The organism is Hyphomonas pacifica (assembly GCF_000682675.1).
Taxonomy (GTDB): domain Bacteria; phylum Pseudomonadota; class Alphaproteobacteria; order Caulobacterales; family Hyphomonadaceae; genus Hyphomonas; species Hyphomonas pacifica.
In genome coordinates, this window is sequence record NZ_AWFA01000013.1 from 1 (window position 1) to 57,671 (window position 57,671).

The 57,671-nt window shown below is 60.3% G+C and carries 48 protein-coding genes, 1 tRNA gene and 1 pseudogene (1 of these 50 running past the window's edge); 32 read left to right on the forward strand and 18 right to left on the reverse strand.

The window, feature by feature from the left end:
* Positions 1–86: 86 nt before the first annotated feature.
* Entirely contained in the window at positions 87–371 is a 285-nt protein-coding gene (locus HY2_RS05855) for a hypothetical protein (protein ID WP_034825658.1), read from the reverse strand.
* A gap of 109 nt (positions 372–480) precedes the next feature.
* Here HY2_RS05855 and HY2_RS05860 point away from each other — a divergent pair, with 109 nt between their 5' ends.
* Positions 481–1,629, forward strand: coding sequence for an alpha-hydroxy acid oxidase (locus tag HY2_RS05860; protein WP_034825660.1), 1,149 nt, complete (start codon positions 481–483; stop codon positions 1,627–1,629).
* Here the strand turns inward: HY2_RS05860 and HY2_RS05865 are convergent.
* The 5 genes from HY2_RS05865 to HY2_RS05885 are packed head-to-tail and all read right to left on the reverse strand — an operon-like array spanning position 1,626 to position 6,601.
* Positions 1,626–3,035 (reverse strand): FAD-binding oxidoreductase, encoded by a 1,410-nt coding sequence (locus HY2_RS05865; RefSeq protein ID WP_034825662.1) that lies wholly within the window; start codon positions 3,033–3,035, stop codon positions 1,626–1,628. The two genes, HY2_RS05860 and HY2_RS05865, sit on opposite strands and share 4 nt — an antisense overlap.
* On the reverse strand, positions 3,032–3,694 hold the full coding sequence (locus HY2_RS05870; protein WP_051594774.1) for an FMN-binding negative transcriptional regulator: 663 nt from the start codon (positions 3,692–3,694) through the stop codon (positions 3,032–3,034). Before HY2_RS05870 ends, HY2_RS05865 begins: the two co-directional genes overlap by 4 nt.
* Complete coding sequence (locus HY2_RS05875; RefSeq protein ID WP_034825664.1) at positions 3,660–4,598, reverse strand: L-threonylcarbamoyladenylate synthase; 939 nt, start codon at positions 4,596–4,598, stop codon at positions 3,660–3,662. The genes HY2_RS05870 and HY2_RS05875 overlap by 35 nt, the downstream gene beginning before the upstream one ends.
* A 49-nt stretch (positions 4,599–4,647) precedes the next feature.
* Positions 4,648–5,838 (reverse strand): cytochrome b/b6 domain-containing protein, encoded by a 1,191-nt coding sequence (locus HY2_RS05880; RefSeq protein ID WP_034825666.1) that lies wholly within the window; start codon positions 5,836–5,838, stop codon positions 4,648–4,650.
* A 16-nt stretch (positions 5,839–5,854) separates the two neighbouring features.
* Positions 5,855–6,601: a YceI family protein gene (locus tag HY2_RS05885; RefSeq protein WP_034825668.1), complete on the reverse strand. Its 747-nt coding sequence runs from the start codon at positions 6,599–6,601 to the stop codon at positions 5,855–5,857.
* Positions 6,602–6,725: 124 nt separating this feature from the next.
* On the opposite strand from HY2_RS05885, the gene HY2_RS05890 reads away from it, so the two are divergent.
* On the forward strand, positions 6,726–8,498 hold the full coding sequence (locus HY2_RS05890; RefSeq protein ID WP_034825670.1) for an acyl-CoA dehydrogenase: 1,773 nt from the start codon (positions 6,726–6,728) through the stop codon (positions 8,496–8,498).
* A 3-nt stretch (positions 8,499–8,501) separates the two neighbouring features.
* Here the strand turns inward: HY2_RS05890 and HY2_RS05895 are convergent, their stop codons facing one another.
* Positions 8,502–9,677 carry an MFS transporter gene (locus tag HY2_RS05895; RefSeq protein ID WP_034825672.1) on the reverse strand — a complete coding sequence of 392 codons (1,176 nt, stop codon included), beginning with the start codon at positions 9,675–9,677 and terminating at the stop codon, positions 8,502–8,504.
* 164 nt (positions 9,678–9,841) lie between these two features.
* Here HY2_RS05895 and HY2_RS05900 point away from each other — a divergent pair, with 164 nt between their 5' ends.
* The 14 genes from HY2_RS05900 to HY2_RS05965 all read left to right on the forward strand — a co-directional run bounded on the left by HY2_RS05900 (position 9,842) and on the right by HY2_RS05965 (position 23,176).
* Positions 9,842–10,381 carry a DUF3833 family protein gene (locus tag HY2_RS05900; RefSeq protein ID WP_034825674.1) on the forward strand — a complete coding sequence of 180 codons (540 nt, stop codon included), beginning with the start codon at positions 9,842–9,844 and terminating at the stop codon, positions 10,379–10,381.
* A gap of 160 nt (positions 10,382–10,541) precedes the next feature.
* Positions 10,542–11,606, forward strand: coding sequence for a pseudouridine synthase (locus HY2_RS05905; protein ID WP_081814956.1), 1,065 nt, complete (start codon positions 10,542–10,544; stop codon positions 11,604–11,606).
* Positions 11,603–12,097, forward strand: coding sequence for a gluconokinase (locus HY2_RS05910; RefSeq protein WP_034825676.1), 495 nt, complete (start codon positions 11,603–11,605; stop codon positions 12,095–12,097). Before HY2_RS05905 ends, HY2_RS05910 begins: the two co-directional genes overlap by 4 nt.
* Before the next feature lie 48 nt (positions 12,098–12,145).
* Positions 12,146–13,210, forward strand: a complete 1,065-nt coding sequence (locus HY2_RS05915) for an MBL fold metallo-hydrolase (RefSeq protein ID WP_034825678.1) — start codon at positions 12,146–12,148, stop codon at positions 13,208–13,210.
* A gap of 118 nt (positions 13,211–13,328) precedes the next feature.
* On the forward strand, positions 13,329–14,183 hold the full coding sequence (gene lepB / locus HY2_RS05920; RefSeq protein WP_064773880.1) for a signal peptidase I: 855 nt from the start codon (positions 13,329–13,331) through the stop codon (positions 14,181–14,183).
* A gap of 128 nt (positions 14,184–14,311) precedes the next feature.
* Entirely contained in the window at positions 14,312–14,914 is a 603-nt protein-coding gene (locus HY2_RS05925; RefSeq protein WP_233346740.1) for a histidine phosphatase family protein, read from the forward strand.
* Between the two features lie 78 nt (positions 14,915–14,992).
* Positions 14,993–15,238, forward strand: coding sequence for an exodeoxyribonuclease VII small subunit (locus tag HY2_RS05930; RefSeq protein WP_034825680.1), 246 nt, complete (start codon positions 14,993–14,995; stop codon positions 15,236–15,238).
* Between the two features lie 13 nt (positions 15,239–15,251).
* Complete coding sequence (locus tag HY2_RS05935) at positions 15,252–16,148, forward strand: polyprenyl synthetase family protein (RefSeq protein ID WP_034825683.1); 897 nt, start codon at positions 15,252–15,254, stop codon at positions 16,146–16,148.
* A gap of 41 nt (positions 16,149–16,189) precedes the next feature.
* Positions 16,190–18,112, forward strand: a complete 1,923-nt coding sequence (dxs, locus tag HY2_RS05940; RefSeq protein WP_034825685.1) for a 1-deoxy-D-xylulose-5-phosphate synthase — start codon at positions 16,190–16,192, stop codon at positions 18,110–18,112.
* A 57-nt stretch (positions 18,113–18,169) separates the two neighbouring features.
* Positions 18,170–18,784 carry a tetratricopeptide repeat protein gene (locus HY2_RS05945; protein WP_146617172.1) on the forward strand — a complete coding sequence of 205 codons (615 nt, stop codon included), beginning with the start codon at positions 18,170–18,172 and terminating at the stop codon, positions 18,782–18,784.
* Between the two features lie 97 nt (positions 18,785–18,881).
* Entirely contained in the window at positions 18,882–19,529 is a 648-nt protein-coding gene (locus HY2_RS05950) for a hypothetical protein (RefSeq protein ID WP_034825689.1), read from the forward strand.
* Between the two features lie 192 nt (positions 19,530–19,721).
* Complete coding sequence (locus tag HY2_RS05955) at positions 19,722–21,470, forward strand: class I adenylate-forming enzyme family protein (protein WP_034825691.1); 1,749 nt, start codon at positions 19,722–19,724, stop codon at positions 21,468–21,470.
* Between the two features lie 6 nt (positions 21,471–21,476).
* A complete protein-coding gene (locus tag HY2_RS05960) occupies positions 21,477–22,487 on the forward strand; it encodes an aldo/keto reductase (protein ID WP_034825694.1) in 1,011 nt (336 codons plus the stop codon).
* Complete coding sequence (locus tag HY2_RS05965; RefSeq protein ID WP_233346738.1) at positions 22,484–23,176, forward strand: DUF938 domain-containing protein; 693 nt, start codon at positions 22,484–22,486, stop codon at positions 23,174–23,176. Before HY2_RS05960 ends, HY2_RS05965 begins: the two co-directional genes overlap by 4 nt.
* Here HY2_RS05965 and metG read toward each other — a convergent pair.
* Positions 23,167–24,897, reverse strand: a complete 1,731-nt coding sequence (metG, locus tag HY2_RS05970; protein WP_034825696.1) for a methionine--tRNA ligase — start codon at positions 24,895–24,897, stop codon at positions 23,167–23,169. The two genes, HY2_RS05965 and metG, sit on opposite strands and share 10 nt — an antisense overlap.
* 223 nt (positions 24,898–25,120) lie before the next feature.
* Entirely contained in the window at positions 25,121–25,594 is a 474-nt protein-coding gene (locus HY2_RS05975) for an OmpA family protein (RefSeq protein WP_112063298.1), read from the reverse strand.
* A gap of 303 nt (positions 25,595–25,897) precedes the next feature.
* Here HY2_RS05975 and HY2_RS05980 point away from each other — a divergent pair.
* The 4 genes and pseudogenes from HY2_RS05980 to HY2_RS17845 all read left to right on the forward strand — a co-directional run.
* Positions 25,898–25,973, forward strand: a tRNA-Thr gene (locus HY2_RS05980).
* 44 nt (positions 25,974–26,017) lie between these two features.
* Entirely contained in the window at positions 26,018–27,010 is a 993-nt protein-coding gene (locus tag HY2_RS05985) for a LysR family transcriptional regulator (RefSeq protein ID WP_034825699.1), read from the forward strand.
* Between the two features lie 100 nt (positions 27,011–27,110).
* The gene (locus HY2_RS17585) at positions 27,111–27,320 is read left to right on the forward strand and encodes a GNAT family protein (protein WP_206740997.1); all 210 of its coding nucleotides are present in this window, start codon (positions 27,111–27,113) and stop codon (positions 27,318–27,320) included.
* An 18-nt stretch (positions 27,321–27,338) separates the two neighbouring features.
* Positions 27,339–27,578 (forward strand): annotated as a pseudogene (locus HY2_RS17845) (GNAT family N-acetyltransferase); the annotation flags it as partial.
* 97 nt (positions 27,579–27,675) lie between these two features.
* Here the strand turns inward: HY2_RS17845 and HY2_RS16675 are convergent.
* The 3 genes from HY2_RS16675 to HY2_RS06005 all read right to left on the reverse strand — a co-directional run bounded on the left by HY2_RS16675 (position 27,676) and on the right by HY2_RS06005 (position 34,118).
* Positions 27,676–28,002: a helix-turn-helix domain-containing protein gene (locus HY2_RS16675; RefSeq protein WP_081814954.1), complete on the reverse strand. Its 327-nt coding sequence runs from the start codon at positions 28,000–28,002 to the stop codon at positions 27,676–27,678.
* 312 nt (positions 28,003–28,314) lie between these two features.
* On the reverse strand, positions 28,315–32,430 hold the full coding sequence (locus HY2_RS06000; RefSeq protein ID WP_034825700.1) for a translocation/assembly module TamB domain-containing protein: 4,116 nt from the start codon (positions 32,428–32,430) through the stop codon (positions 28,315–28,317).
* Positions 32,430–34,118 (reverse strand): autotransporter assembly complex protein TamA, encoded by a 1,689-nt coding sequence (locus HY2_RS06005; RefSeq protein WP_034825702.1) that lies wholly within the window; start codon positions 34,116–34,118, stop codon positions 32,430–32,432. The genes HY2_RS06000 and HY2_RS06005 overlap by 1 nt, the downstream gene beginning before the upstream one ends.
* A 371-nt stretch (positions 34,119–34,489) precedes the next feature.
* Here HY2_RS06005 and HY2_RS06010 point away from each other — a divergent pair, with 371 nt between their 5' ends.
* Positions 34,490–35,521, forward strand: coding sequence for a calcium/sodium antiporter (locus HY2_RS06010; protein ID WP_034825703.1), 1,032 nt, complete (start codon positions 34,490–34,492; stop codon positions 35,519–35,521).
* A complete protein-coding gene (gene queF / locus HY2_RS06015) occupies positions 35,514–35,981 on the forward strand; it encodes a preQ(1) synthase (RefSeq protein ID WP_034825704.1) in 468 nt (155 codons plus the stop codon). Before HY2_RS06010 ends, queF begins: the two co-directional genes overlap by 8 nt.
* A gap of 3 nt (positions 35,982–35,984) precedes the next feature.
* Here queF and HY2_RS06020 read toward each other — a convergent pair whose 3' ends face one another.
* Positions 35,985–38,915 (reverse strand): hypothetical protein, encoded by a 2,931-nt coding sequence (locus HY2_RS06020; protein WP_034825705.1) that lies wholly within the window; start codon positions 38,913–38,915, stop codon positions 35,985–35,987.
* 143 nt (positions 38,916–39,058) lie between these two features.
* Positions 39,059–39,688 (reverse strand): nitroreductase family protein, encoded by a 630-nt coding sequence (locus HY2_RS06025; RefSeq protein WP_034825706.1) that lies wholly within the window; start codon positions 39,686–39,688, stop codon positions 39,059–39,061.
* Between the two features lie 133 nt (positions 39,689–39,821).
* On the opposite strand from HY2_RS06025, the gene HY2_RS06030 reads away from it, so the two are divergent.
* From HY2_RS06030 to HY2_RS06060, 7 genes are all read left to right on the forward strand, one after another.
* Positions 39,822–40,523, forward strand: coding sequence for a TetR/AcrR family transcriptional regulator (locus tag HY2_RS06030; RefSeq protein ID WP_034825707.1), 702 nt, complete (start codon positions 39,822–39,824; stop codon positions 40,521–40,523).
* A gap of 5 nt (positions 40,524–40,528) precedes the next feature.
* The gene (locus HY2_RS06035; RefSeq protein WP_233346736.1) at positions 40,529–41,713 is read left to right on the forward strand and encodes an efflux RND transporter periplasmic adaptor subunit; all 1,185 of its coding nucleotides are present in this window, start codon (positions 40,529–40,531) and stop codon (positions 41,711–41,713) included.
* A gap of 14 nt (positions 41,714–41,727) precedes the next feature.
* Complete coding sequence (locus HY2_RS06040) at positions 41,728–44,847, forward strand: efflux RND transporter permease subunit (RefSeq protein ID WP_034825708.1); 3,120 nt, start codon at positions 41,728–41,730, stop codon at positions 44,845–44,847.
* Between the two features lie 75 nt (positions 44,848–44,922).
* Complete coding sequence (cysE, locus tag HY2_RS06045; RefSeq protein WP_034825709.1) at positions 44,923–45,735, forward strand: serine O-acetyltransferase; 813 nt, start codon at positions 44,923–44,925, stop codon at positions 45,733–45,735.
* A 206-nt stretch (positions 45,736–45,941) separates the two neighbouring features.
* A complete protein-coding gene (locus HY2_RS06050; RefSeq protein WP_034825710.1) occupies positions 45,942–47,087 on the forward strand; it encodes an OmpA family protein in 1,146 nt (381 codons plus the stop codon).
* A 30-nt stretch (positions 47,088–47,117) separates the two neighbouring features.
* On the forward strand, positions 47,118–48,962 hold the full coding sequence (locus HY2_RS16680; RefSeq protein WP_051594776.1) for a hypothetical protein: 1,845 nt from the start codon (positions 47,118–47,120) through the stop codon (positions 48,960–48,962).
* Between the two features lie 167 nt (positions 48,963–49,129).
* On the forward strand, positions 49,130–49,339 hold the full coding sequence (locus HY2_RS06060) for a DUF3126 family protein (RefSeq protein WP_034825712.1): 210 nt from the start codon (positions 49,130–49,132) through the stop codon (positions 49,337–49,339).
* A gap of 4 nt (positions 49,340–49,343) precedes the next feature.
* Here the strand turns inward: HY2_RS06060 and HY2_RS06065 are convergent, their stop codons facing one another.
* The gene (locus HY2_RS06065; RefSeq protein WP_034825716.1) at positions 49,344–49,772 is read right to left on the reverse strand and encodes a hypothetical protein; all 429 of its coding nucleotides are present in this window, start codon (positions 49,770–49,772) and stop codon (positions 49,344–49,346) included.
* A 536-nt stretch (positions 49,773–50,308) separates the two neighbouring features.
* Between HY2_RS06065 and HY2_RS06070 the strand changes: the two genes are divergently transcribed.
* Both HY2_RS06070 and HY2_RS06075 read left to right on the forward strand, forming a co-directional pair.
* A complete protein-coding gene (locus HY2_RS06070; RefSeq protein ID WP_064773881.1) occupies positions 50,309–52,348 on the forward strand; it encodes a TonB-dependent receptor domain-containing protein in 2,040 nt (679 codons plus the stop codon).
* On the forward strand, positions 52,348–52,599 hold the full coding sequence (locus HY2_RS06075) for a PepSY domain-containing protein (RefSeq protein WP_034825718.1): 252 nt from the start codon (positions 52,348–52,350) through the stop codon (positions 52,597–52,599). The genes HY2_RS06070 and HY2_RS06075 overlap by 1 nt, the downstream gene beginning before the upstream one ends.
* A gap of 163 nt (positions 52,600–52,762) precedes the next feature.
* Here the strand turns inward: HY2_RS06075 and xseA are convergent, their stop codons facing one another.
* Positions 52,763–54,190: an exodeoxyribonuclease VII large subunit gene (gene xseA / locus HY2_RS06080; RefSeq protein WP_034825720.1), complete on the reverse strand. Its 1,428-nt coding sequence runs from the start codon at positions 54,188–54,190 to the stop codon at positions 52,763–52,765.
* Positions 54,191–54,322: 132 nt separating this feature from the next.
* Here xseA and HY2_RS06085 point away from each other — a divergent pair, with 132 nt between their 5' ends.
* Positions 54,323–55,324, forward strand: coding sequence for a sensor histidine kinase (locus HY2_RS06085; protein WP_034825723.1), 1,002 nt, complete (start codon positions 54,323–54,325; stop codon positions 55,322–55,324).
* A gap of 24 nt (positions 55,325–55,348) precedes the next feature.
* Here HY2_RS06085 and HY2_RS06090 read toward each other — a convergent pair whose 3' ends face one another.
* Both HY2_RS06090 and HY2_RS06095 read right to left on the reverse strand, forming a co-directional pair.
* Positions 55,349–57,205 carry a PAS domain S-box protein gene (locus HY2_RS06090; RefSeq protein ID WP_064773882.1) on the reverse strand — a complete coding sequence of 619 codons (1,857 nt, stop codon included), beginning with the start codon at positions 57,203–57,205 and terminating at the stop codon, positions 55,349–55,351.
* Positions 57,206–57,452: 247 nt separating this feature from the next.
* Positions 57,453–57,671 carry the 3' portion of a pilus assembly protein TadG-related protein gene (locus HY2_RS06095; protein WP_034825725.1) on the reverse strand. The gene runs 1,182 nt beyond the window's last position, so only the last 219 of its 1,401 coding nucleotides appear in the window; its start codon lies off the right edge, out of view — the gene reads right to left on this strand; its stop codon occupies positions 57,453–57,455.

The window sequence follows — 57,671 nt, forward strand, 5'->3', positions numbered from 1 at the left end:
AGTCATCCTTCAATTTCGCTCAGGATGAGCTAATTTCTTGGGGCGATGGAGCGCTCATGCTGAGCGAAGTCGAAGGATGTGCGGGCCTATTCCATGATGGAATAGATTTCCGGTGTGCAGGTGCCTTCGGTGATGAGGTCTCGTTTGACGGTGAGCGTTTCGCCCACGGCTGGCGTGGTTTCCAGTTCGCTCAGCGACATGCGGAATTCGCCATCCGGGCCGTCGAAGGTGATGCCCGCGTCATCCACTGCCTTGACGGTCACATCGAAGACGGTGCTGTCATAGCTGCAAGGGCCGCCAACGACAGGGCCGCGCGGGTCGCAGGCCACGAGGGGAATGAGCAGGCCAAGGGCCAGAAGTGAAATGCGCATGATGTGTCCTCCCACATGGTTCAGGGGAGAAGCTATCCCCGTTCGGTCTTTTCGCAAAGCAGCAAGACTTCTGATTGCGTGACTGCCGAATTGTGCCTAGTCTTGATCCATGAGCCGGGTCAGGAATGCCATAAACATCAGCGACTTGCGGGCAGCGGCCAAGCGCCGTCTGCCGCGCATGGTGTTCGATTATATCGACGGCGGGTCGGAGGATGAATACACGCTGCGTGGCTCGGTCGAGCGGTTTGCCGATTATGGCTGGCAGTGGAACTCTCTGGTCGATTCCTCGCAGATTGATACAAGCTGCACCGTGTTCGGACAGACGGTTGCCCAGCCCTTCTTTATTTCTCCGACAGCGGCCTCGCGCCTGTTCCATCCCAGGAAGGGCGAGCTGGCCGTGGCGGCGGCGGCGCAGAAGGCGGGCATTGCCTATAGCGTCTCGACGCTGGGCAGCCAGACGCTGGAAGACATTGCCGGTGTTGCGCCGGACGTGCCGAAATTCATTCAGCTCTATGTCTGGAAGGATCGCGGGATCGTTCGCGATTTCATGGCTCGCGCCAAGGAAGCCGGCTATACCGGCTGTATCCTGACGGTGGATGCCACGGTGGCGGGCCAGCGCGAACGCGACCCGCGCAACGGTTTTTCCGTGCCACCGAAGATCAACCGCAAAACCGCGACGCAAGCGCTGGCCAAGCCCGGCTATCTGCTGGACATGCTGACCTCATCCAAGATCGGGCCGGCCAATTTCGAGCAGGTCGATACGGGCGGGCGCGATGTGATGGGCGTGATCAATGAGCTGTTCGACCCAACGATGAGCTGGAAGGATCTCGATTGGTTCATCAATGAATGGGGCGGGCCATTTGCCGTCAAAGGCCTCAGCACGGCAGAGGATGCACGGCGCACAGTGGACAGCGGCGCCAGCACGGTGTGGGTCTCGAACCATGGCGGGCGGCAGATTGATACGTCCGTGCCCGTCATAGACCTGTTGCCGGAAATCCGCGAGGCGGTTGGCGCAGGCGTGGAGATCATCGCCGATGGCGGTGTGCGCCGGGGCGCGCATGTGCTGAAGCTGATCGCGCGCGGGGCCAACAGCGTTGCACTGGGCCGGGCCTATCTGTTCGGACTGGCCGCCGGCGGCGAGGCGGGTGTGACGCGCGCGCTGGACATATTGGCGGCGGACGTCCGGCGCGGGCTTGCCTTGCTGGGTGTCAATCGCGTGTCGGATCTGGACGGTCGGCTGCTGCGCCAGTTGCGCTAGGTGCTGATCACGCGCTGGGGGTTCATGATATTGTTTGGATCAATCGCGCGCTTGATGGCGCGCATGGTATCTGTTGCGGCCTTAGGACGGATGCGTTCCAGCTCATCCCGCTTCAGGCGGCCGACGCCATGTTCGGCGCTGATGGAGCCGTCAAAGGCCATCACCTGATCATAGATGATGCGGAAGACCGCCGATTGCTGACCGGCGAGGACATGCTCGCGCGCATCGGCTGGTTCGCAGACGGAGTAATGGAGGTTCCCGTCGCCGACATGGCCGAAGATGACGAATTCCGCGCTGGGGATCAGGCCTTTGATGGCGGCATTGCAGCTGTCGATAAAGTCCGGAATGCGGCTGACGGGTACGGAGATGTCCTGGTTCAGGGCGGTGCCATAGCCGCGCTTGGAGAGCGGAATGGTCTCGCGGATGTGCCAGAAGCTGTCTGCTTGGGCGACGCTTTCGGCGATAACGGCATCCTTGACCAGCTCTGCCTCATAGGCCGCGCCGAGCGCCTCTTCCAGCACCTCGCGGGCATGTTCGGCGCGCGACATGGAGACTTCGATCAGGACGCGCCAGGGCAGATCTGACGGCAGGGGATCGCGCGTATCCGGAACATCTGCCTGCACCATGGCGACGGCATTGGCGGGGATGATCTCGAAACTGGTGACGGTGTCGCCCGCATGATCGCGCACGAGGGCGAGCAGGGTGACGACATCTCCGGCGCTCTCGCAGGTGACCCAGGCGCTGGCACGCTGGACCTTCGGGAACAGTTTTAGGGTTGCGGCGGTGATGATGCCGAGTGTGCCCTCGGCGCCCGCGAAAAGGTGTTTCAGGTCGTAGCCGGTATTGTTCTTGCGCAGGCCGGAGAGGCCGTTCCAGATCTCTCCCGTCGGCAGCACGACTTCGAGGCCGAGGATCAGATCGCGCATCATGCCATAGCGCAGCACGGCGACGCCGCCGGCATTGGTGGAGATAAGCCCGCCAATCGTGGCGGTACCTTCCGAGCCGAGCGAGAGCGGGAAGAGGCGTTTCGCATCATCAGCGGCCTGCTGGGCCGTGACGAGTGGCGCGCCGGCCTCGATCACCAGGGAATTGTTGAAGGCATCGACCGAGCGGATGGCCGTCATGCGCTGCATAGAAATACAGATCTCGCCATGCGGGGTGCCTGCATCGACGAGGCCGGTATTCCCCCCCTGGGGCGTGATGGCGACGCCGTGCTGGTTGCACAGTTTGACGAGGGCGGCGGTCTGCTCCGTCGTTTCCGGTCTGGCGAGAAAAGGTGTTTCGCCCTGATAGGTGCCGCGCCAGGGGGAGGCGACCTTGGCGAGGTCTTCCGGATCTTCGCTCCACCCTTTCGGGCCGAGAATGTCTTTGGCGGCGGAGAGGAAATCTTGGCTGAGCTGGGTCATGGTTTCAATTTATGCATTTCGTCGGCAATTGCGAGGCCGAGCGGATCGGCCTGTTCGTTCAGGGCGGAGATTACGCCAGCGCGGGCGGCTTCGGGTTTGTTCTGATTCAGCTTGCGGATGCCTTCAAAGCGCGTGGGCGTCAGCTGGAAGCCGGTGATGGCAGTGAGCATGCGGGTGAACTTTGCGGGGTCCATCTTGTCCCGTGTCCAGGCGGGCTTTGGGGCAAGTTTGCCCTCGTACACGGCGGAAAGATCGTCCAGCAGCCGGGGGGTGGCGTCAGCGGTGAGTGGCGTTACCGGGCCTTCGGCCTCAACAGAGATATAGTTCCAGGTGCCGACCTGATCGGGCTGGCCGTACCAGTCCGGCGAGACATAGGCGTGCGGGCCGGTGAAGACGACAAGCGTTTGGCCTGTCTGTTTCAGCGCCTCGGTTGCCGGGTTGGCATTGGCAAGGTGGAAGCGGAGGTGAATGTCAGCACCAGCTTCATCCAGCAGGACAGGCGCATGCGCGGCGATCGGGCGATTGTTCAGACTGCTGATGATAAGCGCGAAGGCATTCTGCCGTGCAGTTTCCAGCAGCAGTGCCCGGTCATGCTCATGGAAGACGCGGGAAGGGTGCATGGCGTCAGTCCCGATGGGCCGCGCGGGCGAGACGGTCATTAATCGCTTCACCGAGGCCTTCATTCGGGATGGGGGCAACGGCGATCCGGTCAAACCGCGCATCAAGGGCGCGCAGCATGGCGAAGAGTTTTGTGGCGGCCTCCGCGAGATCTCCATTCGGGGAGAGGTTGAGGCCGGTATGGACGCTTGAGCCGAAGCCGAGCCAGGCTTCGCCCTCTTGCGGAGCCTCGGCATTGAGACGCAGGGCCGCGTCTGGGGCGTAATGGCTTTTCAGCTGGCCGGGGGCGACGATGGAGTCATCCGTATGCAGCGCGAGGCGACCGCCGACGGCTGCGTTGAGGGCCGCAGTTTCGATGCCGCCCGTGCGCAGCAGGGTGGGTGTCTCCCCTGCAAACGAGACGATGGAGGATTCGATGCCGGTGGCGCAGGGGCCGCCATCAATGATCAGGTCGATCCGGTCTCCCAGATCTTCCATCACATGCTGGGCGCGGGTGGGGCTGACATGGCCGGAACGGTTGGCGGACGGCGCGACGACGGGCTGGCCGAAGGCGGCGATCAGGCCCTGGGCCGCAGGGTGGCGCGGATAGCGGATGCCGATTGTGTCCAGGCCTGCGCGGGCGAGATCACACACACTGCCAGTGGCGGCGCGAGGCAGGACCAGCGTCAGCGGACCTGGCCAGAAATGGCGCGCGACGGTTTCAGCCTCTTCCGACAGCACGGCTTCCTGCTTTGCCATGTCCATGGCGGCAACATGGGCGATCAGCGGATTGAAATGCGGACGGCCCTTTGCCTCATACAGGCGGGCGACGGCGTCCGGATTGGAGGCATCACAGGCGAGGCCATAGACAGTCTCGGTCGGCATGGCGACGAGGCCGCCCTCGCGGAGGATTTCCGCGGCGAGGGCCAGCGTCTGGGGCAGCACGGGGACAATCTGCGCAGTCATGAGCCCGGGCTTACCACCAGTAGGCACGACCCGGAAGGCGCGCGCCTCACTATTTGCGGGTCGCTGTGCCGGTCACGGTGACGGTGATATCCTGGCCAACCCAGCTGCCGGAGGGGTCTGAGGACTGGCCAAGGTCCAGCGCCTTGCGGTTCAGCACGGCAGAGCCATCCAGGGTCGCGGTGTCGCCGTCGATCTGTAGCGTGAAATTCAGCGGCACGGTTTGCGTGATAGATTTGATGCTGATCTCTGCGTCCGCGACATAGCCATCAGCCGTTTCGCGGAAATTGGTCAGGTGGATATTGGCGTCCGGATGCGCGTTCGTGTCGAACCATTCGGCGCCCTTGAGACTGTCATTGTAGAGCTTCTTGCCTGCATCTGCAGACGCGGTGCGCACGGTGACGCGCACGTCTGAGTTGGCGAGATCGTCCGGATAGAAGGCGACATCGGCGGTCCAGTCATCAAAGGTGCCGGTGAATTCCTTCTTGTCATAAATGCCGGTGAAGCGGATTTCGGAAGTGTCGTAGTTCACGTCCCAGTTTGACTGGATGCCTGTTTCGGCGAGGGTCGGTTCAGAGCTTTGCGCGGTTGAGCCGCCCGAGCCCATCAGCGGGATGGCCGCGATGGCGCCAAACAGAATGATGGCAGAGCCGAAGGCGACAGGATAGCCGCGGGCCGGGCGCCAGGGCCCGTCTGTCTTGCCAAGAAGGCCGGGAACCATACGTTTGACGACGCCTTTCTCGGCACCGATTTCATGCTTCACCGCGCCTGCAACGTGCAGGCCCAGAAGGACGATCAGCACCCATGCGCCTTTCGAGTGGATATTCTCGATAATCACGTGGGCGATGTCGGAATGCAGGAAGCCCGGTACAGGAAGGTGCGGCCAGCTGATCGTGCCGTACAGCACGGTCGGCACCTTGAACTTCGAGGTCGATACCAGGAGCCAGCCTGCCAGCGGCAGAATCACCATCAGCCAGTAGAACGCCATATGCACCAGATGCGAGGCCAGCTTTTCGCGGGGCGGCATGTCATCGGGCAGCGGTGGCGGCGGATTGCGCCATCTCCACAGGATACGCACGGCTGTCAGAAACAGGATCGTGATGCCGATTGATTTGTGCAACTGGAAGCGCACTTCATTGTCATCCATGTTCCAGCCGAGCCAGATCATGAACAAAAGAAGGGCCGCCATCACCCAGTGAAGGATGATGGCGACGATGGTGTATCTTGAAGATTCTGCCTGCATGGCGAGTCAGATACCCTTATTCGGAGGCTGCGTCAGCCAGTTCGAACTCGGTTTCGATCACAATTTCGATATCATCACCGAGATTCGGCACCATGATGTCGAGGCCATAGTCGGAGCGCTTGAACGACCCCGTGGCGGAGAAGCCGATTTTCGGCGTATCGGGCGCCCAGGGGAAGGTGGTCGTGCCGTTATAGGTGACGTCCAGCGTGACCGGCTTGGTAACGCCCCGGAAGGTCAGGTCGCCGGTGACGGTGCCGGTGTTCGGGCCGGTGGTTGTCACGTCGGTGGACTTGAACGTGATGGTCGGGAATTCGCCAGCATTGAAATAGTCTTCGCTCTGGCTGATTTCCTGATCGAACGAGTCGTAGGGCGAATCGGGGTGGCCGGCCTTGAAGTCTGCCGGATAGTCGGTCTCGACGGACGTTGGGTCGATGGTCACGTCCAGGGAGGTGGCGGAGGCGTCATCGGGGTTGAAAACCAGCGTGCCGTCGACCGAATTGAGACGGGCCGTGTAGTTGGACAGGCCGAAATGGTTCACCTTCCAGATCAGGGAGGTGTGGGTCGGGTCCATCTTGTAGGTGCCAGCCGGTCCCATTTCCGGGGCTTCAGCGGTTTCTCCGGCCGGGGCAGCCGTCGGTTCAGCCGTTGTGGTGGCCGGGGCTTCCTGGGTTGTGGTTTCCTGGGATTGTGCCGGAGCAGTGGTTTCGGCTGCACCGCAGGCCGCAAGGGCCAGTACGGATGCGGAAAGCAGAATGTTGCGCATAAAAATCGTCTCCTGAAGGGTGTGGTATTGCGTCTGGGGTGATTATAGGGCGCAGTTGGCGACATGCCAGTGGCACGCTAAGGGCTAGCGTGGATATGACTTATGTGGATTCTGGGAGAAATAGATGGCCTATAATGCCCCGCTCGATGATATGGCGTTTGCGCTTCAGTCCGTTGCCGGGCTGCCCAAACTGCAGGGACTTGAGGCTTTCGAGAATTATGACCCGGACCTGATCACCCCGATTCTGGATGAGGCGAACAAGCTGGCGCGGGATGTTCTGGCGCCGCTGAACCAGCCTGGCGATGCACATGGCGCAGTGCTGACGGATGAGGGCGTGAAGGCCGCCCCTGGCTTTGCCGAGGCCTATGCCCAGTTCCGCGATGGTGGCTGGATGGGGCTGTCCGCGCCCGAGGAATGGGGCGGGCAGGGGCTGCCGAAAGCCCTGGCGCTGGCCGTGATGGAGATGTTCCATTCCGCAAACATGGCGTTCGGCCTGTGTCCGATGCTGAGCTTCGGTGCGATTGAAGCGCTGCTGGCGCACGGCACGGATGCGCAGAAACAGACCTATCTGCCCAATCTGGTCTCCGGCACCTGGACCGGCACGATGAATCTGACAGAGCCGCAGGCGGGCTCCGATGTTGGCGCGCTTAAGACAAAGGCTGTGCCACAGGAAGACGGCAGCTATGCCATCAGCGGGCAGAAGATCTACATCACCTGGGGTGATCATGACGTTGCCGAGAATATCATACACCTCGTGCTGGCGCGCCTGCCGGATGCCCCTGCGGGCTCTCGCGGTGTGTCGCTATTCCTGGTGCCGAAATTCTTGGTCAAGGAAGATGGCAGTTTGGGCGAGCGCAATGGCGTTAAATGTATCGGCCTTGAGAAGAAGATGGGCATTCATGCCTCCCCGACCTGCGTGATGGAATATGAAGACGCAACGGGCTGGCTGATTGGTCAGGAGAACAAGGGCCTGGCCTGCATGTTCACGATGATGAACTCGGCCCGCCTTAATGTCGGCCTGGAAGGTGTCGCCGTGGGCGAAGCGGCCTATCAGGCGGCATTCGACTATGCGCAGGAACGCAAACAGGGCAAGGCGCAGGGCGTCGATGGCCCGGCCCCGATCCTGCATCATGCCGATGTGCGCCGTACACTGACGACGATGCGCGCCCGCGTCGCAGCGGCCCGGGCGATCTGCTATGCCTGCGGTGTGGCAGCAGACCTTGCCGAAGCTGCGCCGGATGAGAGCACACGCGCATCGGCCAAGTTGCGCGAAGACCTGCTGACGCCGATTGCCAAGGCCTGGTCTACCGATATGGGCGTCGATGTGGCGAGCCTGGGCGTGCAGATCCATGGCGGCATGGGTTTCATGAACGAGACGCTGGCTGCGCAGCTCTATCGCGACGCGCGGATTGCACCGATTTATGAAGGCACGAACGGCATTCAGGCGATTGATCTGGTTGGCCGCAAACTGTCCGGCACGAATGGCGAGTCCATGCGCGTGATGCTGGGAGAGGTTGAGGCCACGGCGGCGAGCGCGCGGGCGACGAATGATCCGCAGCTGGTTCAGATTGCTGACCGCCTGAGAGAAGGCGCCGAGGCACTTCGTCAGGCCACGGACTGGATGCTGGAGGCCATGAAACAGCGCGACCAGGACAAGGCACTGGCCGGGGCGACAGCCTATCTGGCACTGGCCGGAGATGTCATCGGCGGTCACTTCCTGACGCAGGCGGCGGTCTCTGCACGCGGCGAGGAGGGCGGCTTCCGCGCACGTCAGCTGGCGCTGGCAGGCTTTTTTGCCGAGACCGTACTGGCCACCGCGCCGGGCCGCGTTTCCGGCATCACGCAGGGTGGCGACAGCTTCCTCGACAATAGCGAAGCGCTGTTCGGGATTGCCTAGGTCTTACAACTCAAGCTTTGGCAGGGCGATCAGGCACAGTACGGACGCGCAGGAGGCGGCTGAGGCCATGCCGGCCAGCGGTGCCATGCCGAGCGTGACAAAGGGGGAGGCGATGGCGGTGCCAGCGGCTGTTGTTGTCAGGATGGCGACAAGCACTAGAGCCGCCCCGCGGGCATCGTCTCCGCGGGCAGCCACCACGGCGCGGTAAAAGCCGGGAGGCCCGCGAAGGCCGAGACCCAGATTGACCGGAATGAACAGGAGGGCGAGCGCCAGTGGCTCTGCCCCGCCGGTCAGTGCGTAGACGAGGATGCTGACCAGCCCGCCGGCGGAGATCAGCGAGCCGAGCAGGATCATGCGCTCCTGCCCGAAGCGCTCGGCGAGCTTTCCGGCAAGGTTCGATCCGACGATGAACAGGGTGATACCGGTGACTTGCATGATGATAAAGTCGCTGAGCTCTCCATCGAGGCCCTTGGTGATCATGGCAGGTGCGCCGAACACGAAGATCAGCAGGCCGCCCAGCGTCAAGGCCTGGCTGAGGCAGTAGCGCAGATAGACCGGGTTCATCATGTGGCGCACATAGCTGCCCGCGCTGCGGGTGGAGGGCGGCACAGGCATGCGGTGGCGCAGCGCGGCGATCAGCATGGCGACGAGCAGGCTGAGGACGCCAATTACCAGAAACGAGCTTTTCCAGCCAAAGGCGACCAGCAGCCACACGCCGGCAATCGGGGCGAGGGCTGGCACCAGCGATTCCACACTGCCCATGAAGCCGAGGGCACCGACGGCCTTCTGCTGGCTGAACATGACGCGGATCATGCCCGGCGCGAAAACGGCGGCGGCGGATCCTGTCAGGCCCTGCAGGAAGCGCAGGCCGACCAGAACAGGCAGGTTGGGCGCGGCCATGCAGGCCAGCGAAATCAGTGCATAGGCGATGAGAGAGACGATCAGCAGGATGCGCTGGTCCAGATGCGCGCCCAACTCTCCAAAGCCGAGCAAGCCGACACAGGTGCCCATCACGAAAGCCGCCAGAACGAACTGCGCGAGCGCCTGGGATCCGCCGAGCGTTTCCGGCAGGTCCGGCACGGCGGGCAGCACCAGATCCGTTCCGGCAATGCCCAGCGTCGTGCCGAGAATCAGCAGCGCAAAGGCCAGCAAGGGCGCGGAGGATTTTGTCTCGCTCATGGGGCAGGCAGGTCCAGTCTCTGAAGGGCCGGGCTTATGAGGGAATCGCCGGGCAATGCCGACCATATGTTATGACCATAGGGTAACACGGACATGACGTGGCCACAGCGAGCCCCCAAAAGCGCTGAACGGATCCGATGACTGCGATGTCTCGTAGAAGAGGCATGAAAAAGCAACTTCCCGCCTTCGCCGCCCTCGCTCTCATCACGGCCTGCGCGACCCGGCCGCCTGTGCCGGACGATGCGGGAGGCAAGACCTTTGTCATCGAACGCGATCTGGCCGGCGCCCATGTGGCGCGCGGAGAGTTCAAGTCGATCACCGGCGTGCACCGCGTCTTCACGGCGCAGCTGACCGGCAGCTGGGACGGTGAGATGTTCACCCTGGTCGAGGACTTCGCCTATGATGATGGCGAAACGGACCAGAAAACCTGGAAGCTCGAGCGCGTCGCGCCGGGCGAATACACCGGCACACGCGAAGACGTGGTCGGCACGGCGCGCGGCTATCAGGATGGGCGCGCCTTCCGTCTGGAATATGATGTCCGGTTGCCGTCCAAAGATGGCAAGGGACGTAAGGTCCGCTTCCGGGATGTGCTGGTCAATGATGGCAGCGGAAACGTGCTGAACACGGCGACCGTCGGCTGGTTCGGTTTCCGTGTTGGATCGGTCTGGCTGGTGATGGAACCGGTGCAGCAAGATATGGAATAGGCCCGCTGAGCAGACACCTATAGCAAAAAGCAGCGTCCCGTGGGAGGTGGCCTAACCTGTTCTGATTGCCTGGCGAAAGGCCGAAACACTGATCCATATGTTGCGACGACAGGGTCACGCAGATATGACGGTGCCAATTGTGCAGGAGGCGCGTACGCCCATGAGCTGGACCAAGACATATACCGGCGCGGAAGCTCTCCGGATCAACAAATGGCTCGCGGAAGAGGGTGTTTGCTCTCGCCGCGAGGCCGACGCCCTGATCCTGAAGGGCCTGGTCAAGGTTGACGACGAGACGGCGGTGGCTGGTCAGAAGATCATGGCCGGGCAGACGCTGACCATGGCAGGCAAGGCCGGGCGGCAGCTGGACAATCAGATTTCCCTAATCTTTCACAAGCCGGTGGGCATCGTGTCCGGCACGCCGGAAGAGGGCGAAATCCCTGCCGTGCGCCTGATCACGCGCGACAGCCTGTCCGGCAAGGCACGCGCCATTCCGGGCCGCTACAACAAGCTGGCACCGCTGGGCCGGCTCGACAAGGATTCGCGCGGCCTGCTGATCATGTCAGAGGATGGCGTGCTGGCGAAGGCCGTGATCGGCCCTGAGAGCGAGTTGGACAAGGAATATATCGTCAAGGTGAAGGGCGATGTGACGCCCGAGAAGCTGGCGAAACTGCGCCACGGGCTGGAACTGGACGGGCGCCAGCTGAAGCCCGCCATTGTGGAACAGCTGAAGCCGCAGGAACTGAAATTCATCCTGCGGGAAGGGCGCAACCGTCAGATCCGCCGGATGTGCCAGCTGGTCGATTTGCGCGTGGTGGATCTGATGCGTACGCGCATCGGGCCGCTGGAACTGGCCGGACTGCCGGAAGGCAAATGGCGTCCGATTGGCGGACGGGAACGTGCGGCTCTGCTGAAGGGCGATGCGCCCCGGCCCCGTACGCCGCGTCCGGATGAGGACCGGCCAGATCGCGAGCGGCCTGATCGGGGACGGCCTGAGCGTTCCGAGCGCCGCGATGGCCCGCCCAGAGGCGACCGCCCCGCGCGGGGTGAGCGGCCAAGCGGCCCGCGTTCAGGCAAGCCAGGGGGCAAACCGGGTGGCAAGTTCGGTGGCAAGCCGGACCGTTCAGAGCGCTCAGACGGTAAGCCCGACAATACAGTCTCCCCGCTGAAAGGCGAAAAGTTCAAGCGCACCAAGCTGGGCCCGCGCAAGCGGACGCCGATCAAGTGAGAGAGCTGATCATCATCATGGGCGTCGCCGGCAGCGGAAAGACGTCCATAGCGTCCGCGTTGGCGAGGCAGATGGGTTGGCCTTTCATTGAGGCTGATGAGCATCACTCCATCGCCAACAAGACAAAGATGGCCGCCGGCACGCCATTGACCGATGAGGACCGGGCGAGCTGGGTCGACAGCATGTGTGCGGCGTCTTCTGCCATGCCGGAGCCTCGAATCGTGCTGGCCTGCTCGGCGCTGACCCCCTTTGTGCAGGCCGGGCTGAGAGAGGGCAGCGGTCGCCGCAGCAGATTTGTGATGCTGGACGTTCCGAAAGCGGAACTCGCCCGACGGATTGCGGCGCGGGCCGACCATTTCATGCCGGTTAGCCTGCTGGACAGCCAGCTGGAGGCACTGTCAGTGCCGGAGGATGCCCTGCGCATTGCCGCTGACAGAAAGCCGGAAGACATCCTCGCGGACATCGTGTCAGCCCTGGAGGCCGAAGCCTGACCTTGCGGTACGGCTCGACGGCGTCATGGATGCCAGTATCATTCTGCAATGGATGGATTTGAAACTGCCCCGCCGAAGCGGCCCAGGCTGGACTACCCCTTCGGGCGGACCGAGCCGGAAATCGGCAAGAGCGTGCAGATTGCAGAGCGTATCGAATGGGTGGCCATGCCGCTCAATTTCTCTCTTAAATTCATCAATAACTGGCTGATTGATGATGGCGACGGGTGGACGATTGTCGATACTGGTATTGCCTATGACGAGACGCGGGAGGCGTGGCGCAATCTGCTGGCTGAGCGCGTAACGCCGGACAAGCCGCTGAAGCGTGTGATCGTTACGCACATGCACCCCGATCATGTTGGAACGGCAGGCTGGCTGTGCCACAAATACGGGGCCGAGCTGTGGATGACGCGGCTGGAATACACAACCTGCCGGATGCTGGTGGCCGATACGGGTCGCGAGGCGCCGGAGGTGGGTGTCGACTTTTATCGCCGGGCTGGATGGTCCAACGCGCAGCTGGAGACCTACAAGGAACGCTTCGGCAATTTCGGTCGGGGCGTGACGCGTATTCCCGAATCCTTCTTCCGGCTTTCGGATGGCGACACGTTCGAGATGGGCGGAAAAAGCTGGGAAGTGATCACCGGGAGTGGTCATTCGCCGGAACATGCCTGTCTTTACTGCGCTGAGCTGAATATCGTCATTTCGGGCGACCAGCTGTTGCCGCGCATTTCCTCCAATGTCTCCGTCCACCCGACCGAGCCGAAGGCCGACCCGCTGGATGACTGGATCCAAAGCTGTGAGAAACTGAAGCGCCGCCTGCCGGAAGACGTGCTGGTTCTGCCCGCGCATAATGAGCCGTTCCGGGGCGCCCATCACAGGCTGCAGCATCTGATCGACGGCCATTTTGTGACGCTGGAGCGGCTGAAGGACAAGCTGGCGCGCGGGCCGATGAAAGTGACGGATACGTTCACCACCATGTTCGCCCGGGCGATTGGGGATGATGTGATCCATATGGCTACGGGCGAGGCGTTGGCGCACCTGAATTACCTGATCCACCGCGGGGATGTGCGGGTCAGACAGGACGAGCATGGCGCGGACCTCTACAACCTGGCCTGACCTGTCTTATGTGGCCTTTGCGAGGCTTTTACAGCATACGGGCAGTTTACACCTTCGCAATCATGGCACCTATCGTCTAAACAGGTCGCACGTTGCGACGACGAGAGACGAGGTTCCGATGACATCAGATGGCAGCACCGCCACGCAGGACGAGGCGGAAAAAGACCTGACTCTCGGCAGTAAACTGAAGCGCGAATTGCGGGAATGGGCGATGACCCTGGCCGTTTTCGTACCGGCCTTCATGCTGTTTACAGGCCTGGCCTATGAGCAGCGGGTGATTCCCTCTGAAAGTATGGTGCCGACGCTGCAGGTGACAGACCGTGTGGCTGTGACCAAGTTTGCCTATGGTTATGACCGCTATTCGCTGCCCTTCTCGCTGGGCCGTTTCATCCCGCTGCCGGCCGGCCGGATCTTTGCCCGGATGCCGAAACGTGGCGATGTCATTGTGTTCGAACACCCGCATACGGGCCGCGTCATGATCAAGCGTCTGATTGGCCTGCCGGGCGATACGGTGCAGATGATCGGCGAGCAGCTGTATCTGAATGGCGAACCTGTCGAGAGCGAACTGGTGCGCAAGGTGCGCTACACGCCGCACGGGACAAACATCCTGCGCACAGCCTTTGAGTGGCATGAAACGATAGGCGACAAGAGCTGGGCCACCTATCGCGGCAACAAAGGCGACTGGGGCGACAATACGGATCTGTTCGTTGTGCCTGATGGCTATGTCTTCATGATGGGCGACAATCGCGACAATTCTCTCGACAGCCGATTCCCAAGCGGGCACTGCCCGGCGGAGAATGGCGTCATCGACCGGGCCGGATGTCCGCTGCGCGTGCCTGCGGAAGAGGCATCCATCGGTTTTGTACCGCTGGATCACCTGATCGGACGGGCAGATACGGTGCTGATGAGCTTCTATTCCTGCAAGCTGCAGGATGATGAGAAATGTGCAAAGCGGGTCTGGAAAGGCCTCTGAGCGCTGCTTCAGCCCACAAGCGGGCGCATGTCTGAGTTGAAAGGTACCTTGCCGTGCCGGGGCAACCCCGTTAGGGCAATTCCTTTAGTGTTACGCGCGGGTCTCCGCAGGAACGAGTATACGATTTAATGGCGATGCCAGACCCGACATCGACAGACCGGAAACGCGGACCCATAATTGTGTCTCGTCATGGCCGCCCGGCCCTGGACCGGACAGCTGGGCCGCGCCTGAACTGGCGCGAGTATCGTGACTGGTGGGATCGCTATGAAGCTGGTGCCCTGGCCGAAGGGCAGGTTGCCCCGGAAGAGCTGAAAAAGGCTGTCGCAGACGCAGACCTTGTCTTTGCCTCTGCGCGCCTGAGAGCGCAGCAGACGGCTGCGCGCGCTGCGCCGCACATGCAGGCGGAATATGACGCGGTGTTCAATGAAGCGCCATTGCCGCCACCGCTGCTGCCGGGGGTGCGTTACCTGCCGAAGACATGGAACATTCTGGCCCGTGCGGCTTGGCTGAACGGCCATGCGCTGGACGGGGAAAGCGTGAAGGCCGCTCGCCAGCGGGCCGCAGAGGCTGCGCAGAAACTGCATGATGCTTCAGAGGATACGAAAGTCTATCTGGCAGCTCATGGCTGGTTCAACCGCATGCTGAGACCGGAACTTAAGAAGCTTGGCTGGAAATGCGCCTATGATGGCGGAGACAGCTATTGGAGCTTTCGGGTTTACGAATATCGGTGAAACCCGCCTTCAAATGGTTGTGGAGCCCAGACCGGGGCTCTAGTGTCATCTGAAATTCTGAGAAGCGAGACCTGAGGCATGGCTGACGCAAAAGAGAAACCCGTCGAAAAGCTGACATTCGAGGAAGCCCTGGCTGAACTCGAAGGCATTGTGCGCCAACTGGAAGCCGGTGAAGTCGAGCTGGAGAAGTCCATCGCGATCTATGAGCGGGGCGCAGCCCTGAAGGCGCATTGCGACGCCCGCCTGAAATCCGCAGAGCTGAAGGTGGAGCAGATCGTGCAGGGGGCCAACGGGCCAGCCACTGAAGCTGCCAGCTTCGACTAGAGAGGGGCCCCGCATGGCGGACGTTGTCGACTTTGAACAGCGCCTGAAAGAGGTTGCCGACAAGGTAACGGTCGCGCTGGACCAGCTGATCCCGCCTGCGAGTGGACCTGAAGCGGACCTGATGCGCGCAATGCGCCATGCCGCGCTGGCCAATGGCAAGCGGATGCGGCCTTTCTTCCTGCTGGAAACCGGCGCGATGTTCGAAGCGCCCGAGAAGAGCCTGCTGCGCGCGGCGGCGGCACTGGAATGCGTGCACTGTTACTCATTGGTGCATGATGATTTACCCTGCATGGATGATGATGATTTCCGGCGCGGCCAGCCGACCGTGCACAAGGCCTTTGATGAGGCGACGGCGGTGCTGGCCGGGGATGCCCTGCTGACACTGGCCTTCAAGATTCTCGCCTCTACCGAGACCCATGATGATGCCGGGATCCGCACCTTGCTGATTGAGCGTCTGGCCGATTCTTCCGGCGCGCGCGGCATGGTGGGCGGTCAGATGATCGACATGCTGGAGAGCGACAGCCCCCGTGATCTGAACACGATTACTCGTATGCAGCGCCTGAAGACAGGCGCGCTGATCTCTTATGCGACAGAGGCTGGCGCGATCATCGGCCGGGCGCGGGAGGCTGAGCGCAACGCACTGGCAGGCTTCTCCAATGATCTAGGGCTGGCCTATCAGATTGCCGATGATCTGCTGGATGCGACAGGCCATGAGGAAAAGGTCGGCAAGCCGTTGCGGACCGATGAAGAGGCCGGAAAAGCCAATTTTGTGACTATTCTGGGTGTGGACGGCGCGCGGCAGCGGGTGCGTATTCTTGCTGCACAAGCGAAGGAGCACCTCGCAATTTTCCGCGAAAAGGCCCATATACTGCTGCAATCGGTCGATTTTGTACTCGACAGAACACATTAATCAGGACGTCAGAAGACCGAAACAAAAGGTCCAGAGAAAATATGACCGAGACACGACCGAACCGCTTGCTGGATGCGATCAACTCGCCGGACGACTTGAAAGGTCGCTCGCGGGCGGAGCTCAAGCAGATTGCCGACGAAGTCCGCAATGAAGTGATTGACGTCGTGTCTGTAACCGGCGGGCACCTTGGCTCAGGCCTTGGCGTGGTCGAGCTGACCGTGGCCATCCACTCTGTGTTCGATGCCCCGGCGGACAAGCTGATCTTTGACGTTGGCCACCAGTGCTATCCGCACAAGATACTGACGGGCCGCAAGGACCAAATGCGTACGCTTCGCCAGCCCGGCGGTCTGTCCGGCTTCACCAAGCGCGCCGAAAGCGAATATGATCCGTTTGGCGCAGCACATGCCTCGACCTCGATTTCCGCCGGCCACGGCTTTGCCAAGGCGCGCGACCTGCAGAATGGCGACAATCATGTCATTGCGGTGATCGGCGACGGCTCCATGTCTGCGGGCATGGCTTATGAGGCGATGAATAATGCCGGGGCCGACAAGTCCCGCCTGATCGTGATCCTGAATGATAATGACATGTCGATTGCCCCGCCGGTTGGCGCGATGAGCAATCACCTGTCGAAGCTGGTCTCCTCACGGCCCTATCGCGGGCTGCGCAAGATTGCCAAGAAGATGGTTTCGCCGATGGGGCTGGAAAGCCCGGCGCGACGCGCGGAGGAATATCTGCGCGGCTTTGCCATGGGCGGCACCATGTTCGAGGAGCTGGGCTTTTACTATATCGGCCCGATTGACGGGCATGATCTGGATACGCTGATCCCGATCCTTGAGAATGTGAAGGCGATGCGGGAAGGCCCGATCCTGATTCACGTCGTCACGCAGAAGGGCAAGGGCTATGCCCCGGCCGAGAATTCCGCGGACAAGTATCACGGCGTCTCAAAATTCTCCGTGATTACGGGCGAGCAGTCCAAGCCCAAGCCCAAGGCGCTGGCCTATCAGAAAGTGTTCGGTCAGACGCTGGCCAAGCTGGCCGAGACGGATGACAAGATCTGCGCGATCACGGCGGCGATGCCGTCCGGCACATCAACCGATGTATTTGCCAGGAAATTCCCTGAGCGTCATTTCGATGTCGGCATTGCCGAACAGCATGCGGTGACGTTTGCGGCTGGTCTGGCCGCCGATGGGATGCGCCCTTTCGCGGCGATCTATTCCACCTTCCTGCAGCGCGGCTATGATCAGGTTGTCCATGATGTGGCGATTCAGAAGCTGCCGGTGCGCTTTGCGATCGACCGGGCGGGCCTGGTCGGTGCAGACGGCGCGACCCATGCGGGCAGTTTTGATATTGGCTATCTCGGCGCGCTGCCGGGCATGATCTGCATGGCGGCAGCTGATGAGGCCGATCTTGCGCGTATGGTGGTGACCGCTACCCAGATTGACGATGGGCCGTCCGCTTTCCGCTATCCGCGCGGCGAAGGCATCGGCATCGAGATTCCGGAAAACCCGCAGCCGCTGGAAATCGGCAAAGGACGCATCATGCGCGAAGGCACGACGGTTGCTATCCTGTCCTACGGCACACGCTTGGTGGAGGCCGGGAAGGCCGCTGACCTGCTGGCCGCGCAGGGCCTGTCCGCGACCGTGGCGGATGCGCGCTTTGCCAAGCCGCTGGACGCCGACCTGGTCGAGCGGTTGGCGCGTGAGCATGAAGTGCTGATCACGATTGAAGAAGGTGCCACAGGCGGCTTTGGCAGCTTTGTGCTGGAGCATCTGGCCAAGGCGGGTGCGCTGGACAAGGGCCTGAAGATCCGTCCGATGACTCTGCCGGACGTGTTCCAGGATCAGGATACGCCGTACATGATGTATGAGGCAGCAGGCCTCAACGCCCGTCACATTGCCGCTCGCGCCATCGAGGCCTTGGGCCGGGGCGACATCGCAGAGATCAACCGACTGGCCAGTGCCTGAGTTTCTGACTGAAAAGCAATTTGCCGCCGGGCGCGAACACGTCTTATGTGCCGCACCATGCGATATATTTCTCTTTCAACCGTTGCGGCAGCAGCCTTGCTGCTGGCCGCATGCGCCACAGCGCCGGAAGCGACGGATACGGGCCCTCCGCCGGAAACCGTCATTGCTCAGGCGATTGCGGAGACGAACCCCTATCAGGCCGAAGACTCCCTGACAGAATTGCTGGCCAGATCCAGCTTGACGAACGCTCAGCGCGCTGAAGCACTCTATCACCGTGGCAGCTTGCGCCGACAGGGCGCGGATGATCGCCGCGGTGCGGTGGAAGACTTTGAAGCCATGCTTGCACTTGCCCCGGAGCATCCGCTGGCGGCAAATGCCAAGGCAGAGCTGGAATACGCCCGCAAGGATGTTGCAGCGATAGAGGCTTCCATGAACCGCTTCCTGACATTGGCACAATGGTTTGATGGCACATGGGTGCTGGGCGACCATGAACTGGCGGTCGAGCGCTACAAGAAGTCTGGCTTGGCCCCGACGCCGGAGCAGGTGAAGACGTTGCGCGAGGCGGGGTATATCTGTCAGACGGGCGCGAGCGAGTCTCCGCTTGAGAAATTTGCCGGTGAGCGGGACGATCTTGATGGTATGGATTGGTGTGCTGAAGAGCTGACCAGCTGAAAAGTCACACAAAATCCACAATAAGGCCCTGTGCGCGCACAGCTTGTGTCTGTACGAACAGGGAAGATCACAGCCCAGTCCTGATGGAGACACCCTTATGATTCGTTCCGGCCTTGTCTTTGCCGCTTCAGCCCTCGTGCTGGCGGCCTGTTCTACTGCGCCCTCCACGACGGACAGCGCGGCGACCCCTGCGGTGACCCAGCCCGTTGATGAGTTTGCCCTTGCGATGCAGACGGTGAACCAACTGGTCGATGCAGGAAATACCCAGACGGCGATTGACCGGCTGACCCAGCTTGCCGGTGATCCGGACCTTAGCCAGGAAGAGCTGGCTGAAACCCTGCTGCGCCGGGGCGAGCTTCGCTTCAGCGAACAGGGCTATGACTTGATGGGCGCGATCAGCGACTTCGAAGAGATCATCAACGATCTGCCGCAGACCGAGGCTTATTCCGCAGCCGTTCCGATGCTGGATATTGCCCGCGGCAAGGCGACATCTCTGAACACGCTGCTGGTGCAGCCGGAAACCACCCGTCAGGAGAAGTTCAACATCCTCATGGAACTGGGCCAGCATCAGGAAGCGATCGACCTGATGATCCAGAGCAATTTGACACCGGACAATGACACGCTCGTGGCCATGTACCAGATCGGCTATCTCTGTGAGGGCGATGAGCTGACCGGCCGCGAATATGACGCGATCGAGCCGGACGGCACCGAACGAACCCTGCGATTCTGCGATTTCGGGAAATAAGGGCGCCGCGCCCTTATTCTTCCAGATTCTGCAAAATATGGCCCCTGAACTCCTCAGCCTGAGCGGTTCAGGGGCCATTGTGTCGCAGATATTGAGATTTAGCTGAAAATTCTCCGCTGATCACCGAGTTTTGTCTTCAATCCTCAGCCTTGGCGTGATTGTGTGTGTGAAACATATAATCAGAGGAAACCCATGCCCGCCGATACTCTGCCGAACTGGCCCGCCATGTCGATTGCCCAAGCCAATGAGATGCTGGCGGGGCCGGGCTCTCCGCTCGAGCTGGAAGATGCCGTCATCAATGGCGTCGAGATGAAGGTCTACAAGAACGCTCCGTCGACGATCCCGTCTGTCCTGGCGCTGGCTGAAGCCCAGTTCCCTGACCGGGACTATATCGTCTACGAGGATGAACGTGTCACCTTCAAGGCAATGGCAAAGGCCGTGCGCGCCCTGGCCGCCGTGATGCGCGATACCTATGGCGTCCAGAAGGGGGACCGGATCGCCGTTGTGATGCGCAACTATCCGCAATGGCCCGTCGCCTTCTATGCGGCGCTCAGCCTGGGGGCGATTGCTACGCCGATGAACTCCTGGTGGACGGGCGAAGAGCTGGAATATGGCCTATCCTTCGCTGAGGTGAGGCTAGCTGTGGTCGATCCGCAGATCTTTGAGCGCGTGCGCGGACATTGGGACACTCTGCCGAACCTGGAGCATATGATCATCGCCCGGGATTTCGATGAAGAGCACAATGATCCCAGGATCAGCTCTCTGGAAGACTATATCGGTGACGCCAATAGCTGGCAGGATTTGCCGGAAGGCAGCTGGCCGGAGATTGATCTTGGCCCGGAAGATAGTGCTACAATCATGTATACATCCGGTACGACAGGAAAACCGAAGGGGGCCCTTGCAACGCACCGCGCTGTTATATCGAATATGTTCAATTCCATGACATGTCAGGCTCGCATGTTCCTGCGCAAGGGAGAGGCCCCGCCACAGCCGGACCCGGCCGATCGGCGCGCCACCCTGCTGGCCATTCCTTTCTTCCATGCGACGGGCTCGTTCGCGATCTTGCTGCCGTCTGCCCTGCGCGGTGACAAGATCGTCTCCATGTACAAATGGGACGCGGACAAGGCGCTGCCGATCATCGAGAAGGAAAAGGTTTCCGCTGTGGGCGGCGTGCCGACCATTGCCTGGCAGATCCTGGAACATCCGGACCGGGACAAATACGATCTCTCCTCGATTCAGGCCATATCCTATGGTGGCGCGCCCTCTGCACCGGAACTGGTCTCCACAATCAAGAAACGCTTTCCGGAAGCTGCGCCCGGCAATGGCTGGGGCATGACGGAGACCTGCGCCACGGCAACGCTGAACATTGGCGAGGACTATGTGAACCGTCCTTCCAGTGCCGGCGCGCCGCCCAAGGCTGTTGTGCTGAAAATCTGTGATCCGGACGGCAATGAAGTGCCGAGCGGTGAAGTGGGCGAGCTGTGGTGCAAAGGCCCGATGAATTGCAAGAAGTACTGGAACCGTCCGGACGCGACGGCTGAGACCTTTCGCGATGGCTGGGTTGTGACCGGAGACCTTGCGCGCCTGGATGAAGAGGGATTCCTCTATCTGGTAGACCGCGCCAAGGACATGCTGATCCGGGGCGGCGAGAATGTCTACTGCATCGAGGTCGAGAACGCCCTTTATGAGCATCCGGCTATCATGGATGCTGCGGTCGTTGGCATTCCTCACAAGGTACTCGGTGAAGAAGTGGGTGCCGTCGTACAACTGAAGCCCGGTATGAGCGTTACAGAGGAAGAGCTACGTCACCATGCAGCGAAACATCTTGCTGCATTCAAGGTGCCGGTCGAAATTCACTTCATGGACGAGCCACTGCCGCGCAATGCAAACGGCAAGATCCTGAAGCCCGTTCTGCGGGAGCAGTTCAAACCCAGAGGATAAGTCCACATGGTATCCAAGCGACGCATCGGAGACAGCCATGTCTATCCGGTAGGTCTCGGCTGCATGAACATCACGCATGCCTATGGTCCGCCCCTGCCGGAAGATGAGGCTAAAGCCCTGCTCTTGCGGGCGGTGGACATGGGCTATGACTTTCTGGACACGGCCACGCTGTACGGCTTTGGCCGCAGTGAGGAGCTGATCGGCGAGGCCCTCAAAGATCGGCGCAATGAGTATTTCCTGGCCAGCAAGTGCGTGCTGGGCTTCAAGGATGGTCAGCGCACGCTGGACGCCCGGCCGGAGGTGATCAAGGCGGCCTGCGAGGCCAGCCTGAAACGTCTGCAAACGGACGTGATTGACCTCTACTACATGCACAGACCAGACCCGAATGTGCCAATCGAGGACTCGGTTGGCGCGTTGTCAGAGCTGGTTCAGGAAGGCAAGATCCGCATGATCGGCCTGTCTGAAATGGGAGATGCGCATCTGCGCAGGGCCCATGCGGTGCACCCGATTGCGGCGATGCAAAGCGAATATTCCCTGTGGGTGCGCAATCCGGAAATAGCCATCAAGGCGGCGTGTGAGGAACTGGGCGTGGCACTGGTGGCGTTCTCTCCCGTCGGACGTGGCTTTCTGGCGGACCCGCCTGTGGATCCGGCGAAATTCCATGAGAGCGATCTGCGCGGCACGATCTTCCCGCGCTTTTTTCCGGAGAACTATCCCGGCAATCTGCCGCTGCTGGAAGAGGCCCGCGCCTGCGCAGGCGATATGGGATGCAGCGTGGCACAGCTCGCGCTCGCCTGGACGCTGGCCAAGGGCGGGAATGTCATCCCGATCCCCGGCACGACCAGCCTTAAGCACCTCGAAGAGAACTGGAAAGCGGGCGGCATTCAGCTGTCGGACGAAATGGTAGCACGTCTGGATGCCCACTTCCTACCTGAGAAGGCCGTCGGCCCCCGCTACAATCAGGTCGGCCAGTCTGTGGTTAGCACGGAAATGTACGCGTTCGAGACCTCGCAGTGAGCGACGATTCCGACAAGACCTTTCAAAAGACCAACGACGGCAAGCCGGTCGCTATGGAAGCGCGCGATCAAGCGGAGGATGGCCGGCGCTATTCGCCTTCGGTTGCGCGCAATCGTGAACCGATCCTTGAGGTTTTCCGCGAGCATGTTGGCGAGACAGGGCAGGTTCTGGAGATTGCCTCCGGCACTGGCGAACACGGCGCCTTCCTGACGAAAGCTCTGCCGCAGCTGAACTGGACCTATTCGGACATTGATGCGGTAAGCCGTGAGAGTCAGGCTGCGTGGCGGCGGGCCGCTTTGCATGAGCGGCTGCATGGTCCCTACACCGTCGATGCCTCGGCCCATTCATGGGGCCCGGTTGAGTATCCGGGCCATTGGGATGTGATCGTGTCGATGAACATGATCCACATTGCGCCTTTTGAGGTTGCGCTGGGGCTGATCGGCGGGGCGGGACGCCTGCTGAAACCCAAGGGTAAACTATTCCTCTACGGACCGTTCGCGCGTCATGGAGAGATTGCGCCGTCCAATGCGGAATTCAGCGCCAATCTGAAATCGCGTGATCCGCGCTGGGGCGTGCGGGATCTGGATCAGCAGATCGTTCCGCTGGCGGAAGAAGTAGGGCTGAGACTGCAGCAGGTCATCGAAATGCCGGCCAACAATCTCAGCGTGGTGTTGCAGCGTCAGGCCTGATCGCCGCCGCCGAACTGTTCGGCCCATTCTTCGACCTGGGAATCCTCTATCTTCTGGAACAGGACGTCCGGCGGGCTGATCTCGTGGCCATGCGGCAGGGCGTCCAGCAGGGCCTCGATATCACCGAACTGGAAGCTGCGCTTGTCTTCTGGAATGCCGAGGGCATCGAGAATCTTCTTGCCTGCGTCCGGGATGATCGGTTGCGCGATGATGCCGAACAGGGCCGCAAGGTTCAGGCCGGTGCGCACGCCAATCGCGGCGGCGTCGACATCGGTCTTGTACTTCACCCAGGGCTCGGCCTTGGTGAGGTATTCGTTTCCGGCGGCCCAGATGGCGCGCGTCTCTGCGGCGGCCTTGCGGAACTCCATGGCCTCATAATGCTCGATCAGGCGCGGCAGGCGCTCTTTCAGCTCCGCGACCATCCAGGCCTCAGCATCGCCCGACGTGCCGGCATCCGGAACCTTGCCGTCGAATTTTGACGCCGTGTATTTGGTGATCCGGTTCACGAAATTGCCGAGCACATTGGCAAGGTCTGAGTTCACTGCGCTCTGGAAGCCTTCCCAGGTGAAGGCCGCGTCAGAGCCTTCCGGCGCATTCGCGATCAGATACCAGCGCCAGTAATCCGCCGGCAGCAGCGACAGAGCCTGGTCCATGAAGACGCCGCGCTTGTTGGAAGTGGAGAACTTGCCGCCATACCAGGTGACCCAGTTGAAGGCCTTCAGCTTGTCGACTGTTTTCCATGGCTCGCCAGAGCCGAGCAGGGTGACGGGGAAGCTGACCGTGTGGAAGGCGACATTGTCCTTGCCCATGAACTGGACGTATTCGGTCTCGTCCGCGCCCTTGTCGGTGCGCCAAAGCGCTTCCCAGTCGCCGCCCGTTGCCTCGGCCCATTCCTGCGTCGCAGAGATGTAGCCGATCGGCGCGTCGAACCAGACATAGAAGACTTTCTCTTCAAAGCCGGGGCGGGGATTACCGTCTGCATCCGTCACGTCGATGCCCCAGCTGAGGTCGCGCGTGATGGAGCGGGCGATCAGGCCCTCATCCAGCCATTTATTGGCGATGGAGACCGCCAGGTTCGGCCAGTTCTTACCCTTGCTGTTGACCCATTCGCGGATGCGGTCCTGCATCTGGGTTTGCAGCAGGTAGAGATGGTTGGTCTCGCGGATCTCGATATTCTTGCTGCCGGAAACAGAAGAGTACGGGTCGATCAGATCGACCGGGTCCAGCAGGCGTCCGCAATTGTCGCACTGGTCGCCGCGCGCCTTTTCAAAGCCGCAGGTTGGGCAGGTGCCCTCGACATACCGGTCCGGCAGGAAGCGGCCATCATCAATGGAGTAGACCTGTTTGGAGGTACGCTCCTCGATCAGGCCATTGGCTTCCAGGGCCTGCGCGAAATGCTGCGTGGCTTTGCGGTTGGCCGGGCGGGATGTGCGCCCGAACCAGTCGAAGGACAGGTTAAAGCCCTCTCCGGCCTTACGCTGGATTTCATACTGCTCATCACAATATTCCTGGACGCTGATGCCGGCAGCCTGCGCGGCGAGTTCGGCGGGTGTGCCATGCTCGTCCGTGGCGCAGATATAGGTCACCTCATGGCCCATAAGGCGCATCATACGGGAGTAGACATCCGCAGGCAGCATGGAGCCTGCGAGATTGCCGAGATGCTTGACGCCGTTGATGTAGGGCAGGGCAGAGGTGACGAGAATGCGCCGGGCTTTTGTCATGGAGATGAGGTCTTTCCAAATAGCTTTAACGGCAGGGTAAATCACACATCCCTGCTATTGTGCACCTTTTAGCGGCGCGCGCCGGAAAAGAAAGAATTGTGGCACGGGAAATAACATGCGGACATAAAGAAGCCCCCGAACGGGCTGCAGGCCATTCGGGGGCATAGGGTGGTTTCGGGACGCGGTGACAACCCGAAACCGCTGGGAGGAAACTGGGAAAGCGTTACAGGCCGTAGCCGGTTTTAGCCTTGACCGTCAGGTCCACACGGCGCGCCATCGGCATGGCCATTGTGTCAGACAGGCGTGTTTCGGAGACCGGCACGAAATCTGTGCGGATGTCCTGCGGGCGGATGCCGCGTGCGGTGAGGGCGTCCAGAACCACGGCGGCGCGGTCCTCAGACAGGCGGGCCGTTGGGCCGGTACTATCGGCATCTGCGGAAACGATGGTCGCCTGGATATCAGAAATGGTGCAGCCCGCCAGCTGGTCGCCCGCAGTATTCAACGCGCGCATGGAATAGGAAGACAGCGAAGCATCCTTATTGGAGAAGTAGACGGTGATCTGCATGTCCTCACAATTCTTTTCATAAGGGACTTTCACCGGTTCCATCGGCGGCGCCTTGGGGGCGTCCGACATTGCGGGAAAGGCCAGTGCAATCGCGCCGATGCTCAGACCGGCTATAAACTGTGCGCGTTTCATCATCTTCTTCCTTCAGGCTCTATGTGCCTCTTGGGACACCCATCATCGCCACCTTGTTTGTGGTCTTGAGGGTGTAGGTACGCGCGCTTTGGGGCGGAAATGTGCGGGGGATGAGGCGAATGGGGCAGTCATGGGGAAATAGAAAGGAATCTGCGTGCACGGGGCTGAGACCTGTTTCGCTGGGGTGAAAGCTGCGTTTTCTGCGGGATGACCTGCCGGAACAGGCAATTACGGGTCATTTCGACTGGAATGTGCGCTTGCGCGCCGCGCCCGATCACAGTAGTGACACGGTTTCCAGCAATGGCCGGCTTAGCTCAGCTGGTAGAGCATCTGATTTGTAATCAGAGGGTCGGGGGTTCGAGTCCCTCAGCCGGCACCATCTTACCCGTACAGCAGTGCGGCGGCTGTAGCGCAGGATCCGAAATGGCAAAAGATCGTATAGATTGGGACAAGCTGCGCGTCTTTGTCGTCGTTGCCGAGCTGGGGAGCATGACGGCTGCTGCTGCCCGCCTGAAGGAGTCCACCCCCACTGTCAGCCGCAAGATTGACGAGTTGGAGAAGAGCCTGGACAGCCAGCTGTTCCAGCGGTCAACGCGGGGTATGGAGCTGACCGAAGCAGGCAAGACCACGCTGCGCTACGCCCGCCAGATGGAAGAAGCGGCCAGCCATGTGCTCAGCAAGGCGTCGGGTCATCAGGACAAGATACAGGGCCGCGTCACAATTGGCAGCGGAGATGGCATTGGCCCGCTCTGGATCGGTCGGCAACTGCGCGAATTCAGAGACAAGCATCCGCGCATACAGGTGCGCATGCGCGTGCAGGATCACAATCTGGATCTTTTGAATGATGAGGCGGATGTCGTGATCCGCTTCACGGAACCGCGGGAGCCGGAAATTATCTCGCATAAGCTTGGTACGGCGCACTACATGGCTTTTGCTGCGCAATCATATCTGGATATGCAGGAAAGCCTGCCGTCGAGCATCTTTGAGTATCACCATCATCGCTGTATCCTGCATGAGGCCTATGCCCATCAGATTGAGCGGTGGGCCCCTAAGGCAGTTGAGCTGACCAAGATGATCGACTTTGCGGTCATCACCAATTCCGCCACGGCAATGATTGAGCTGTGCCGTCAGGGCGGCGGGATCGCCATGCTGCCGAGCTATATTGCCGAGATCTATCCGGACCTCGTTCCGCTGGATATTTCCGAAGTGGCACCGATCCAGTTCTGGATTTCCTACACCGAGGATGCACGTAGAAATCCTGCGGCTGTGGCGGCGATTGAATGGATTCGGGGGCTGTTTGACTACAGGGTAACACCGTGGTTCCGCGATGGCTTCATTCACCCCAAGGAAGTGATGCCATCTCGTGAGGGGCAGCAAGTCGGAGATCTCCAAGAGGATATCTCTAGGATAGCCTAGGGAACAGATCAGAGATCGGCGATCTCGCAAGCCTGTGTATGGTCAGCTTCCTCTCTCCAATGACCTTTCAAGCCGCTTCGATTGGTTGTGGGGGCAAGTGATGCTGATCCGCAATTTTGAACCGGGCGACGCCCCAGCGCTTGCGGCGCTGTTTCATGCATCTGTGCACGAGGCCGGCACGCGAGACTATTCTTCCGAACAGGTGGCAGCCTGGAGTGCTTCAGAGCCCTATGCAGCCAGATACTTGAGGCAGGCTGAAGGCAGGACATTTCTGGTAGCTGTTGATGATAGTGGTATTATTGTCGGCTAGGGCGACCTAGAAGAGAACGGTGATATTGACCATCTCTACTGCCGACCAGATTTGGTTGGCACCGGGGTAGGGTCAGCCATTTATGCCGCTTTAGAAGCAGTAGCCAGGAAAACGGGTATCGCCGTTCTGTTTGTCGAAGCGAGCGAGGGAGCGCGTCTACTTTTTGAACGACGCGGCTTCAATTTTGAGGGGCGAAACGACTTGATGATAGATGGTGTAGCTATCCACAACTACCGTATGTCCAAGTCGATTGCGTAGAATTTTCGTGCTTATATAGCGAGAAAGGGCAGGCGGTATCTGACAGGCCTCCAACATCAGTGGAGGCCTGTTGGATAAGTATGTTGCCGCTAGGCCGCTAGTCGGCGGACATGACCTTCAGAACCTTGGCCATCATGCCGAGGCGTTCCGTCGATCCTGTGCGATCAATCCAGGAATGACATTCCGCCCGGGCCCTGGCAGACGGGTCTGCTGTCTTGTTTTGCGCCTGGTTTTCGTCTTCGAACAGGCTGGCGATCGGCACGCGAAGCACGTCTGCCACATTGGACAGCATGCCAGCAGAAAGGCGGTTCGTGCCTGTTTCGTATTTCTGCAATTGCTGGTGACTGATGCCGAGCTCGTTGCCGAGTTCGGCGAGCGTCATGTTGCGATCCAGTCTAAGGCGCCGGATCTTTTCTCCTACCATCTGGTCGATAGCGGTAGGGGCTCGGGAAGTAGATTGTCTTACAATTTTGGGCACGTCATAACTCCATCAGAAGTTATGTCTTTTCTCGCTCCGGATGTTATAGCAACCGATCAGGTACTAAAAAACATGGAACGGTACATAACATTATGAAACGGATATGGACTCCGGCGTTACCGTAATTTACGTTATCCTATGTCAATTCAGCTGACAGACGATGTAACCGTTTGTATTTTTGAGTGTTTTGTATTTTAGAAAGAAAATAGACACTAAAATAGCCAGTATGTTGGAAAATCGGCCTACGGTTGAAGTGCCTTAGTAGTCCTTCTTCCACTTTACCGAGACCTTTGCCTCGCCATTAGTGGTTGTCTCAGATGTCACTGATATTTGTGGTCTCGGCTCCCATTCGACCTCTACGGAGCTGCCTGAAGCACCTGCTGAGTTCAGTTCGAGGTACACATCATCAGCCAGATACTGGCCCACGCCCACTTCTGCGGCACCTGAATCGTTCGTTCCAAAAGACAATCTGTCGATCCCGAGCGCAGATTGTAGCTCGGCAGTGGGGTCAAAACCGGTCCCCTTGCCGCTGAGACGTGCGATGGAGTTGGCCAGCTGTGCGGCTTCCAGGGCAGACAGGTCAACCGAAGAGCGGCCGAAGAGGAGCCGGGAGAGTATTTCGTCCTGTGGCAGTTCCGGGGTACTGCTCAGCTCGAATTTCGGATTGGTGGGCGATCCTGTGAGCGCCACGCTGGCTGTGAAGCCATTCACAGTGCGGTCAGCCTGTACATCAAGGCGCGCGCGGGTGATTGGACCGTTAAAGGTGACGCCACCCTTGTCAAATACGAAGGGGCGACCGGCCAGGTCCAGCGTGCCTCGGCGCAGTGTCGCCTCTCCATTGAGGCGCGGTGAGGCTGGTGTGCCGGTAAGCTTCAGGTCCAGTCCCCATTCGCTTTCCAGGCCACGCCCCCAGAGGAAGACGCGACGCCCGGCATCAATCTGCAAGTTCAAAGACAACGACTGTCTCAGCTTGCTTTCGCCCTCAGGCTTGGAGGCGTCTTCGACCCAGCGCACATTGATTGCCTGCGGTCGCGAAGAGGGCAAATTGTCCAGAGAGAAACGGGCATTCTGGATGTTGATCCGGCCTTCCACATCGCGGGAAGTTTCATCACCGGTCAGGCTGATCTCGCCACCTGCACGCAGCGTGTCGCCGTCGCGATTATATAGTAGCAGATTGGTGAAGGAGACGCCGAGGTCATTCTTGTTGCGAGAGAGCGTGCCTGAGAATTTGGTTGAGCCGCCATCGGCGCCGTTTGCCTTGCCGTCAATAGCCAGTTGAAGGTCCTTGTAGGCGGCATCCAGCGACAGATCCGTCAGGCGCATGCCTGTCGTGCCGAATTCGTAGATGCCCTTGCGAATGTCTGCTGTCGCTTCAAAGACCGGCTTTTTCAAAGTGCCTGTCAGGGTCGCTTTGGCATCAATCTGTCCGCCGATGTCGTGCCCATACGCCAGTGCCACCGAGCGCAGCGCTGCAAGGTCTCCGGTCACGACGGTTTGCCCCTTCACGGGCTCGGTCAGGGAGGGGCGGGCGATATCACCTGGCCGTGCATTGATCGGGATGGTCAGATCGCTGACGAGTTTAAGCTCCCCGCCATATGAGCTGACTTCATTCAGCACCAGCTTGCCGTTTCCGAGACGCCCGGTGATGTCCAGCGCGAAGGTTTCCTCAACGCCCGGGAGAGGGCCATTGGCGGCAATGACAAACTGGCCGCGAGGATTCTCTCCAAAGGGATAAAGGTCTCCGCCGCCGCTGAGCACGGCGTCCGGCGCCGACAGCCCCATGGCCGCCAGCACGGGTTCCAGGCTCAGCTTGTTGATCTTGAAGGTCAGGCGGGAGTCGTCTTTTTCCTCTTCGACATCAGCCTCGATCAGTCCGCCAAGAACCAGAAGGTTCAGGTCAACCGCTGGCGCATCCCCGAGCCGCCAGGTGATCGGGCTTTGGGATTTGATAGGCTCGCCCAACAGTGTGCCATCCATCTCCAGCTGGCCATTGGGATAGTCGCCGTCAAAACTGGCAGAGCCCAGCACGTTCAGCTGGGTCGGCCGCTTGTCATGCGCGCGCTGCACTTCGATGGAAAAATTATAGCCTTCCGGCGCATTGCGGGCCTGTCCGCTGATCGTGTCAAAGCGCAGGCCCTGTGAGAGCCAAATATCATTGATTGTGCCTGAGGCAGATACCGCGAGCGTATCTTCCTTTTCGCGGCGCAGACTGATGTCCAGATTGAACGCCCCGATGTGGCGATCGCCGAAACTCAGCCTCTCTCCGCTTGCAACGAAATCTGCATTCAGGCCGCTGTCATTGCCATAGATCAGACCGCCGGATAGGTTGACTGTATCATATGTACCCTGAGTATCTTGCAGTGAGAAGACGCCATCCGCCCAGGACAGCTGGCTGGTAATATCGATGGCATTACCGCCCTTCATGCCTTTCAGCGTGATCGGGCCGGTCCATCCCGCCGGTGTATTGTCCAGTCTTAGGCTGGTTTCAAGATCAGTCAGGTCAACACCATTGCGACTTAGTATGCCGCCCTGTGAGGTGAGACTGATCGTGTCGACACCGCCTTGCCCGATGATCTGCACCTTGCCTTCAGACAGGTTGATTTCAGTGCCAGACAGGATCGTTGTGTCGGTCTGGGTGAAGCCAGCATTGAGGGTTATCTTCCCCTTCGGTCCATAGGTGCCCGTGCCGTTCAGTACCAGAACGCCGCCTTCGATGGCGATGTGCTGCAGCTGGTAGGTCTCGCCCGCCTTCACCACATTGGCGCGAAGGCGCGGCGTATCACTGACCAGCTGTGCCACTGTGCGATTGAAGGCCTCAACGCCTTTCAGGTTCACATCCGCATTAATTTGAGGCGCAGAGAATGTACCGGTGATACCGACCTTGCCGGATGCTGCCAGCTCAGGGGTTGAGGCCAGCAAGCCGGAGACCTGATTCAGCTGGGTCTCCAGATTGAGGGCTTTCTGGCGTGTGTCGATGGTGCCATTGGCGGCAAGGCTGCCGCGCGCCAGCTGCGCCGTGGAGGGCGAGAGGGTCAGCACACCTGTGGTGCGGTCATAGCTGCCGGAGACGTCCAGATTCGGGGCCTTGCCAATCAGGCGGCTGGCCGTCTTGCTGTTTTTCAGAATGCCGGTTCCGGTCAGGGCTGCGGTGAGGTTCACGGCCTCGCCCTTGCTGAAAACCTGTAGCGGGCCCTCCAGCGTGTCGAAGGGCAGGGAGCTGCCGGCATTGGCGGTCAGCACGGCTGTACCATTTGCGGAAAGGCTTTCGCCAGGTTCTGAGATCTGGCCCTCGAACGCGACTCCCGCTTCGAAATTGGCGAGATCTTTCAGGCCGAAGAATTCCAGATCTACATCCAGCGGGCCATCAAACCGGCTGCGCTTTCCATCTTTGTAAATGCCCGCGAGCTTCAGATGACCGGTGGTGAAATCGCTGGTCAGGGTGAACGGTGTGCGCTTCTCCTGAATGTCTGCGTCCAGCTTCAACACCGCAGCGGTGCCGACCAGATCCTTGATCGTGTCGGACACGGGCAGGTGACTTGCATCCAGATTGGCGCTGGCCAGAAGATTGCCGGAGGTGATCTTTGCTGTGATTTCAGCGGTCTTGTCTCCGGCGATCTTTAGCACGGCAAAGCCGTCGCCTTCATCCATTGTGCCGCTGGCGCTGGCTTTCAGATTTGCGCTCTCACCCTGGGCCAGACCGACAAGCGTGGCGATGGTGCCGCCAGATGGCGCGTCGATGTCTGCTTCGATATTGAAGGCACCGCTCGCGCGGCGTTGCAGATTGGCCGTTATCTTGTCTCCTGCGCCTTCCAGCGGCAGGGCATCCAGCGAAGCCGTCAGGGTACGGTCTTGCGGAAACTTGAGGTGTCCCTCTATGTGGAAGGCGGCCTTGGGCCCGGCAACGCCTTCTTCCAGCCTCAGCTCTCCGATCCGCAAATCTGCCAGTGAGACCGACCAGTTTCCGGATGAGGATGAACTGGGTGTCTCTGGTGTGAGAACCGGTTTGCGGATGACATGAATTTTCTCCGCGCTGACCAGGTTCAAATCCAGCTTGCGAGAGATCAACGCCATGGGAGACCAGGCGAGTTGCAGATCGCTGGCTTCCAGCCAGACGCCCTGTTCGTCCGTCAGGGTCAGGCGCGCAACCTTCATGTCTTTCAGTGGATCGCCCGACAGGCCCTCAATCTCGATCGTACCGACCCGGCCCACCTTGCGACCATCAATCTGCGCCTCGACGAAATTGCGACCGCCGTCGGTTTTCGTCCAGATGCGCGCGCCGCCAATCAGCAGCGCCAGCACAAGTAGGATGCCAACTACCAACGCCAGCCAGATATGCTTGCGCAAGAAAGAGAGGAAGGGGCGTGCGCCTGGCATCAGAAGGCCTGCCCGATAGAGATGTAAAGCTGCACCGGCTCGTCACCGTCGCGCGGGTTCAGCGGTGTGGCAATGTCCAGGCGGACTGGGCCGAAGCCTGGATAAAATCGTACACCCAGGCCAAAGGCAGAGCGCATGTTTTCCGCTGCGGCGGAAAGGTCTGACTCGGCCGCGCCAGCATCAATGAAGGCGACATAACCCCAGCGCTCGGATTTGCGCCAGCGCAGCTCCCCGGAGACATTCAGCATCGCGTCACCGCCAATCGGTTCGCCCAGCGGGTCCTTCGGCGAAAGGGACTGGTATTCATAACCGCGCACCGTGCCACCGCCGCCGGAATAGAATTTCCGGTCCACTGGCACGCTGTCATCGCCCAGGAAACTACCAGCCTCCAGACGCAGCGCACCGACGAGGCGCTCGGCGACCTTCGTGTAGGTCGAAACAGAGCCCTGAATACGGGTATAGGAAGCGACGACGCCTGTCCCGAAGGAAAAGCCCGGCTCAACGCCCAGATAGGCGCGGTTGCCGGTTTGCGGGTCCAGCGGATCCTTGACCGTGTCATAGGTCGCGCCCAGCGGAAAAGACAGCGTCACCTGATCCTGCAGACTGTTGATACCTTGCGCGCGTAATTCGTAATCAGTTGACCGTGTGGCGTCGACAGCCGCGCCAGCCGACAGGGTGAAATTCTTGTTGAGGGGCTGGGACAAATTGGCGGCAACTTTTATGCCCTTCAGATCATAGGCGTCTGTTTCCTCATCGCGCACGCCGGCCTCTGCCGTAAGAGTGCGGCCATAGCGCCCGATGTTCGGGCGCTTGTAGGTGGCCTTCAGGTGCCGGGCGAGTGTCGCATACTGTGCCTCGACCGAAACCGTATCGGCCATGCCCATCAGGTTGCGGCGTTCCCAACTGGCATTCGCGCCTGCGCCGTCTGTGGTGGAATAGCTGACACCTGCGCCAATCGTGCGGCGTTTGCCTTCGGATAATTGCAGGTCTACCGTGTGGGTGCCGTTTGCATCCGGTCGCTCATGTATGTCCACACCGATGCCATCGAACAGGCCCGTACTGCGAACACGCGTGCGCAGGGTTTCCATTTTCTCGGGTGAGTAGAGGTCTCCCTCGTCCCAGTTTTGCAGTACACGGATAGCCTTGTCCTTGGTGCGCAGCCCCTCCGGAATGGTCATCTCGCCCAGGCGGACCAGCTCTCCGGGTTTCAGGGAGTAGGTCAGCTCGACAGTCTTTTCCGCGCGAGAAGCGAGGGCGTCGATGCCATCACTTTCTGCGAAGGCATAGCCAGAGCTTTTCAGCTGCCTCAGCAACAGGGTTTCCAGCGCTTCAATATTGGGCGTGCGTGCCCACGCGCCGGGCCTCAGCGTATCAAGGTCTGCGCGGATACGCTCCTGAGCCTGCGGGGTCAGATCATCCGTGCCGGTGACGTCAATTGAGGCGATTCGGAAGCGCTCTCCCAGGCTGACATCCAGACGCGGACGTGTGTCTGTGGATTCTACCAGTTCCGGAGACACTATGGCGGCGAAATAGCCTTCCGATGCTAGATATTCCTGCAGCGTATTGGCGGCCTGTGTAGCCCGGCGGCGCGCTTCCAGAACGCTGCCAGCCTTTTCGCCGCGTATCTGCAGCGCGCTTTCTGCGCCGCGTTCCAGGTTTTCCGGCAGGCCATCTACGGTAACAGGCATATAGGTCCCGTCAGCGCCTTCTCCGTTAGCGGAATCTCCCCGAAATGTAGCGCAGGCGGATGTGGCTGTGAGCAGCAGGCAGCACAAGGCGGTCCTGTTCCAGGACAGCTGCCGAGTGGATGCAGGGCGTTCTGCCCAGTTTACCATAGTGTCGCCCATCATGCTGTGTTTAGGGTGATTTGTGCCTGATTAAGCTGAGTACAGGGTGAACGATATTGAGAAAATTTGTCTCATCTGCGCCATGCGCTGTATTTTTCACGGAAACTACGCCTCATCCCAAGATTATCCAGGCTTAAGCGCAAGTCGGCCTGATTGCACAGTTTCGTGGACTCCCCATATCATAAGGCTAACTCTTTCCTGCGAGGAAATGCATGACATATCTTATGGTACTTGGCGGCCTTGTGCTCCTGTTTCTCGGAGGAGAAGGCTTGGTCAGGGGCTCTGTCAGTGTCGCTCGCAAGCTCAACATTTCGGAACTGGTGATTGGCCTTACTTTGGTCGGCTTCGGAACATCCGTGCCGGAACTGGTAACCAGTTTGCGCGCCATTAATTCAGGCGCGGTTGGTATTGCAGTCGGGAACGTTATTGGGTCGAATATTGCGAACATCCTGCTCGTGCTGGGTGTCGCGGCCGTGATCCATCCTATTGTCACCAATCCCCGCGCCTTGATGCGCGATACAGGGGTGATGATCTTGGTCACTATGCTGCTTTGCTTCATGATCTGGTTTGACCTGTTTACGCGCGGCGCAGGCATCGCACTCACCGTCTGCCTGATCGGCTACATCATCTTCTCGCTGGTCGCAGACCAGAAACAGCCGGATGACGTGGCCCACATGCATGCCGAAGAGGGCGAAACGGTTGAGGCCAATTATGGCGTCGGCATAGGTATCCTGATCGCGATTGCGGGCTTGGCAGGCGTTGTCTATGGCGCGAAGCTGCTGGTGGATGGCTCAGTTTCCATCGCGCGCGATTTTGGCATCAGCGAGACCGTGATCGGGCTGACCATTGTCGCCATCGGCACCAGCCTGCCAGAACTCGCAACCTCAGCCATCGCGGCGTTCCGCGGCAAGGCCGATGTCGCGCTCGGCAACATCATTGGTTCGAACATTTTCAACATACTGGGCATTCTGGGCGTCACCGCCCTGGTGCATCCGTTCAGCGTCCGCCAGCCTGTGTCCGGCGATGTTGCGGCCGGGGCCATGGTGCAGGGAGAAACGGTCAGCCTGATCAGCGTTGGCGATATTTCCGCACTGATCCTGTCTGTTGCGCTGATGGTGCTTTTTGCCATCACGGCCCGGCGCATTGGGCGCTGGGAAGGGGGCATTCTCCTTTTGGGATATGCGCTCTATATGGGCCTGACATTCAACCTTATTCCAGTACCGGCACTGATCTCTCATGGCTGACAATCCGATCTATCAGAACCTTGGCCAACTCGGCCAGCACACCGCACAACCGCAAAGCCCGGAAGAGGCAGAGCTGGAGCGGGTCTCCAACCCGCATGCGGGAGAGCTCTATCTCACGCGCTTTGTTGCGCCGGAGTTCACTTCGCTGTGCCCCGTCACTGGCCAGCCGGATTTCGCCCATCTCGTGATTGACTATGCGCCGGGCGACTGGCTGGTGGAATCGAAAAGCCTGAAGCTATACCTCACCAGCTTCCGCAATCATGGCGCGTTCCATGAGGAATGCACCGTCTCCATTGGCAAGAAGATTTTTGAATTCACCGAGGCAAAATGGCTGCGCATCAGCGGCTATTGGTATCCGCGCGGGGGTATCCCGATCGACGTCTTCTGGCAGTCCGGCGAGGTGCCGAAAGGGCTTTATGTGCCCGACACCGGCGTCGCCTCCTATCGCGGGCGCGGCTAAGGCCTAGCGGCAGGAGGCTTGAATCTCCGATTTGGGGATGGGCGTCGGGCCGCAATTGCAGTTGTAGCCTTCCGGACAGAGCGGCTTTTTCGGGGGCGGCGGCGTTTCCGGTTCCGGCGGCTGATAGGTCGAGACCGGGGCTTGCGGCACTTCCGCTGACGGAATCTTCTCATAGGTCAGCACGGGTTCGACGACGTCGTAGAAGCCACTATCGCCTTCAGCGGATTCACCGCCATGAGATTCGCCGGCAGCGTCGCGCTGCGCCCTGGCGCTGTCCGTGTTGGCCAGCCACTGGTCCATACAGCCCTGCTGCTGGCCATAGCTCTGCGCATTCGAGAGACAGGCGGAATAATAGGCGCCGGAATTGCGGTAGTAGAAATCGTCTGCGGCGCTGTTGCTGGACTGCGCTGCCTGCCGCTCGGCGCGTGCAGCCCGGCGGAGGGCGCGTTGTTCGGCATTGTACTGGCTGGTCGCCTTGCCGATGGTGGCGCTGTAGCTGTCCAGCGTATCTGCCTCCGCTTCCAGCTTGCCGCGATGGGCTTCAAAGCGTGACAGCATCAGCGCCGCACGCCAGCGCATCGGATCGGTCGGCGGCTTCGCTCTGTACGCGGCAAGGAAGGCGTTCACCTCTGCCAACTGGTTATTGAACGCATCCTGCTGGCAGTCATACCAGGCGATCCGGCGTTTCAGCGCATTCTTCTCGCGGCGGAGTGAATAGTCATCCACCATATTGTCGAAGTCCTCGAAACCCATGCCGGCGGTAGAGACGTAGGGCCGCTCTCCGCATCGGGAGGACCAGAGTGGTGTCTCCGGGGAATCATTTAGCGCAATACGCATCGCCTGTGCCACGTCCGGCGTGATCGCGCCGCCATAGAGCGAGGCCATGGTGGTGCGTTGCAGGGCGTGGGCGGTGAGGGTGTCGCTTTCGAAGGGAATAAAGAGGCTGGACCCGCAGCACAGCCCGTTCGCGCCTGACGTTTCCTTGCCATGGGCGAGGAAAGCGTAGAGGCTGCCTTGCGCGATGTCCTGCCAGTCATCTCCCCAGGGGATCTCGAAAAAGCTGGCGGTCTCGACCTGCCATTTGCCGGCGGCTTCATCCCAGGCGGCGCGGTGCTCCATGCGGGCGGCACCGATCTGGTCGGGAAACGCCCCTTCGCCTGCGGTGTACTCCTCCGGCGTGGTACCTTCCTTGAACACATAGACGCTATAAACCCCGTTCCGGAAGGTTGCATTAACGGGATCGACCGGGGACAGGATGACGAAGCCACGGTCCTGCAGAACCAGACGGAATGCGTTTTGCCCGACCGCTGTGCGCACTTCGGCAAGGCCTTTGATTTCCGGGAACAGAGACGCGCCGACAGGCCCGGAATACGCCGTTTGCAGAGGGGCGTCTGGGTTCAGGGCATTGGCGATGTGTCCCGTGTTCGACCGGTCGAGATAGGTGTCACTCTGCCAGACGCGGAAGGTCTCGGAGAGTTGGGTACCTGAAACAGACCAGCTGCCAGCGCTCACCCTTTCATCCGCCTTGGACTCCATCAGCACGGCCGAGCACAGCAGCTTGTGATGTGCCGGCGCGTCCGGCAGGCGCTCGCAGGCTGCCTTGAGCTGGGGCCGCGCATATTCTCCGCCACAGCGCTTGACGAAATCGGTGAAGGCCAGTGCGCCATTCCCGGCATCAATGGCGAGTCCAAGCGCGGCCGATTCCGGGCCAGCACAGATGTCGTAGGCGGCAAGGGGCACGACCCGCTTGCGGGCTGCGAGTGCCTGTTTCGTAGCCATGCGCGCTGCGACCCGTTCTGGTGTCATCTTCTGTTCGAAGGCGTCGAGCTTCTCGCATGTGTCCATCTTGTTCCGGAACAGGCAGGACTTGCGGTAAAGGCTGCGGACCAGCTGCGCATCGGCATCGATATCGCCTTCGGCTTCAATCCATTCGCCCCACTCATCGCAGGCGACCGGGTTCGCCATTTCCAGGCAGGCGCGCTCATACAGGTCGCGCGAATTATCATAGTAGGTGTACCGCAGCGGCGCGTATTTGGTGAGCCTGGCTGCGCTCTGGCAGCCCTGTGAGCTGCCCAGCGCGCAGGCTTTCATCAGCAATTCACGTTTGTTCACGCCAGCCGGGGCATCGCTGTAGGAGATCTGTTGTTCCAGCGCGAAGCCAAGCTCGAAACAGCTTTTCGGATCGCCCGCATTGCAGGCGTCGAGCTGGTACTGGGTCTTCTCCTGCGTCGTCTTGGCAGAATATTGTTTCCGGGCAATTTTGCGTGCCGGATGATCGTCCGGCAGATCTGTGACCAGCAGATAGCTTTTGCTCAGCCAGAGTAGGCTTGCCCGTTCCTTCGCGGCAGCGAACGCGTCTGCATCGGTGCCATTGAAGAGTTCCGCGCGTTCACAGGCTTTGGTTTGGCCCAGTCGGCAGGCGGTGTCGTAATGGGCCGCTGCAGCGTCGAAGTCCGGTGGCATTGTGACACCTGCGCTAAGCTGATCGGCGGCAGTCAGGCAGAGCTGCGCCGAGCCGCGTTCGCAGCCAAGCACGGCCATCTCATAGCCGGTGTCCGGGCTTGCCTGTTCCGGCCGGAAGTCATCGCCAAGCGTCCAGCGGGCCTTTAGTTCTGCGGCTCCTGCGGCGGCCAAGCATTCCGCCTCACCGCCCTCCCGGCAGCCCTTTTCCAGCAAAACCGCGATTTCCGGCGCGTTGAGGATGTATTTCTGGTTGGCGATGTTGCGGCCCAACTGGGCGGCTTTCGTACAGGCCGCAGCGGCGCCGGCATCGCAGGCCTCGATATAGGTTCGGACCTGTTTCTCGTCCTTTTGGCGAGCGGCTTTCTCCATCAGTGCCTCAGCCTTCGCGGAGACTTCCGGGGTGGCATGGGCTGGCGCGCTGAGACATATCACCAGCGCTCCGAGCGCTGTCACGATGGCCGCAGATTTCATCAATCTCTCCTGGTGTCCCTCTCATGGGAGCCGAAGAGATGGATGGCACCCATTTCACATCCTTCCCGGATGCAAAATGAATGGAAGCCGAACATAGGTTAAAAACCGGGAAATTTCCGATAGTTTTCAGCCGGGAAGGGCGTTTATTCGCCCCAGCGGGTCACGATGTGGCCGATGTCGGCGCGGGCGCGTTCTGGCGGGTTTACCTTTGATGTGCCGAGATAGATGAAGCCGGCGACGCGTTCGCTGCCGGTCAGGCCCAGCACATTGGCGACCTGCGCGTCAAAGGCGGGCCACTCGCTCAGCCATGATCCGGCAAACCCGCTGGCATTGGCGGCCAGTAGCAGATTGTAGCAGACGGCCCCGGCAGAGAGTTCCTGCTCCCAGACAGGCGTGCGGCCATCATCGACAGGAGACGAGATCACCGCCACCATGACCGGCGCACGCAGGGGCAGGCCGGCGGCCTCTATCAGGTCTTTCGATTCCACGTCCTTCTTGGTCTCACCCACAATACGCGCCAGTTGTTTGCCGAATTTTGCCCGTGCTTCACCCTCAAACACAATGAAGCGCCAGGGGGACAGCTTGCGGTGATCCGGCACGCGCGCGGCGATGGTCAGGATTTCGTCCAGCTCTTCAGGGCTCGGCCCCGGTTCACCAATGAATTGCTTGCCGGCCGACCGGCGCAAGGCCAGCAGCTGACGCGCTTCGGCGCTGGGGCGGACAGGCAGCATCGGCGTACCGACCGGCGGCGCGGGGGGGAATGTCTTCGTCATTCTGGCTAGATAGGCGCGTATCCGTCACAGGGGAACCGCCATCCTAAAATAACAGACTTGCCGGAAATGCATGGACAGAGTAGTTTAGTGAACAGTGTTCACTTTTCGAACACTCATTTTCCCAAGGTGGGCCATGCAGACTGACATTCCCGTTGAGAAAACCCCGGCCGGGCGCCGTCGCAAGCGCGTGCGGGATTCCATCATCGCTGCTGCGGAGAAGGTCTTCGCGCGCGAGGGGGAAAGCGGCCTGTCGATCCGCCGCCTGGCAGAGGAAATCGACTATTCGCCGTCTGCTATCTACAAATATTTCGAGTCCAAGGAAGAACTGATCGATCAGTTGAAAGAGGCTTTCTTCGAGCGCCTGATGGATCGCGTGGACACGAGTTCCAATGCTGACCGCCCATTTGAAGACCGGGCACGGGCCTGCCTCATCACTTATGTCGAAACGGCAACCAACCGGCCTTACCATTACGCCGCCGCCTTTTCTTCCATCGAGCAGAAGGATGAGTGCACCCCGGCCGCGCCCAAGAACTGGGACGAGTTCATGACCACAAACAAGGGCAAGGCCTTCAGTGTTCTGGTCAACATGGTAGAAGAGGGTCAGGCGCTGGGCATGTTCGATCGCGCGCTGGAGCCGGTTCACGCGGCCAAATCCCTCTGGGCGTCGCTGCACGGACTGGCGCAGCTGGTCATCCATGTTCCACATTTTGAGCGGCTGATCCCGGATGATGGCTCAGCCACCACAACAGATTTTATAACATTTCACGCCAATCTGCTGATCCGGGGGTTGCAGGCCCAACCGGCGTCAGTGGCGAAAGATATAAAGACGGGGTAGGGGCCATGAGCGAAACAGATAACATGACCGGAGATATCGTGCGGGAGAAGCGGCCAGGTCTGGCAAAGGGACTGATATTCCTTGTGCTGCTGGTTCTGGCTGTTGTGGCGATGCTGTTCGGTGCAACACTGCTGCGCAGTGTGGAAGGGCCGAAAGTGGCGGTCAATGCGCCTGTGCCATTGACGGTGTCGGTACGCCCGGTGGAGTTGACCGAGGCCTTTACCCTGCAGGAGACTTATTCCGGCCTGGCAGAAGCGCGCCGCACCAGCCAACTTGGCTTTTCCACAGGCGGACGGATAGAAGACATTGCTGTTGACGTCGGCGATACGGTGAAAGCCGGGCAGACCCTGGCGCGCCTTGATACGCGCGGCCTGCGGGCACAGCTGGTCTCGGCAGAGGCAGTTGTGGAAGAGGCGCGCGCCGCCCATTCCTTGGCGATGAACACGGTTGGGCGCCAGCGCCGGCTGAGCCTTCAGGGTCATGTCTCACCGCAAGCGGTGGATGAGGCAGAGGCTCAGGCAGGCACCGCGCTCGCCCGCGTCGAAGCCGCCAAGGCACAGGCCGACATTCTTCGTGTGCAGATTGATCTTGCGCGTATTACCGCTCCGTTTGACGGCGTGGTCACCGCCCGCACCTCTGATGAAGGCGCCATTGCCGGGGCGGGGCAGCCCTTGCTGCAACTGGTCGAGACCGGCCATCTGGAAGCGCGCATCGGCCTGCCAGCGGCAACCGCCGCTCGCCTACAGTCCGGGGAAGCCTATGATTTAAGCGCCGATACCGGCACAGTAGAGGCCACTTTGCGCAGCGTAACGGGCGTGATTGACCCTAATCAGCGTACGGTGGCGGCCATGTTCGACATTGCCAATTCCGGCGAGCTGGCATCAGGCGCGGTCGTGCGGCTGTCCATGGCGCGAGACATTGATGAGCCGGGCTTCTGGGTGCCGGTGAAATCCCTTTCCACCGCATCGCGCGGTCTGTGGACGGTGTATGTTGCAGCGCCCGTCAATGGTGGGTTCAAGGTTGAGCCTCGACCGGTCGAGATGGTGCACACAGACGGGGAGCGCGCCTTCGTGCGCGGTCCGGTGACGGAAGGCGAACTGATCATCATAGACGGCCTGCAACGCGTCGTGCCCGGAATGCTGGTTGAGCCGCGTGACAGCCAGCAGGCTGCCACGGTTAATGGCGGCTAGGGAGCGCCCGCGTCATGTCCACGCTTTTTTTCAAGCTGCCCCGGCTCGCTGTTCTGGCCATTCTCGTCGTCCTGATGGGCGGCCTTGGTGCCATGCTGACGCTCGGTCGTCAGGAAGACCCGACCCTGATCGAACGGTATGGCTATGTTCTGACGACCTATCCCGGCGCAGATGCCGAACGGGTCGAGGCGCTGGTGTCCGAACCTTTGGAAGCGGCGCTGATGGAGCTGCCGGAAGTCGATGAGGTCAGTTCGGCCAGCCGGAATGGCTTCTCCCAGATTGCCTTGCAGATCCGCGACGACCTGAGCGAATCCGAGGTCGATGATGCCTGGACACTGATCCGGGCAAAGGTTGAGACCGCGCGCTCCGAATTTCCGGAAGGAACGGGTATTCCGGAAGTGAACCGGCAATATGTCGGTGCAGCCACTCTGGTAATCGGCCTGACCTGGGAAGGTGAAGCCGAGCCGCCCCTGACCGTGATCCGCCGGATGGCGCTGGATCTTGAAGACCGCTTTCAGCGCCTTCCGGGCACGGAGCTGACCGATACGTTCGGCATGCCGGATGAGGAAGTGCGCGTCGTCATAGACCCGCAGGTCCTGTCTGCTGCGGGCCTGTCCTTCCGTCAGGCGGCCGGGCTGATTGCCTCTGCCGACAGCAAGACGCCGGCCGGCCGTCTCAGAAGTTCCGGCGGTACTATTGGCCTGCAGGTCGGTGGGGAATTCGACAGCATCGCCCGCATCCGCGAAGTGCCGCTGCTGCAACGCCAGGATGGCTCTGCCGTTCGGGTGGGCGATGTCGCGCGGGTCGAGAAAGGTTTTGCCGATCCGCTGCCGCGCAAGGCCTTGGAAAACAACAAGCGTACCGTGCTGATCGGCGTCTATATTTCGCCCAATCAGCGCGTCGACAAATGGGCTGAAAATGCCCGTGCCATCGTGCATGATTACGCCGCCAACACGCCGCCCGGCCTGAAGATTGAAACCGTGTTCGACCAGAGTGTCTACACGACGGACCGACTGAACGGGCTTGCGAAGAATTTGATGTTCTCGGCGCTGATCGTGTTCGTCGTGCTGTTCATCACCATGGGGTGGCGCTCGGCCATCGTGGTTGGCACGGCCATTCCGCTGACGGTCAGCCTCGTCCTGATCCTGTTCAATGTGTTCGGCCATCCGCTGCACCAGATGTCGGTGACGGGCCTCGTCATTTCGCTCGGTCTACTGATCGATAATGCCATTGTCGTGGTGGATGATTTTGATCAGCTGCGTGGCAAGGGCTTTTCGCGGATGGAGGCGATCCGTAAATCACTTCGTCACTTGGCTGCGCCGCTCGCCGCCTCGACGCTGACCACGGCACTCGCCTTTGCGCCGATTGCCATGCTGCCCGGCGGGGCGGGTGAGTTTGTCGGCATGATCGGCCTGTCGGTCGTGTTCTCGATAACCGCCTCCTTCATCGTCTCGATCACCGTCATTCCCGCCATGGCGGGCTGGTTTGACCGCCAGCGCTCCTGGGAAACCGGCAATGCCAAGCGTCCGCGGCGTTGGTGGCGAGATGGCGTGCACAGCGATTTCCTGTCTGATGGCTATCGTACGACGGTTGAGGCCGTGTTGCGCTTTCCGCCGTTGGGCATCGTGCTCAGCATTTTCCCGGCGCTGCTCGGCTTTTACCTGGTCGGTCAATTGCCGACACAATTCTTTCCGCAGACGGAACGCGACCAGTTTCAGGTCTCGATGCAACTCGCGCCAGAAGCCGACATTTCCGACACCGAAAGTGTCGTGCGCCGCGCGACGGAAATGATCCAGTCCGTTGAGGGCGTCAAATCCGTCACTTGGGTGCTGGGCGAACCGTCCCCACGTGTCTATTACAATGCCATCAACAATACCGAAGGCGTTGAGGGCTTTGCTTCTGGCTGGGTACAGCTGGATGGCAATCAGCGCACGCGCCAGACCGTGGGTGAGGTACAGCGCATACTGCGTGAGGAATTCCCCAGCGCGCGGTTTCTGGCTTTGCCGTTTGAGCAGGGGCCGCCCGCCGATGCACCAATTGAGTTCCGTATCATGGGTGATGATTTCGACACGCTGAACATGATCGGCGATCATACCCGCGCGATCCTGAGCCAGACGCCCGGCGTCACCTACTCCGTCGCCTCGCTGCAACTCGGCGCACCGACCATTCGTTTGCAAGCAGATGAAGCGGCCACCGCCCTTGTAGGCGAGCGTCTGACAGACATTGCCGCAGACCTCAGCGCCGAACTGGAAGGCGTGCGGGCAGGCTCCGTGCTTGAAGGCACTGAGGAGCTTCCCGTGAAGGTCATCGCGCCGATGTCCCGGCGTACCGGCATGTCAGACCTGCGCTCGGCCGCGGTCGGGCAGGGCACGGGCACGCCGATTGCTGCGCTGGGCGAAGTAACGCTGACGCCGGAAACGGCCGTCATTACACGCCGCAACGGACAGCGCATGAACCAGATCCTTGCTTTTCTTGATCCGTACACGCTGCCCGCGCCAGTTCTGGAGGACTATCAAAAACGCCTTGAGGCCAGCGATTTCCATGTGCCCGCAGGCTATGAGATTGTGATCGGTGGAGAAGCGGAGAACTCCAGCGATGCCATTGGCAATCTTGCTGCGGTCGGCATCCCCCTCGTCATGGTGATGGCGGGCGCCATCATGCTGGTGTTCAACTCCTTCCGCATGATGCTGTTGGTGCTCACCACGGGCTTCCTGTCCCTCGGTCTCGCCTTTTTCGGTGTGTGGCTGTTCAATCTGCCCTTCGGCTTCAATGCGATCATTGGCGGCTTTGGCCTGTTCGGCATCGCGATCAACGGCTCCATCGTCGTCTTGTCTCTCTTGAGGGCCAGTCCCGAGGCGATGGCGGATGATGTCATCGCCCAGCGGGAAATCGTCGTCGATGCGACGCGCCACATCGTGGCCACCACGCTGACCACAATGGGCGGTTTCGTGCCGATTCTTCTGTCTGGCGACGCGTTCTGGATGCCGCTGGCGGCGGGGATTTCCGGTGGTGTGGCCGGGTCAGCCCTGTTGGCGCTGTATTTCACGCCAGCGGTCTTCCGCATCACGACACTGAAGCCGGTACGGCGCACCTTCACCTATCTGTTTAATCGCAAGGAAATGTCGGCGAGCTAATCAAGGATCAGGTCTTGCCACTTGGGAAGTGATCCCCCATCTCGCTTGGATCAGGGAAAGAAAGGGACCCCCGACATGCCAGAGAACCCGGATATCGGCGCCCCCGCGCCTGCCTGGAGCCGTCTGCGTTTCGAGGCCCGTGCCGCTGCAGCAGATGAACCGACCCTGTCGAGCTATCTGAACTCTGCGATTCTGGCGCATTCCACGCTGTGCCAGGCGCTGTCTTTCCATCTGGCGGAAAAGCTGGGCAGCCCGGTGATGAGCACCCAGCAGATCCGGCATGTCCTGTCCGAAGCCTATAATGCAGACCGCACACTGGTAGAGGCCGCCGAGGCCGACATGCAGGCGGTGCTTGAACGAGACCCGGCCTGCCGCGGCATGTTGCAGCCTTTCCTGTTCTTCAAGGGCTTCCTGGCGCTGCAGACCTATCGCGTCGCGCATCAGCTCTGGGGTGAGGGTCGCGAGACACTGGCCTTCTACTTCCAGAGCCGCGCTTCGGAACTGTTCGGCGTAGACGCCCACCCCGCCGCCCGCATCGGCAAGTCTGTCATGCTGGACCATGCCTCTGGCATCACGATCGGCGAGACGGCGGTGGTGGGCGATGGCTGCTCTCTGCTGCACGGCGTCACGCTGGGCGGCACCGGCAAGGAAGTCGGCGACCGTCACCCGAAAATCGGCAAGGGCGTGCTGCTCTCTGTAGGCGCAAAAGTGCTGGGCAACATCACGATTGGCGATGAGGCGAAGGTGGCCGCAGGCAGCGTGGTGCTGAAAGACGTGCCTGCGCATTGCACTGTGGCAGGCGTTCCAGCGAAGATTGTCAGCGGGCCATCCTGCTGCCATCCGGCTGAAACAATGGATCAGACGATTCCCGACGAAGCGTCTAAATAATTGCGATATTCCCCTGTTGCGTGCCGACGAGATCAGTAATTCACGCAACAGACGAATTATCCACAAGCATTCACTGTTTTATTGCTTTGCTGGACGTTTCATTTCGGGATCGCAATATTGTTGCCTGTTTAGCTTTCAGTTACCATTCTGACTTGCGTCTCAGTAGGGACGAAGCGTGATTCCACGTTCCAGAAGGGGGCTGTCGGGTGAGCTATGAGGAGGAAAACGAAGGCCGTCTGCGCCGCACGCGTAAAGTGCGCCGCATGCAGGCAGAGCGTTTGCCCTTCATGCCTTATGCCGCCGGTCCCATTATTGCCTTGGGACTGCTTGTTCTTTTTGCAGTCTGGCCATTTGCCTCCGGCGTGATTGAGCGGTCGGCAGAGCGCGCGGCTATTGAGGCGCTTGCTGGAGCAGGTGCTGGCTGGGCCCGCCCGCGCGTTTCCGGGCAATGGATCACTCTGGAAGGCACGCCGCCCTCTGAAGAGGCCGCCGAGTCTGCCCTGCAGGCGGTTCGACAGGCCAAGGCCCGCACTTTGCTGGGGCCGGCCCGCCCTGTCACCCGTGTGAGGGACCGGTTTACGCGTAATGAGGCGGTCGAGACGCCAAAAGACATGCCCAATGGCTGGTCTTTCCGCCTGGCCGACGGTGTGCTGACGCTGGACGGTGACATGCCGGACAATGATGTGCGCGACGAGGTGCTGAAAGCCGCCCGCGCCGAGATCGCCCCGCCGCGCCTGATCAGCATCCGTGATAGCCTGACCATTACGAATGAGCCGCTGCCGGAGGGCTACACCTCTGTTGCCCTGCGCGGCATTGATACCGTTACGCGCTGTGATCGCGGTGTGGCGAGCTTTAGCTCCAACCGCTTCTCCATTAGCTGTGAGCTGCCAGGTGCAGATGCCGCGGGCGTACGCGAGATTGCACTGGCCCCCATCGCCCTGGGAGAGATCGGCGCGGTGGACATCATGGCGCGTGAAGCCGTGGCGAGTTGCGAATCCTCTCTTTCGGAATTGCTGTCTGGCGCTCAGATCAAGTTCAATTCCTCCAGCGCGGCGATTGATGCCTCCAGCTCTGACTTGCTGGATGAGGTGACGGAGGCAGTGCGCGCCTGCCCCGGTAATCTACGAATTGAGGGGCATACGGACAGTACCGGTCTCGACGAGACCAATCGCCGACTTAGCCAGGCGCGGGCAGAAGCCGTGCGCAATGCCCTCATCGCGCGCGGTGTTCCGGCAACACGCCTTGTCGCGGCGGGCTATGGCGCCACTCGTCCCATCGGATCCAATCAGACGGCTGATGGCCGCGCCCAGAACCGACGCATAGAAATACGGGTGATCCGTGTTTCAGAATGATTTCCTCCTGAGACTCTGAAAGTAACGACCATGTGGTATCTCATTATCCAGATCCTCGTACTCATGATCTTCGCGGCCGTTGCGGGCGCAGCGCTGGCCTATTGGTGGATGAGAAACCGCTATGAAGATGTCACGGAAAGCTATGAGGACATGCTGGAGCGGTCCACGCATGATGCGCTGCCGCCCCCTGCGACGCGAGCGGATTTGCAGGCCTTTGTTTCGGGTCTGGAAGCGCGGCTCGAGTCTCGTCTGGAGGCGCTGCCAGCCCTGGTCACGCGGGAGGAGCTGGACACTGGCCTTCGCGGTATTGGTGCCCAGATTGCTTCGATCCCGCAGCCTGAAAAGCCGGAACAGCCGGATCTTACCCCCATCACCACGCATCTCGAAACCGTCTCGCATCGTCTGGAAGGTATCACCGGAAATGTGGAAGGCATGCGTGCCCATCTCACGGCAGAGGGTGAGGAAAGCGCCTTCACTCCGCTGATGGACCGCCTGTCACAGATTGAGGCCGCTGTTGGCGAACTGAAGAATACAGAATTGAACTCAGTCGAAGGCCATCTCGAAAGTCTGGACGCCCGCATCTCCCGCATTGAGGATGGCGTGAACCTGCTGATGAGTGTGGAGCTGCCCAAGCCGCCGGAGATTCCGGAAGTGGACCTCGGCCCAGTGCACAGCGCGCTGGCCAGCATCCAGCTTGCCATTGAAAGCATCGACGTGCCGATCACGGATTTGGACCCCATCCGGCAGGATTTCGGCCAGATGGAATCTCGCCTGGCGGAGTTTGCCGAAGGTCTCGATGCGCAGCGCAAGGCAGACAATGAAAGCATGACCATCCGTCTACAGACATTGTCCTCCTCTCTAGCCTCTCTCCGCGTGCCAGATGTGGATGGCCTGCGCGAACGTCTCTCCAAACTGGAGAACGTCATCACCGCTCTGTCGGAACAGAAGTCGGACCTCGGCCCGATCACTGAAACATTGCGCGAAATCGACAAGCAGATGCGCAACCCCTCTGATGACATGCGCAAAATGTCTACGCGCCTCGCGGACCTGGAAGGCGGCACGGCGGCGGTTCACGCAAAGCTGGTGCTGCTGGAGAATACCGTGTCCGGAATGCGGCCAGAGCCGGTGGACCTGTCTCCCGTACAAATCCGCATCGCGCATCTGGAAACGGCAATTTCCTCCTTGCGGGGCGAGCTGCAATCCCTGCCGGATGTCACGCCGCTAGAGCGCCGCATAGCAGGCCTTCAGGAATCTGTCCTCTCCCTGCGAGAGCCGGACCTGTCGGGCCTGACAAATTCCCTGCGCAAGATGGAAGCGCGGATGAATCTCGGCGCGGTGGAAGACCGGCTGAATGCCATCGAATATGCGCTGTCATCGCTGACGCATTTCGTGCGTACACGGCCAGACCCGGTCGACTACTCTTTCCGCACGCCCGCCGCGATGCCGGTCTATGACGAACAGTCCGGGCCCACCTTCACATTGCCAGAGAAGAAGACCCCGGCCTCACCGCCGTCTCCGCCACCGCCACCCCCTCCGGCGAAGCCGCCTGCGCCTGAAGTCACCACAGGCGATCCGGTCGAGGCCGCCATGCGCCCGGATGACAAGGCAAACCTTCTGGTCGAAGCCGCCTTCGGGGAGGGTGACGATCTGGAGCTGATCAATGGCGTCGGCCCGATGCTGTGCGAGCTGCTGAACGATATCGGCGTCTACTATTTCTGGCAGGTCGCCGAATGGGGCGAAGACGAAATTGAATGGGTCGATGGCAAGCTGGAGCACTTCAAGGGCCGCATTGAGCGCGATGACTGGGTCGGCCAGGCCAGGCTGCTGGCCCAGCGCCCGGACGTCGCCAAACGCCCGCGTCCCCACGCAGAGTGACGGAGTGAGGGGCGACGACAAGGGGCAGGGCTGGTTTTGCTGCTGCGCGTGACAGCTGAGACGACCGCCCTATATCAGGCACATGGCCTGATTGCAGGCAGACCGGTTGCAACGGCACCGAAAATCTCTAGGTTGCGCCGCGAACACCGAACAAAAGGAGCCGCGTAATGGAGCGCGAAGAAACGTTGCGTCTTGAGGCGTACCTGAAAGAAAAACTGCATCCGGGCCTGCGCCTGGTACCCCGCGACAAGACAGACGATTCCGTTGAGTGCTATCTCGGCGCTGAATTTCTGGCCGTTGTCTACAAGGATGTTGATGAGGGCGAGACCTCTTACCAGTTCCAGATGACGGTTCTGCAAGAAGACATCAAAGGCTAAGGCCCTACCAGGGCAGAGCTTGCAGGTTCGGCGCGGTCCATTCGCGGCGGGCTTCGGGGCTGAACAGGTTTTCCCGGCTCCAATAGGAGAGAATCCAGTCCGGTTGCCCGCAGGGCCCGGCGAGCAGATCCGACAGGATCACGTGGAGCGGCGTGCCTTTGGGCGCGCCGCTTAGCGCATGGGCGACCGCACGGAGGGAGGCGAGGGTGATCGTTTCGTGATAGCCTTCGGTGTCAGTGTTACGGCCCCCGACGGATTCATTATAAGCGCGGATAATGGCCGGCATGTCGCGGAAGGCCGCGGCCTCATCCTCCGCGACGAGAGAGAGGGCGGCGGCCCAGTGGGCGGCATGGGTCCATTTCTCCTTCGGCAGGGTGCGGGCGCGGAAGGCCGCCGTCAGCGCGGCGATGTCGGCGTCAGTTTCAAAGCTCATTGTTTCAGTTCCTTGTTTTATGGCGGGACCAAAACGAAAGCCCCGCCGGGGTGGCGGGGCTTGTCGGGTCGATTGCTTGTCAGACGTGCGCGTCAGTCAGGCAGTCGCCAGGCACAAGCACGCGCCGGCAGAATGTGCCGGGTTTGTTGCTGCAGGGGGATCGCGTGTCTGTGCATGAGGCTGAGGTAGCGATTCCGTGTCGGGCTGGCAAGCTCGTATTTGTGCGTAGAGGGAGGCCCTGCCTCGATTCCTTCCGTTCACCCTGGCCTGCGCCGAGGCGGCGGAGCGGACGAGCTTGCCCTGGCCGGCGTTTGGTCTGCAACAGCATTTGGGCTGAAAACGCCCTCTCCTGTAGTGAATGCAGCGGAGGGCGTTTCGCCGTTGTGTTCTGCCAAAGAGCAGGCCTGCCCTGACGGAAGATCTCCGGCTCGGACAAAACACCTCACTTATTGAGACTGATTATCACTTGCAGTTACTTTTGCGGCCTGTTAGGCGCGGGCCGCGAATGAGTGACTAAAAGTTGAGGAGCAGACTGAATGTTGAGGGGTACAATCTTGTGCGGGGCGGCTGTCATGGCGCTGGCCATGGGTGCAGCGGCACAGGGCGCGGATGATGCGGAGCTGATCGAGGATGTGGTCGTCGTGGTCGGGGAAACGACGAACGTCTTGATTGATGCAGACCAGATCGAGAAGACGCAAGCCAATGATCTGGCAGACATTTTCCGCCAGACGCCCTCTGTCTCTGTCGGCGGTTCTATCGGCATTGCGCAGAAGGTTTATGTGCGCGGCCTGGAAGATACGCTGCTGAATGTCACGGTGGATGGCGCGCCGCAGACGGGCACCCTGTTCCACCATATCGGCCGGGTACAGATCGAACCGGAACTCCTGAAAAGGGTTGAGCTGCAGGCTGGCGCGGGCGAGGCGACGGCAGGCTTTGGCGCAGTCGGCGGGGCGATCCGCTTCCGCACCAAGAGTGCCAGTGACCTGCTGGAAGATGGCCAGCGGTTTGGCGGCATGGTTCGCGGCAGCTGGTTCAGCAATGACGGCTACAAGGCCAGCTTGACCGGCTATGGCAAGCTGACCGAGAACTGGGATCTCCTCGGCTCGCTCGTCTATGTTGACCGCGATAACATGAAGGATGGCGATGGCGACACGCTCTACGCCACTGCGGCCGAACAGATGCTGGGCTTTATCAAACTGTCCGGCGAGCTTGCGCCGGATCACTATGTCTCCGTAAGTTATGAGCGGCGTGAAGAAGAGGGGGATTTCAGTGCACGTCCAAACTGGCCGGCCCTGGAAAACGATACGCTGTTCCCCTCGGAAGCCGTGCGCGAAACGATTGTCGGGAATTACCGTAACGAGCTGAGCGACATGCTGAACATGGATGCGACGGCCTATTACACGACCTCCGAATTCCAGCAGAACCGCTTCGACCGCTGGGGCATGTATGGTGGCGATCTGGAAACCTATGGCTTTGACCTGCGCAATACCAGCAAGTTCGGTGCACACCGTCTCGTCTACGGTATTGAGCATCGCAACGACACCGTCTCCAGTGAGTATCAGGCCGAAGATTCCGTCTGGCAGGATTGGGCGTGGGACCCGAATATTGGCGCGTTCAGGGAAGAGGGAAAGCTCTGGGCCGGCTATATTCAGGGGCATTTTCAGCTGACGGACAAATTCCTGCTCAGCGCCGGTGGCCGGTATGATTCCTATGAACTGGACCTCGTCACCTATGATGAGAAAACCTCCAGCGACGGCTTCAGCGGAAACATTGGCGTGCTGTATGACCTGACGCCAGACCTTGCGCTCTCCGCGGGCTATGCGCAGGCCTTCCGCGGCAAGGAAGTCGGCGATTCCTTCACGCTGGAAAAGCAGCCGGGCCGCCTGCGCCTGCAGCCGGGTCTCGACCCCGAACGCGTCGACAATACTGAGGCCGGTCTCGTCTATGACAATGGCCAGCTGCGCGCTGGGGCATCTGTGTTCTCGATGAAGATTGATGATGTGATCATGGACCAGCTGGGCGGCCTCGGCGCGCCGCAGGATTCCACCTATTATGAAAATGTCGGCGAGTTTGAAACGGAAGGTGTCGAACTGCGCCTCGGCTATAGCTGGCAAAGCCTGTCGGCTGACCTCTTCTACACCGCTTATGATTCAGAGCTGAACGGTCATGATGTCGAAGGCTATGAGGAAATCGGCCTGGCAAACACATCCGGCGACCAGTGGAACTTCAATATCGCCTGGATGCCTACCGACACGCTTAATCTGGGCCTGAATGTGCGCCATGTGGAAGATCTGAACGATATTGTCGTGCTGTACCGGGCGGTGGAGCTGGGCTGGATCGACTCCCTGCAAACCGTCGACAAGCCGGGCTATACGGTTACAGATATCTATGCCGAATGGCGTCCGGAGGCCATGCCGGGTCTGCGCCTGAATGTCGGTGTACAGAATCTGTTTGACGAGCTTTACCGCGACCATGCCAGCGTGGCCGACTATAATGCCATCCCCGGCTGGGAAGTCATTGCTGGCGTCTATGAGGCGGGACGCGATGTTCGCATCTCGATCGGCTACGACTTCTGATGAGGTTGTCGCTGATCTCCAGCATCCGGCGGCCGGGCTTTCGGGTCCGGCCGCTGTTGGGTTTCTGGCACCGCTGGTTTGGCCTGTTTGCGGCCTTGTGGCTGGCGTTGATGGCGATCACGGGCTCAGCGGTCGTCTATTATGAAGAGCTGGGCAGCTGGCTGAATCCGGATCTGAGGCAAGTGGAGGTCATTAACCCGGCCTTGCCGCCAGAGACCTGGCTTGGCGCGGCCAAGGCGGAATATCCGTAAAGGCATTCGGCGGTGTCGGGCGGGCGGTTATATTTGTATCCGGAGTAGCGCTCTTCATGCTCTGCGTGACAGACATCCTGATCTGGTGGCGCAAATTCAAGGCGCGCGCGAAGCGCCGGAAGACAGTGCGGACCCAGTCAGTCTGATATTTGGAAAGGGCGGCTTAGAACAGGCTGCCCTGATCGCCCTTGGGTGCGGGTTTTGGCTTGGGTTTCTCCGCTTTCGGGGCGGGCGTTGGCGCGGAGGGCGAGGGTGGCGGCGCGCTGCCATCCGGCCGGGCCATGACATCGCCATCCCCAAAGCTGACCTTGAAGGCGGAGGACTTTGCCGCCACGCCAGCCGAGCGGATGAGGTTTCCATCTGTATCCCGAACAATTGCATAGCCGCGCTTCAGGGTGGACTGATAGGACAATGTCTCCAGCAGCTTTCCCTGGTTGGCAAGCGCCGTCTTGCGGCTGTCGATCAGGCGCATCAGGGCCGGGCGGGCGCGCACCGCCGTGTCACGCAGGCGCTGTTTCGAAGACCGGATTTCGCCGCGCAGGCTGGCCGGACTCAGCGATTGTCGAGACAGGCGCAGGCGGGCCTTTTGGACAAGTGCCAGTGCCGCTTTCGGCAAATTCCCGCTGGCATAGTCCAGCCGCTGGCGTTTGGTCTGCAACAGCATTTCCGGGCGCGGCAGACGGGCAGCGGCCAGCTTGTCCCTTGCCTGTCCCGTGCGGCGGGCCAGGGCGCGCTTCAGGCGCTCACCATGCTCTCCGGTCAGCAGCAACAGTTCGGATCGCACCGGCACAGCAATTTCGGCAGCGCCGGTCGGCGTGGGCGCGCGGGCGTCGGAGACATAATCGATCAGTGTCGTGTCCGTCTCGTGGCCAACGGCGGAGATCAGCGGAATCTCGCTCTCAAAGGCCGCGCGGACAACGTTCTCTTCATTGAAGGGCCAGAGGTCTTCAATCGAGCCACCGCCGCGGGCGACGATCAGGACGTCAGGCCGGTCAGCGCCGGTCAAGGCGTTGAAGCCCTGGATGCCCGCCGTGATCTGCCCGGCGGCCTGATCCCCCTGCACAAGCGCGGGCCAGACGATGACGCGGACGGGGAAGCGGTCGCGGATTCGGTGCAGAATATCGCGAATCACCGCACCGGTGGGGCTGGTCACCACGCCGATCGTCTTCGGCAGGAAGGGCAGCTTTTTCTTGTGCTCGGGCGCGAAGAGGCCCTCGGCGGCGAATTTCTTCTTGCGCTCTTCCAAGAGGGCCATCAGCGCGCCAGCGCCCGCCGGGCGCATGGAGGAGGCCAGCATCTGATAGTTTGAGCGACCTTCATAAATGGAGAGACGCCCGGTGGCGATCACCTCCAGCCCCTCTTCCGGCCGGAAGGGCAGACGGTCGACCTGGCCTTTCCACATCACCGTGTTGAGCACGGCCTTTTCGTCTTTCAGGTCACAATACATGTGGCCGGATCGGGCAATGGTGACGCGGCCCAGCTCTCCGCGCACGACGACATGGTCAAAATTGGTCTCAACCGTCCGCTTCAGGCTGGCGGCGAGATCGGAAACCGACAGGGCGGCGTCATTTGAGGTTGGCGGTGTTGGCATCTGCCTGTTTTGGACGCGGTTGGCAGCTGGGGCAAGAGGCCGAATGCGTCTCTACCTTTCGATGCATGGTCATAGTCGCTTAACTCCTTGCGGGCAGAATATAGGCGCATGGATTCGGAGGGGGACTGAAGGATGGCAGACACGCTTCCTCTAACAGCGGGAACAGGCGGTTTTGACCTGGTCCAGGCAGCCGACCAATGGATCCAGCCCCTTATGGTTCTGGACCGGGAATTCCGCTTCGTTTACGCCAATCGCGCCTATTTGCGGATCATGGGGAAAGCGTGGAAAGACCTGAATGCCCGGTACTTTTTCGACGTTTTCTATCACGAGCCCAAAAAGCGGGCGGAGGTGGAGGAGGCCTTCCGGAGTACATTTGATGGCGAACTGACCTATCTGGCCGAACATCCTTATGAGCTGGAACATCCGGATGGCTCAATCCATGTCCGCACCTGGCAATGGGTGCAAAAGCCCTTCCGGGGGGCTGAAGGGATTGTGACCCACATTGTCCAGCGCTGCGAAGACGTGACCGACCGTGTTGAGCTGAAGCGCCAGAACGAGATCATGTCGAATGAACTGGCCCACAGGATCAAGAACATGTTCTCCGTCATCATGGCTACGGCCCGAATCTCTGGTTCGGTCGCGAGTGACCTGGACGGGTTCATTGACGAGTTCAATGACCGCCTCGTCTCCATGAGTCGGGTCTATTCAAAGCTGACGACCAATGACTGGTATGGTCTGCCGCTGAGGCATCTGCTGGAAGAGGAGATCCGGGCCGTGACACGGCGCGATGATTCCCGCTATTGCCTAAGCGGTCCGGACATTACGCTGAGCCTGAAATCCACCAAGGATGGTGCACTGATCATTCATGAACTGGCGTCGAATGCGAGCAAGTATGGCTGTTTCAGCCAGCCGGACGGGCGGCTGGATGTTACCTGGTATATTGAGGACGAACATCTGGTGGTCGTATGGGAAGAAAGCGACCTGACAGGCGTACGTCCGCCATCCCGCAAGGGCTTTGGCAGCATCCTGTTCCACATGCTGCCCAATCTGAAGGTCACGCGGGACTTCCGCGACACCGGACTGGTGCTAACAGTGCGCAGCCCGATTTCCATTTCGATCTTTGACGACGCCTGAATTCACTGCGCCCGTGGTATCAGATCAGTTCCGGTGGGCGGCGGCATGTTCCGTAAGCAGATTGGTCATGTGAGCAATCAGTCGTTGGGTCAGAATCGGTTTCGTCAGGAACGGGCTGCTTTCATAGGCTTTGCCCGCCGCGTCACGTGAGCTGCCCGAGACTGTGACGAAGGGAATACCCGCATTCATGAGGCGCTCAGCGATCGGGTCTGCTGTCTCGCCCGCAAGGTCTACATCAACGACCGCGCCGTGGCATTGCACATTGTCCAGCAATTGCAGCGCCTCATAGACTGAGCCGACCGGGCCGATCACTTCATAGCCGCAATCTTCAAGCGCCGCGGCGACATCTATTGCGATGATGGCTTCATCTTCCACAACCAGAATGCGCGTACGCTGCTCGGTAGCCTGCGAAGCAGATGTTGTCACCTGGGCAGGTGTCACAATTTCATCTGTATCGTGATATTTTTCCGTGTGCTGGAAATCGTCCTCAAAGATGCGGTCATCAATGCTGCGCAGATGCCATCTCACACCCTCTGGCAGGAATTCCAGATTTACAGGCTGGCCAAAGGCTATGCGGGCCATTTTCTCGATTACGGTGGAGCCGAAGCCGCGCCGTTCAGGCACCGTGACACGCGGGCCGCCCTGTTCACTCCAGGTAATGTCGAACTTGCCGGTTCCGTTCTTCAGGACTTTCCATTCAATCGTAACCGTGCCGGTGTCATTGGACAGGGCACCATACTTTCCGGCATTTGTGGCTAGTTCGTGCAGGGCCATGCCCAGGGATTGGGCGGCGGCCGATGTGAGGCGCACATGCGGGCCTTTCAGGAAAATCCGGGTTCCGATCAAATCCTTGAAGTGGGCCAGCTGTGAATCGACGATCTCATCCACCCGCGCCCCGCGCCAGCCGGAATGGACAAGAAGGTCCTGACTAGAGGCAAGAGACTGCATTCGCTCTGAAAAGCGAGGCATGAAGTCTTCGTGCGTGCTGGCCGTCTGGCGGGCGATGGCCTGGACCAGCGTGATCATGTTCTTGGAGCGGTGATTGACCTCGTTCATCAGGAACTGGATCTGCTCCTCATGACGTTTCTGCTCTGTAATGTCGGTATTCGTGCCAAACCACAGGGCCAGGTTGCGATTCCTGTCATGCACGGGCATGGCGCGCGAGAGGAACCACCGGAACTTGCCGTCAGCGCCCCGCAAGGGGAAGGTTTCCTCCCATGGGTCGCCTGTGTCCCAGGAATGCTGAAGGCTTTTCGTGACCCGGTCGATATGATCCGGATGGTGCAGTTTTTGCCAGCCCCATCCTTTCACCTCATCCAGAGTTGTTCCAGTATAGTCATACCAGCGCTTGTTATACCAGAAGATCAGGCCTTCCTTGTCAGCCATCCAGGCCAGTTGGGGAAGGTTGTCTGCAAGAGCTTCGAACCGTTCCTGGCTTTCCTGCAATTGCTGCTGGCTTTCATATTCTTTGGTGATGTCCCGCACAATCTTGGAGGCGCCGACGATTTTGCCCTCATCATCATGGATAGGGGAAATCGTGACCATGATGCGTAGCTTGCGATCATCCTTGTGGAGGCGGATGGTTTCGTGATCGCGGACAGTCTTGCCAACCCGGATGCTGGACAGGATGTCATCTGCTTCCTGTTGCCGGTCCGCCGGAATCAGCACGCGGATGGAGCGGCCGATCATCTCTTCAGGCTTGTAGCCGAACACACGCTCTGCGGCTGGATTCCAGCTCGCAATGGTGCCGTCCAGCGCCGTCGAGATGATGGCGTCTGAGGAAGACTGAATAATTGCACCGAGCCAGGAACCTTCCGAGGCCGATACTATCGGGGGGCTAGCTGCCGGACTGGGAGCAGTTGGGCGTTTAGTGCGCGCCATAAGGGGGGGCTCCCGCAATCAATATTAAGGCGTTCTGGGACGCCGCATAATGCGAGAATAATACCAGCTATTCTGTTAGCTTGTCCATAACCCTGATCAAGCCGCACTGCGTGCCGAAGAATACGGCTAAAGGAGAAAGTCTGTTGTTTAATATAGCTATTTCACCCAACCGCGCCCCGAGGGACAGGGACGGCAAGGTCGATAGGCAGGTGTTAAAGGGAGGGGGCTTCGCCCCTCCCCCCGCGGATCAGTAACGAATACGCAAGTCCGAAATGGACTGGGCGATATTCGTGTAGGCATCTTTCAGCTCGTCAGCGTTTTCCGGCTCAAACGCAAAATCGGGCCCGCTGGCGCAATAATTCAGGATGGCCTTGCCTCCGCTCGGCGCCTGGAATGCAACAGTATAAATCTTGATGCCTCGAGCCTTGATGGCATCGCACAGCTTTTTGGACTGGCCGAACGAGTT

Excerpts from the sequence above, each read along its gene's own strand:
- HY2_RS05855 (WP_034825658.1), bottom strand. The coding sequence starts at position 371 with ATGCGCATTTCACTTCTGGCCCTTGGCCTGCTCATTCCCCTCGTGGCC.
- HY2_RS05860 (WP_034825660.1), top strand. The coding sequence starts at position 481 with ATGAGCCGGGTCAGGAATGCCATAAACATCAGCGACTTGCGGGCAGCG.
- HY2_RS05865 (WP_034825662.1), bottom strand. The coding sequence starts at position 3,035 with ATGACCCAGCTCAGCCAAGATTTCCTCTCCGCCGCCAAAGACATTCTC.
- HY2_RS05870 (WP_051594774.1), bottom strand. The coding sequence starts at position 3,694 with ATGACCGTCTCGCCCGCGCGGCCCATCGGGACTGACGCCATGCACCCT.
- HY2_RS05875 (WP_034825664.1), bottom strand. The coding sequence starts at position 4,598 with ATGACTGCGCAGATTGTCCCCGTGCTGCCCCAGACGCTGGCCCTCGCC.
- HY2_RS05880 (WP_034825666.1), bottom strand. The coding sequence starts at position 5,838 with ATGCAGGCAGAATCTTCAAGATACACCATCGTCGCCATCATCCTTCAC.
- HY2_RS05885 (WP_034825668.1), bottom strand. The coding sequence starts at position 6,601 with ATGCGCAACATTCTGCTTTCCGCATCCGTACTGGCCCTTGCGGCCTGC.
- HY2_RS05890 (WP_034825670.1), top strand. The coding sequence starts at position 6,726 with ATGGCCTATAATGCCCCGCTCGATGATATGGCGTTTGCGCTTCAGTCC.
- HY2_RS05895 (WP_034825672.1), bottom strand. The coding sequence starts at position 9,677 with ATGAGCGAGACAAAATCCTCCGCGCCCTTGCTGGCCTTTGCGCTGCTG.
- HY2_RS05900 (WP_034825674.1), top strand. The coding sequence starts at position 9,842 with ATGAAAAAGCAACTTCCCGCCTTCGCCGCCCTCGCTCTCATCACGGCC.
- HY2_RS05905 (WP_081814956.1), top strand. The coding sequence starts at position 10,542 with ATGAGCTGGACCAAGACATATACCGGCGCGGAAGCTCTCCGGATCAAC.
- HY2_RS05915 (WP_034825678.1), top strand. The coding sequence starts at position 12,146 with ATGGATGGATTTGAAACTGCCCCGCCGAAGCGGCCCAGGCTGGACTAC.
- lepB (WP_064773880.1), top strand. The coding sequence starts at position 13,329 with ATGACATCAGATGGCAGCACCGCCACGCAGGACGAGGCGGAAAAAGAC.
- HY2_RS05925 (WP_233346740.1), top strand. The coding sequence starts at position 14,312 with ATGGCGATGCCAGACCCGACATCGACAGACCGGAAACGCGGACCCATA.
- HY2_RS05930 (WP_034825680.1), top strand. The coding sequence starts at position 14,993 with ATGGCTGACGCAAAAGAGAAACCCGTCGAAAAGCTGACATTCGAGGAA.
- HY2_RS05935 (WP_034825683.1), top strand. The coding sequence starts at position 15,252 with ATGGCGGACGTTGTCGACTTTGAACAGCGCCTGAAAGAGGTTGCCGAC.
- dxs (WP_034825685.1), top strand. The coding sequence starts at position 16,190 with ATGACCGAGACACGACCGAACCGCTTGCTGGATGCGATCAACTCGCCG.
- HY2_RS05945 (WP_146617172.1), top strand. The coding sequence starts at position 18,170 with ATGCGATATATTTCTCTTTCAACCGTTGCGGCAGCAGCCTTGCTGCTG.
- HY2_RS05950 (WP_034825689.1), top strand. The coding sequence starts at position 18,882 with ATGATTCGTTCCGGCCTTGTCTTTGCCGCTTCAGCCCTCGTGCTGGCG.
- HY2_RS05955 (WP_034825691.1), top strand. The coding sequence starts at position 19,722 with ATGCCCGCCGATACTCTGCCGAACTGGCCCGCCATGTCGATTGCCCAA.
- HY2_RS05960 (WP_034825694.1), top strand. The coding sequence starts at position 21,477 with ATGGTATCCAAGCGACGCATCGGAGACAGCCATGTCTATCCGGTAGGT.
- metG (WP_034825696.1), bottom strand. The coding sequence starts at position 24,897 with ATGACAAAAGCCCGGCGCATTCTCGTCACCTCTGCCCTGCCCTACATC.
- HY2_RS05975 (WP_112063298.1), bottom strand. The coding sequence starts at position 25,594 with ATGAAACGCGCACAGTTTATAGCCGGTCTGAGCATCGGCGCGATTGCA.
- HY2_RS05985 (WP_034825699.1), top strand. The coding sequence starts at position 26,018 with ATGGCAAAAGATCGTATAGATTGGGACAAGCTGCGCGTCTTTGTCGTC.
- HY2_RS17585 (WP_206740997.1), top strand. The coding sequence starts at position 27,111 with ATGCTGATCCGCAATTTTGAACCGGGCGACGCCCCAGCGCTTGCGGCG.
- HY2_RS16675 (WP_081814954.1), bottom strand. The coding sequence starts at position 28,002 with ATGGTAGGAGAAAAGATCCGGCGCCTTAGACTGGATCGCAACATGACG.
- HY2_RS06000 (WP_034825700.1), bottom strand. The coding sequence starts at position 32,430 with ATGCCAGGCGCACGCCCCTTCCTCTCTTTCTTGCGCAAGCATATCTGG.
- HY2_RS06005 (WP_034825702.1), bottom strand. The coding sequence starts at position 34,118 with ATGCCTGTTACCGTAGATGGCCTGCCGGAAAACCTGGAACGCGGCGCA.
- HY2_RS06010 (WP_034825703.1), top strand. The coding sequence starts at position 34,490 with ATGACATATCTTATGGTACTTGGCGGCCTTGTGCTCCTGTTTCTCGGA.
- queF (WP_034825704.1), top strand. The coding sequence starts at position 35,514 with ATGGCTGACAATCCGATCTATCAGAACCTTGGCCAACTCGGCCAGCAC.
- HY2_RS06020 (WP_034825705.1), bottom strand. The coding sequence starts at position 38,915 with ATGAAATCTGCGGCCATCGTGACAGCGCTCGGAGCGCTGGTGATATGT.
- HY2_RS06025 (WP_034825706.1), bottom strand. The coding sequence starts at position 39,688 with ATGACGAAGACATTCCCCCCCGCGCCGCCGGTCGGTACGCCGATGCTG.
- HY2_RS06030 (WP_034825707.1), top strand. The coding sequence starts at position 39,822 with ATGCAGACTGACATTCCCGTTGAGAAAACCCCGGCCGGGCGCCGTCGC.
- HY2_RS06035 (WP_233346736.1), top strand. The coding sequence starts at position 40,529 with ATGAGCGAAACAGATAACATGACCGGAGATATCGTGCGGGAGAAGCGG.
- HY2_RS06040 (WP_034825708.1), top strand. The coding sequence starts at position 41,728 with ATGTCCACGCTTTTTTTCAAGCTGCCCCGGCTCGCTGTTCTGGCCATT.
- cysE (WP_034825709.1), top strand. The coding sequence starts at position 44,923 with ATGCCAGAGAACCCGGATATCGGCGCCCCCGCGCCTGCCTGGAGCCGT.
- HY2_RS16680 (WP_051594776.1), top strand. The coding sequence starts at position 47,118 with ATGTGGTATCTCATTATCCAGATCCTCGTACTCATGATCTTCGCGGCC.
- HY2_RS06060 (WP_034825712.1), top strand. The coding sequence starts at position 49,130 with ATGGAGCGCGAAGAAACGTTGCGTCTTGAGGCGTACCTGAAAGAAAAA.
- HY2_RS06065 (WP_034825716.1), bottom strand. The coding sequence starts at position 49,772 with ATGAGCTTTGAAACTGACGCCGACATCGCCGCGCTGACGGCGGCCTTC.
- HY2_RS06070 (WP_064773881.1), top strand. The coding sequence starts at position 50,309 with ATGTTGAGGGGTACAATCTTGTGCGGGGCGGCTGTCATGGCGCTGGCC.
- HY2_RS06075 (WP_034825718.1), top strand. The coding sequence starts at position 52,348 with ATGAGGTTGTCGCTGATCTCCAGCATCCGGCGGCCGGGCTTTCGGGTC.
- xseA (WP_034825720.1), bottom strand. The coding sequence starts at position 54,190 with ATGCCAACACCGCCAACCTCAAATGACGCCGCCCTGTCGGTTTCCGAT.
- HY2_RS06085 (WP_034825723.1), top strand. The coding sequence starts at position 54,323 with ATGGCAGACACGCTTCCTCTAACAGCGGGAACAGGCGGTTTTGACCTG.
- HY2_RS06090 (WP_064773882.1), bottom strand. The coding sequence starts at position 57,205 with ATGGCGCGCACTAAACGCCCAACTGCTCCCAGTCCGGCAGCTAGCCCC.